47 protein-coding genes and 4 pseudogenes are annotated in these 49,892 nt (G+C 71.9%); 29 read left to right on the forward strand and 22 right to left on the reverse strand.

Features of this window, described 5'->3' with window-relative positions:
- Positions 1-59: 59 nt before the first annotated feature.
- Positions 60-599 carry a DUF6328 family protein gene (locus ABZ564_RS27430; protein ID WP_360861542.1) on the forward strand — a complete coding sequence of 180 codons (540 nt, stop codon included), beginning with the start codon at positions 60-62 and terminating at the stop codon, positions 597-599.
- Positions 600-658: 59 nt separating this feature from the next.
- Here the strand turns inward: ABZ564_RS27430 and ABZ564_RS27435 are convergent, their stop codons facing one another.
- The gene (locus ABZ564_RS27435; protein WP_360861544.1) at positions 659-1,624 is read right to left on the reverse strand and encodes an LLM class F420-dependent oxidoreductase; all 966 of its coding nucleotides are present in this window, start codon (positions 1,622-1,624) and stop codon (positions 659-661) included.
- Between the two features lie 135 nt (positions 1,625-1,759).
- Here ABZ564_RS27435 and ABZ564_RS27440 point away from each other — a divergent pair, with 135 nt between their 5' ends.
- Entirely contained in the window at positions 1,760-2,140 is a 381-nt protein-coding gene (locus tag ABZ564_RS27440) for a VOC family protein (protein ID WP_360861546.1), read from the forward strand.
- 9 nt (positions 2,141-2,149) lie between these two features.
- Here ABZ564_RS27440 and ABZ564_RS27445 read toward each other — a convergent pair whose 3' ends face one another.
- From ABZ564_RS27445 to ABZ564_RS27460, 4 genes are all read right to left on the reverse strand, one after another.
- Positions 2,150-2,686, reverse strand: coding sequence for an isochorismatase family cysteine hydrolase (locus tag ABZ564_RS27445; protein WP_360861620.1), 537 nt, complete (start codon positions 2,684-2,686; stop codon positions 2,150-2,152).
- 141 nt (positions 2,687-2,827) lie between these two features.
- The gene (locus ABZ564_RS27450; protein WP_360861548.1) at positions 2,828-3,865 is read right to left on the reverse strand and encodes an NAD-dependent epimerase/dehydratase family protein; all 1,038 of its coding nucleotides are present in this window, start codon (positions 3,863-3,865) and stop codon (positions 2,828-2,830) included.
- A gap of 45 nt (positions 3,866-3,910) precedes the next feature.
- A complete protein-coding gene (locus tag ABZ564_RS27455; RefSeq protein WP_360861549.1) occupies positions 3,911-5,101 on the reverse strand; it encodes an alcohol dehydrogenase catalytic domain-containing protein in 1,191 nt (396 codons plus the stop codon).
- 41 nt (positions 5,102-5,142) lie between these two features.
- Positions 5,143-5,322, reverse strand: coding sequence for a hypothetical protein (locus tag ABZ564_RS27460; RefSeq protein ID WP_360861550.1), 180 nt, complete (start codon positions 5,320-5,322; stop codon positions 5,143-5,145).
- A gap of 330 nt (positions 5,323-5,652) precedes the next feature.
- On the opposite strand from ABZ564_RS27460, the pseudogene ABZ564_RS27465 reads away from it, so the two are divergent.
- The 3 genes and pseudogenes from ABZ564_RS27465 to ABZ564_RS27475 all read left to right on the forward strand — a co-directional run.
- Positions 5,653-6,239 (forward strand): annotated as a pseudogene (locus tag ABZ564_RS27465) (cytochrome P450); the annotation flags it as partial.
- Complete coding sequence (locus ABZ564_RS27470; protein ID WP_360861552.1) at positions 6,236-7,123, forward strand: SDR family oxidoreductase; 888 nt, start codon at positions 6,236-6,238, stop codon at positions 7,121-7,123. The pseudogene ABZ564_RS27465 and the gene ABZ564_RS27470, both read left to right, overlap by 4 nt.
- A 54-nt stretch (positions 7,124-7,177) precedes the next feature.
- On the forward strand, positions 7,178-8,656 hold the full coding sequence (locus ABZ564_RS27475) for an aminotransferase class I/II-fold pyridoxal phosphate-dependent enzyme (protein WP_360861554.1): 1,479 nt from the start codon (positions 7,178-7,180) through the stop codon (positions 8,654-8,656).
- Positions 8,657-8,710: 54 nt separating this feature from the next.
- Here ABZ564_RS27475 and ABZ564_RS27480 read toward each other — a convergent pair whose 3' ends face one another.
- The gene (locus tag ABZ564_RS27480) at positions 8,711-9,802 is read right to left on the reverse strand and encodes a glutamate--cysteine ligase (protein ID WP_360861622.1); all 1,092 of its coding nucleotides are present in this window, start codon (positions 9,800-9,802) and stop codon (positions 8,711-8,713) included.
- Between the two features lie 149 nt (positions 9,803-9,951).
- Complete coding sequence (locus tag ABZ564_RS27485) at positions 9,952-11,082, reverse strand: PAS domain-containing protein (protein WP_360861556.1); 1,131 nt, start codon at positions 11,080-11,082, stop codon at positions 9,952-9,954.
- 77 nt (positions 11,083-11,159) lie between these two features.
- Between ABZ564_RS27485 and ABZ564_RS27490 the strand changes: the two genes are divergently transcribed.
- Positions 11,160-11,864: a GAF and ANTAR domain-containing protein gene (locus ABZ564_RS27490; protein WP_360861558.1), complete on the forward strand. Its 705-nt coding sequence runs from the start codon at positions 11,160-11,162 to the stop codon at positions 11,862-11,864.
- Here ABZ564_RS27490 and ABZ564_RS27495 read toward each other — a convergent pair.
- Positions 11,861-12,826 (reverse strand): iron-containing redox enzyme family protein, encoded by a 966-nt coding sequence (locus tag ABZ564_RS27495; protein ID WP_360861560.1) that lies wholly within the window; start codon positions 12,824-12,826, stop codon positions 11,861-11,863. The genes ABZ564_RS27490 and ABZ564_RS27495 overlap by 4 nt on opposite strands.
- A 290-nt stretch (positions 12,827-13,116) precedes the next feature.
- On the opposite strand from ABZ564_RS27495, the gene ABZ564_RS27500 reads away from it, so the two are divergent.
- Positions 13,117-13,674: a type 1 glutamine amidotransferase domain-containing protein gene (locus tag ABZ564_RS27500; protein WP_360861561.1), complete on the forward strand. Its 558-nt coding sequence runs from the start codon at positions 13,117-13,119 to the stop codon at positions 13,672-13,674.
- Positions 13,675-13,725: 51 nt separating this feature from the next.
- Here the strand turns inward: ABZ564_RS27500 and ABZ564_RS27505 are convergent, their stop codons facing one another.
- Positions 13,726-14,559 (reverse strand): class II glutamine amidotransferase, encoded by an 834-nt coding sequence (locus tag ABZ564_RS27505; RefSeq protein ID WP_360861563.1) that lies wholly within the window; start codon positions 14,557-14,559, stop codon positions 13,726-13,728.
- Positions 14,560-14,786: 227 nt separating this feature from the next.
- Here ABZ564_RS27505 and ABZ564_RS27510 point away from each other — a divergent pair, with 227 nt between their 5' ends.
- Positions 14,787-15,206, forward strand: coding sequence for a hypothetical protein (locus ABZ564_RS27510; protein ID WP_360861565.1), 420 nt, complete (start codon positions 14,787-14,789; stop codon positions 15,204-15,206).
- An 84-nt stretch (positions 15,207-15,290) separates the two neighbouring features.
- Complete coding sequence (locus tag ABZ564_RS27515) at positions 15,291-15,989, forward strand: DUF6766 family protein (protein WP_360861567.1); 699 nt, start codon at positions 15,291-15,293, stop codon at positions 15,987-15,989.
- A gap of 7 nt (positions 15,990-15,996) precedes the next feature.
- On the opposite strand, the gene ABZ564_RS27520 is transcribed toward ABZ564_RS27515, so the two are convergent.
- On the reverse strand, positions 15,997-16,359 hold the full coding sequence (locus ABZ564_RS27520; RefSeq protein WP_360861624.1) for a YrdB family protein: 363 nt from the start codon (positions 16,357-16,359) through the stop codon (positions 15,997-15,999).
- 423 nt (positions 16,360-16,782) lie between these two features.
- Here ABZ564_RS27520 and ABZ564_RS27525 point away from each other — a divergent pair, with 423 nt between their 5' ends.
- From ABZ564_RS27525 to ABZ564_RS27555, 7 genes are all read left to right on the forward strand, one after another.
- Positions 16,783-19,059 (forward strand): catalase, encoded by a 2,277-nt coding sequence (locus ABZ564_RS27525; RefSeq protein ID WP_360861569.1) that lies wholly within the window; start codon positions 16,783-16,785, stop codon positions 19,057-19,059.
- Between the two features lie 146 nt (positions 19,060-19,205).
- Positions 19,206-19,418, forward strand: a complete 213-nt coding sequence (locus ABZ564_RS27530) for a hypothetical protein (protein WP_360861571.1) — start codon at positions 19,206-19,208, stop codon at positions 19,416-19,418.
- A 129-nt stretch (positions 19,419-19,547) separates the two neighbouring features.
- On the forward strand, positions 19,548-20,015 hold the full coding sequence (locus ABZ564_RS27535) for a DUF5709 domain-containing protein (protein ID WP_360861573.1): 468 nt from the start codon (positions 19,548-19,550) through the stop codon (positions 20,013-20,015).
- A 323-nt stretch (positions 20,016-20,338) separates the two neighbouring features.
- Positions 20,339-20,581 carry a hypothetical protein gene (locus ABZ564_RS27540; RefSeq protein WP_360861575.1) on the forward strand — a complete coding sequence of 81 codons (243 nt, stop codon included), beginning with the start codon at positions 20,339-20,341 and terminating at the stop codon, positions 20,579-20,581.
- A complete protein-coding gene (locus ABZ564_RS27545) occupies positions 20,578-20,910 on the forward strand; it encodes a hypothetical protein (RefSeq protein WP_360861577.1) in 333 nt (110 codons plus the stop codon). The genes ABZ564_RS27540 and ABZ564_RS27545 overlap by 4 nt, the downstream gene beginning before the upstream one ends.
- A 116-nt stretch (positions 20,911-21,026) precedes the next feature.
- A complete protein-coding gene (locus ABZ564_RS27550; protein ID WP_360861578.1) occupies positions 21,027-21,791 on the forward strand; it encodes a VOC family protein in 765 nt (254 codons plus the stop codon).
- 339 nt (positions 21,792-22,130) lie between these two features.
- The gene (locus ABZ564_RS27555; protein WP_360861580.1) at positions 22,131-22,934 is read left to right on the forward strand and encodes a SigB/SigF/SigG family RNA polymerase sigma factor; all 804 of its coding nucleotides are present in this window, start codon (positions 22,131-22,133) and stop codon (positions 22,932-22,934) included.
- A 135-nt stretch (positions 22,935-23,069) separates the two neighbouring features.
- Here ABZ564_RS27555 and ABZ564_RS27560 read toward each other — a convergent pair whose 3' ends face one another.
- From ABZ564_RS27560 to ABZ564_RS27575, 4 genes are all read right to left on the reverse strand, one after another.
- On the reverse strand, positions 23,070-24,311 hold the full coding sequence (locus tag ABZ564_RS27560) for a glycosyltransferase (protein ID WP_360861582.1): 1,242 nt from the start codon (positions 24,309-24,311) through the stop codon (positions 23,070-23,072).
- Between the two features lie 13 nt (positions 24,312-24,324).
- Positions 24,325-24,510: a hypothetical protein gene (locus ABZ564_RS27565; RefSeq protein ID WP_360861584.1), complete on the reverse strand. Its 186-nt coding sequence runs from the start codon at positions 24,508-24,510 to the stop codon at positions 24,325-24,327.
- A gap of 448 nt (positions 24,511-24,958) precedes the next feature.
- Positions 24,959-25,576, reverse strand: coding sequence for a hypothetical protein (locus ABZ564_RS27570; RefSeq protein WP_360861586.1), 618 nt, complete (start codon positions 25,574-25,576; stop codon positions 24,959-24,961).
- Positions 25,577-25,652: 76 nt separating this feature from the next.
- Positions 25,653-26,543, reverse strand: a complete 891-nt coding sequence (locus ABZ564_RS27575) for a helix-turn-helix transcriptional regulator (protein ID WP_360861587.1) — start codon at positions 26,541-26,543, stop codon at positions 25,653-25,655.
- Between the two features lie 232 nt (positions 26,544-26,775).
- Here ABZ564_RS27575 and ABZ564_RS27580 point away from each other — a divergent pair, with 232 nt between their 5' ends.
- Both ABZ564_RS27580 and ABZ564_RS27585 read left to right on the forward strand, forming a co-directional pair.
- Positions 26,776-27,792, forward strand: coding sequence for a zinc-dependent alcohol dehydrogenase family protein (locus ABZ564_RS27580; protein ID WP_360861589.1), 1,017 nt, complete (start codon positions 26,776-26,778; stop codon positions 27,790-27,792).
- Positions 27,793-27,824: 32 nt separating this feature from the next.
- The gene (locus ABZ564_RS27585; RefSeq protein WP_360861591.1) at positions 27,825-28,235 is read left to right on the forward strand and encodes a cupin domain-containing protein; all 411 of its coding nucleotides are present in this window, start codon (positions 27,825-27,827) and stop codon (positions 28,233-28,235) included.
- Positions 28,236-28,509: 274 nt separating this feature from the next.
- Here ABZ564_RS27585 and ABZ564_RS27590 read toward each other — a convergent pair whose 3' ends face one another.
- Positions 28,510-29,829 carry an MFS transporter gene (locus ABZ564_RS27590; RefSeq protein WP_360861593.1) on the reverse strand — a complete coding sequence of 440 codons (1,320 nt, stop codon included), beginning with the start codon at positions 29,827-29,829 and terminating at the stop codon, positions 28,510-28,512.
- Between the two features lie 86 nt (positions 29,830-29,915).
- A complete protein-coding gene (locus ABZ564_RS27595; RefSeq protein ID WP_360861595.1) occupies positions 29,916-31,391 on the reverse strand; it encodes an argininosuccinate lyase in 1,476 nt (491 codons plus the stop codon).
- A gap of 177 nt (positions 31,392-31,568) precedes the next feature.
- Here ABZ564_RS27595 and ABZ564_RS27600 point away from each other — a divergent pair, with 177 nt between their 5' ends.
- Positions 31,569-32,621 carry a LacI family DNA-binding transcriptional regulator gene (locus ABZ564_RS27600; RefSeq protein ID WP_360861597.1) on the forward strand — a complete coding sequence of 351 codons (1,053 nt, stop codon included), beginning with the start codon at positions 31,569-31,571 and terminating at the stop codon, positions 32,619-32,621.
- A gap of 375 nt (positions 32,622-32,996) precedes the next feature.
- Here ABZ564_RS27600 and ABZ564_RS27605 read toward each other — a convergent pair.
- Positions 32,997-33,158: pseudogene (locus tag ABZ564_RS27605) on the reverse strand (pirin); the annotation flags it as partial.
- A 667-nt stretch (positions 33,159-33,825) separates the two neighbouring features.
- Between ABZ564_RS27605 and ABZ564_RS27610 the strand changes: the two are divergent.
- Both ABZ564_RS27610 and ABZ564_RS27615 read left to right on the forward strand, forming a co-directional pair.
- Positions 33,826-34,485 (forward strand): annotated as a pseudogene (locus ABZ564_RS27610) (carboxylesterase family protein); the annotation flags it as partial.
- A gap of 46 nt (positions 34,486-34,531) precedes the next feature.
- Positions 34,532-35,458 carry a carboxylesterase family protein gene (locus ABZ564_RS27615; protein WP_360861626.1) on the forward strand — a complete coding sequence of 309 codons (927 nt, stop codon included), beginning with the start codon at positions 34,532-34,534 and terminating at the stop codon, positions 35,456-35,458.
- A gap of 71 nt (positions 35,459-35,529) precedes the next feature.
- Here the strand turns inward: ABZ564_RS27615 and ABZ564_RS27620 are convergent, their stop codons facing one another.
- From ABZ564_RS27620 to ABZ564_RS27640, 5 genes and pseudogenes are all read right to left on the reverse strand, one after another.
- Positions 35,530-36,501 (reverse strand): zinc-binding alcohol dehydrogenase family protein, encoded by a 972-nt coding sequence (locus tag ABZ564_RS27620; RefSeq protein ID WP_360861599.1) that lies wholly within the window; start codon positions 36,499-36,501, stop codon positions 35,530-35,532.
- Positions 36,502-36,569: 68 nt separating this feature from the next.
- Positions 36,570-37,394: an ABC transporter permease gene (locus ABZ564_RS27625; RefSeq protein WP_360861601.1), complete on the reverse strand. Its 825-nt coding sequence runs from the start codon at positions 37,392-37,394 to the stop codon at positions 36,570-36,572.
- A pseudogene (locus tag ABZ564_RS27630) lies at positions 37,391-38,302 on the reverse strand (ABC transporter ATP-binding protein). The gene ABZ564_RS27625 and the pseudogene ABZ564_RS27630 overlap by 4 nt, the downstream one beginning before the upstream one ends.
- On the reverse strand, positions 38,302-39,318 hold the full coding sequence (locus ABZ564_RS27635; RefSeq protein WP_360861602.1) for an ABC transporter substrate-binding protein: 1,017 nt from the start codon (positions 39,316-39,318) through the stop codon (positions 38,302-38,304). Before ABZ564_RS27635 ends, ABZ564_RS27630 begins: the two are co-directional and overlap by 1 nt.
- A 143-nt stretch (positions 39,319-39,461) precedes the next feature.
- Positions 39,462-40,448 (reverse strand): ABC transporter substrate-binding protein, encoded by a 987-nt coding sequence (locus ABZ564_RS27640; protein ID WP_360861604.1) that lies wholly within the window; start codon positions 40,446-40,448, stop codon positions 39,462-39,464.
- Positions 40,449-40,615: 167 nt separating this feature from the next.
- Here ABZ564_RS27640 and ABZ564_RS27645 point away from each other — a divergent pair, with 167 nt between their 5' ends.
- From ABZ564_RS27645 to ABZ564_RS27680, 8 genes are all read left to right on the forward strand, one after another.
- A complete protein-coding gene (locus ABZ564_RS27645) occupies positions 40,616-41,953 on the forward strand; it encodes an MFS transporter (RefSeq protein WP_360861606.1) in 1,338 nt (445 codons plus the stop codon).
- Positions 41,954-42,040: 87 nt separating this feature from the next.
- Positions 42,041-42,880, forward strand: a complete 840-nt coding sequence (locus ABZ564_RS27650; protein WP_360861608.1) for an IclR family transcriptional regulator — start codon at positions 42,041-42,043, stop codon at positions 42,878-42,880.
- A gap of 116 nt (positions 42,881-42,996) precedes the next feature.
- A complete protein-coding gene (locus tag ABZ564_RS27655) occupies positions 42,997-45,306 on the forward strand; it encodes a CoA transferase (protein WP_360861610.1) in 2,310 nt (769 codons plus the stop codon).
- Positions 45,303-46,118 (forward strand): enoyl-CoA hydratase-related protein, encoded by an 816-nt coding sequence (locus ABZ564_RS27660; protein ID WP_360861611.1) that lies wholly within the window; start codon positions 45,303-45,305, stop codon positions 46,116-46,118. The genes ABZ564_RS27655 and ABZ564_RS27660 overlap by 4 nt, the downstream gene beginning before the upstream one ends.
- Positions 46,119-46,201: 83 nt before the next feature.
- Entirely contained in the window at positions 46,202-46,990 is a 789-nt protein-coding gene (locus ABZ564_RS27665) for an SDR family oxidoreductase (RefSeq protein ID WP_360861613.1), read from the forward strand.
- Positions 46,991-47,107: 117 nt separating this feature from the next.
- Positions 47,108-47,956 (forward strand): alpha/beta hydrolase, encoded by an 849-nt coding sequence (locus ABZ564_RS27670; RefSeq protein ID WP_360861615.1) that lies wholly within the window; start codon positions 47,108-47,110, stop codon positions 47,954-47,956.
- Positions 47,957-47,994: 38 nt separating this feature from the next.
- Positions 47,995-48,849 carry an alpha/beta fold hydrolase gene (locus tag ABZ564_RS27675; protein WP_360861617.1) on the forward strand — a complete coding sequence of 285 codons (855 nt, stop codon included), beginning with the start codon at positions 47,995-47,997 and terminating at the stop codon, positions 48,847-48,849.
- On the forward strand, positions 48,849-49,796 hold the full coding sequence (locus ABZ564_RS27680) for a zinc-binding dehydrogenase (RefSeq protein ID WP_360861619.1): 948 nt from the start codon (positions 48,849-48,851) through the stop codon (positions 49,794-49,796). Before ABZ564_RS27675 ends, ABZ564_RS27680 begins: the two co-directional genes overlap by 1 nt.
- The last annotated feature ends 96 nt before the right edge of the window (positions 49,797-49,892 follow it).

Here is a 49,892-nt window from a genome sequence, read left to right on the forward strand (position 1 = left end):
GGGGGGGGCCCCGCCCCCCCCCCCCACAAAGGTTTCGGCACGAGGGAGGGACACCGCACATGGACAACGGACACGTGGACGAGGGCGACGACGACCGGGAGAACACCCGCCGTGGGCGGAACGAGACGACCGAGGAGAGAGCGGACCGCCGCTGGACGGAACTGCTCCAGGAGCTGCGGGTGGCCCAGACGGGGGTGCAGATCCTCTTCGGCTTCCTGCTCGCCGTGGTCTTCCAGCCGCGCTTCGCCACCCTGTCGGAGACGGACCGGACGATCTACGTCGTCACCGTGCTCCTGGGCTCGGCCACGGCCGCCGCACTCATCGGCCCCGTGTGCTACCACCGGCTGCTCACCGGGCGACATCTGAAGCCGGAGACGGTGGTGTGGGCGTCGCGGCTCACCCTGCTCGGTCTTGTGCTGCTGTTCTGCACGATGTGTTCGGCGCTGCTGCTCATCATGCGCGTCGCACTGCACAACCGGCTGGCGCTGTGGCTGGTGGGCGCGATGGCCCTGTGGTCCTTCATCTGCTGGTTCGTGTTCCCCGCCTGGGCGCTGGCCCGCTCGCCCAACGGGCGCAAGGACTCCGGTGGCGGGAAGTGACGCCGCGCGCGCTCGTGTCCCCCTGCCCGCGGGCAGGGGGACACGAGCGCGCAGGCGTGTCACAAGGCGCGCAGCGCGGGCAGGAGCTTCTCCTCCGCCCAGTCGATGAACGGCTTCTGGTGGCCGCCGCCGATCTGCACGAGGGCGACCTCGGTGAACCCGGCGTCGGTGAACGCGCGGACCGCGTCGGTGAACTCCCCGACGTCGTCGCCGCATGGAACGGACCGGGCGATGTCCTCGGGCGTGACGTACTGCGTGGCCTGGTCGAAGGCGGACGGGCCGGGCAGTTCCGAGTTGACCTTCCAGCCGCCGACGGACCAGCGGAACTGGTCGTGGGCCCGCTTCACCGCCGCGTCGCGGTCGGTGTCGTAGCAGACGGGCAGCTGGCCGACCCGGGGCTTCCCGCCGCCGCCGTGCCGGTCGAAGTCGGTGAGCAGCTCCTCCTTGGGCTCGGTGGCGATCACCAGGTCCGCGAGCCGGCCCGCGATCTCGCACGACCGGTCGCCCGACACGGCGACACCGAGGGGCACGGCCACGTCGGGCAGGTCCCACAGCTTGGCGTTCTCCACGTCGAAGTGCGGGCCGTGGTGGTTGACGTAGCCTCCGGCGAGGAGCGCCTTGATGATCTCCGCCGCCTCTTCGAGCTTGTCCAGCCGCACCCGGGCGTCCGGCCATCCCCCGCCCACCACGTGTTCGTTCAGGTTCTCGCCGGAGCCGAGCCCGAGCCGGAACCGCCCCTCGGAGAGCAGTTGCAGCGTCGCGGCCTTCTGCGCCACCACGGCCGGGTGGTAGCGGGTGGTCGGGCAGGTCACGTACGTCATCAGCGGAATGCGGGTGGTGGCCTGTGCTGCGGCGCCCAGCACGCTCCAGGCGTACGGGGCGTGCCCCTGGGACTTCAGCCAGGGGAAGGAGTGGTCGGAGGTCACGGAGAAGTCGAAGCCGGCCTGCTCGGCCGCCACCACGTCCTCGACGAGCTCCCGCGGTCCCGACTGCTCGGTCATCATCGTGTATCCGAATTGCGCCATATGGGATGGGTTACCGATCTCCGGCGGCCGAAACGTACCGGCGGGGCGGTTCCCGGATCATGTTTCCTCCGCGCCGGACGCGGAACCCGGGAGGGGACGTCCGAACGCCCGCACGCACGGAAAGCGAGGAACGACATGGCCGTCGCGACCTTCTGCCTGGTTGCCATCGACTGCCCGGACCCGGAGACACTCGCCGGTTTCTACCAGGGGGTACTGGGTGGGGAGGTGACGCACGACAGCGACCGCTGGTACGAGCTCCGGGCCCCAGACGGGGCGCGCCTCGCCTTTCAGCTGGCCCCCGGGTACCGCCCGCCCGAGTGGCCGCGTGACGACCGGAACTCGCAGCAGGAGCACCTGGACTTCAAGGTGCGGGACATGGAGGCGGCCCAGCGGGAGGTACTCGCCCTGGGGGCCGCGCCGCTCGATCTCGACGACGACGGCGGCAAGCGCGACTTCCGTGTCTTCGCGGACCCGGCCGGGCACCCGTTCTGCCTGTGTTACGGCGGTCCGGCGTGACCCGCCGTGTCACAGGTCGATCTCTTCGGCGGCGCACACCCGGGCGCCCATGTTGCGTTCCGTCATCCGCAGGGCCGCGTCGGCCAGGTCGGAGTGGATGTGGGCCACCGCGTCCCGCGCAATGGTCAGGTCCATGTGGCGGAGGTGCGCGTCGAGCGCGGAGTAGAGGATGCACTGCTCCGTCACCTGGCCGGTCAGGACGAGGTGGTCGACGCCCAGCTGGTGGAGCAGGTACGGCAGGGGCGTCTCGTAGAAGATCGAGTGCCGGGCCTTGACCACGAAGAGCGAGTTCTCGTCGGGTCTGAGCGGCTCGACGAGGTCGGGGCGGGCGCCCGCCATGGCCGCCTCCACGATCTCCCCGTGGTGGGAGCGCCAGTCGCCGAAGTTGTCGTTGGCGTAGATCACGAGGCAACCGCTGCCCCGGGCGGATTCCAGCATGCCCGCGATGACGGGTACCGCCCGCTCGGCGGAGGCGACGAGCCGGTCGGCGTCCTCGTGGTCGTACGGGTTGATCATGTCGATGACGATCAGCGCCTTGCGGGACATGGTTGTCATGGTGGCACCGGTCGGCTGGCGCGGCGAGCTGTCGGGGGGCGGGGCGTTCGTCATCCGTTCACTCCAGGAACCGCGCGGCCACACGCAGGCCGCCGACCGGTCCCCGGTACGCCTCCGCCCTGTCCGGCGCCCTCAGCTCCACCGGCTGCCCGCCAGCGGGGCGGTCGCCTCGCCCTCACCGCGGACGACCCCGCGCAGGAACGCGGTCAGCGCGTCCGACGACGAGTGACGCGGCCGCCAGTCCAGCTCCTCGTGCGCCCGTGCGCAGTCCATGACGGGCAGGCGCAGCACCGCGTCGAAGAGGTGGGGCGAGGCCGGGACCGCCCGTGCGTGCCAGGCGGTCGCCAGCGCGCCGCGTACCAGCGGCACGGGCGCGCGCACCACCCGCGCGTCGAGGAGGTCGCCGAGGGTGCGGGCGTCGGTGACGGGGGCGGCGGCCAGGTTGAAGGGGCCGCGCACATCGCCCAGTACGGCCAGCCGGTACGCCTCGGCCGCGTCGTCCGTGTGCAGCACCTGGAACCGCAGCCCCTCCAGGTCGGGCACGAAGGGCAGCAGGTCGGGGCGGAGCAGCACACCGGGCAGGTACTTCCCGCCGAAGATGCGCCGCTGCTCGGGGGCCGCCGTCTCCTTGAACAGGAAGCCCGGCCGCATGCGCACCACCCGGATCTGCGGGTGGCGCAGCTCGAAAGTGTCGAGGACCCGTTCCAGGTACGCCTTCTCGCGGCAGTAGGCGGCGTCGGGCCAGCCGTGTGTGGGCCACTGCTCGTCGACTCCCGGTTCCCGCTTGGGGCCCGGTGCGTAGGCGCCCACGGAGGAGGCGTGGACCAGGGCCGGGACGCCTGCCGTACGCACGGCGTCGAAGACCCGCAGGGACCCTTCGACGTTGCTGCGCCAGGTGACGACGGGGTCGTGGGTCGGCTGGAAGCGCCAGGCCAGATGGACGACGGCGTCCGCGCCCGTCAGCAGGGAAGCGAGCGTGCGGGCGCTGTCCGGGCGGGAGAGGTCCACTCTGCCCCACTCGACGCCCGGCAGGGTGAGATCGGGCAGCCGCCTGGCCAGGCCGAGGACCGATCCCACGTGCGGGTCCTGCGACAGGGCCCGGACGAGGCTCGTGCCCACGTTGCCGGTCGCGCCCGTGACGACGACGCGCAGCTCTTGCGATGCGTTCACCGTGACTCCTTCCGCTTCCGCGCTCGCCCGGGGGGCCGGGGCGGCTCAGGGCCGCAGGAGCGTCTTGACCATGCCGTCGGCCTTCGCCTGGAAGGTCTCGTACGCCTTCGGGGCGTCCTCGAGGGGCAGGTGGTGCGTGGCGAAGCCGTCCACGCCCAGCGGGTCGTCGTCGTCGAGCAGCGGCAGGATGTCGGGCACCCAGCGCTTGACGTTCGCCTGGCCCATCCGCAGCTGGATCTGCTTGTCGAACAGGGTGAGCAGGGGCAGCGGGTCGGCTGCGCCGCCGTAGACGCCCGAGAGGGAGATCGTGCCGCCCCGGCGCACCACGTCGATGGCGGTGAGGAGGGCGGTGAGCCGGTCGATGCCGGCGTGTTCCATGATCTTGCGGGCCGCCGCGTCCGGCAGCAGCCCGGTGGCCCACTGGCCGGCCTTGCCGATCGGTGTGCCGTACGCGTGTGCCTCCATGCCGACGGCGTCGATGACCGCGTCGGTGCCCCGGCCGCCGGTGAGGTCGCGGACGGCCTGCGGGAGGTCCTTCCCGTAGTGGGCCAGGTCGAGGGTCTGGACGCCGCGCGCGGCGGCGCGGGCGAGGCGTTCGGGGACGAGGTCCACGCCGATGACCAGGCCGGCGCCGCGGTGCAGGGCGATCCGGGCCGCCATGTCGCCGATCGGTCCGAGGCCGAGGACGGTGACGCTGCCGCCGGGCGGGATCGCCGCGTAATCGACGGCCTGCCACGCGGTGGGCAGCACGTCCGACAGGTAGACGAAGCGGTCGTCCGCCGGCCCCTCGGGCACCTTGATGGGCAGGGTGTTACCGAAGGGGACCCGCAGCAGTTCGGCCTGCCCGCCGGGGACCTGCCCGTAGAGCTTGGTGTATCCGAAGAGCGAGGCCCCCGTGCCGTACTCCTTCACCTGGGTGGTCTCGCACTGGGAGTGCAGGCCCTTGGCGCACATGAAGCAGGTGCCGCAGGAGAGGTTGAACGGGATGACGACCCGGTCGCCGCGTGCCACGGCGGTCACGTCGGGTCCGGTCACCTCGACGATGCCCATCGCCTCGTGCCCCAGGATGTCGCCGGGATCGAGGTAGGGGCCGAGCACTTCGTACAGATGGAGGTCCGATCCGCAGATGCCCGTCGAGGTGACCCGGATGATGATGTCGGTCGGCTCCTGGATGACCGGGTCGGGAACGGTCTCGACGCGGACATCACGCTTTCCTTGCCAGGTCAATGCACGCATGGGTGATCTCCTCGCTGTCGGGTGACGGCTGCGCCGCCGGGTCAGTGGCGGGCCGTGCGCCGCGCCGCCTTCGCCTCGGCCTGGGCGATCCGTCCGGCGGTCTCGCGCCGGCGCCCTTCCTCCTTCAGGCCCTCGTCGCCCAGTGCGGCGCCGTCAGCCTTGAGTTTCGCCGCCTTCGCCCTCATGGCCAGGGCACGGACGATTTCGGCATGCCTTCCCATGTTCCTCGGTTCCTCCCGGGTCGTCCTGCGGGCGTGCCCGCTCCGCCGTTCCGTGCGACGGGTTCCCACGGAACACGGGTTCAACCGGAACGCCCGATTCAAGCCGGGGAGCGGGCCGGCCCCGCGTACGAGAACGGCCCGGCCTCTCCCGCATGTCCCCGGCCGGTAGGGGTACCCGCCTCGCCAGGCTCCCGGCGTACGCGGGAGCAGGCGCTGCCGGTTGGGACCACAGCCGCAGCGCCGTCCAGCGGATTCCGAGTCGCGCGCCGGCCCCGGGACGCCCAGGATCGACGGCGGGACGGCGGGCCGGCCGCCCTGGAGTGGAAGGGGGCCGTCGAGGTGCTCAACGTCCTGTGGCCGACCGTCGCGGTCAGCTGGTTCGCGGCCTCCCCCGCGCACGCCCTGCACCGGTGGCCCGAGCACCGTGCGGCGCTCCGGGGCGGCGATCCCTCCGTCGCCCTCGCCTTCGCGCAGGAGGTCCGCCGCTTCCACCCGTTCGCGCCGTTCGTCGGCGGGCTGGCGGCCGGCTCTCATGGGAGGGCCGCACCATCCGGACGGGCACGCTGGTGCTCCTCGACCTCTACGGCCAGAACCACGACCCGGATCTGTGGCCCCGGCCCTACGTCTTCGAGCCCGCACGCTTCCGGGGCACGCCGGTACGGCCCGACGAGCTCGTCCCGCAGGGCGGCGGCGACCCGGCGGCGGGGCGCCGGTGCCCGGGCGAGGACGTCACCCTCGCCCTGCTGTCCGCCCTGGCGGTGCTGCTGTCCGGCCTCTCGTACCGGGTTCCGGACCAGGACCTCTCCATTGCGCTGCACCGGATTCCGACCGCTCCCCGGAGCGGGTTCGTCATCGAGGACGTCCGGTGCCCCCTGCCCGAACCTCCGCCACCGACAACGAAGGAGATGCCGTCATGACCGAGTCCGCACCCGGCCAGGACCCCACCGAGCGCTTCCCGCGGCCCGGCTTCCCGCAGCAGGAGCAGGAACACCCCGGCTGGACCGGGCCCATGGACCCGCCCCCGGATCACGGCGAGGACTCCTACCGGGGCCACGGGCTCCTGAAGGACCGCAAGGCCGTCGTGACCGGAGGCGACTCCGGGATCGGCCGGGCCGTCGCGCTGGCCTTCGCCCGGGAGGGGGCCGATGTGCTGATCACCCACCTCGAATCCGAGGAGGACGAGGCCCGGGAGACGGCCCGCCTGGTCGAGGAGGCGGGCCGGCAGGCGCTGACGGAGGCGTGCGACATCCGGGACGAGAAGCAGTGCCGTGCCCTGATCGGCAGCGCGGTACAGGAGTTCGCGCGCATCGACGTACTCGTCAACAACGCCGCGTACCAGATGGCCCAGCCGGACGGGATCTCCGCGATCTCCACGGAGCAGTTCGACCGGGTGCTGCGCACCAACCTGTACGGGATGTTCTGGCTGTGCAAGATGGCCCTGCCACACATCCCGGCCGGCGGGTCGATCATCAACACCACGTCGGTGCAGGCGTACCAGCCGAGTCCGCATCTGCTGGACTACGCCATGACCAAGGGCGCCATCGTCACCTTCACCCACGGCCTCGCGCAGATGCTGGCGTCCGACGGCATCCGCGTGAACGCCGTGGCCCCGGGCCCGGTGTGGACGCCGCTGATCCCGGCGACGCTGCCCGACACGAAGGAGTTCGGGAAGCAGAGTCCGCTCGGGCGGCCCGCCCAGCCGGCCGAGATGGCTCCGGCGTACGTGTTCCTCGCCTCCGACCACGCGAGTTTCATCACCGGGGAAATCGTGAACGCGACCGGCGGCACCCCCCTTCCGTAGCTCCGGGGCGTCCGGCGGGTGATTGGCGGGGTTGACGACGGGAAGGCGGCATGCATGCCCAAGAATCATGAGGAAGCACCCGTTCTGGACGCCCTGGCCGCCTACCGGCAGCAGGGCGAGCTGGGGTTCACTCCCCCGGGTCACAAGCAGGCCCGCGGCGCGGCGACGGAGGTCAGGGCGGTCCTCGGCGACGCCGTGTTCCTCGGCGACGTCCTGGCCAGCGGCGGGCTCGACGACCGGCGCATGAAGTCGGGAGTGCTGCAGCGCGCGGAGGACCTGATGGCCGACGCCGTGCACGCGGAGCACGCGTTCTTCTCGACGTGCGGCAGCTCCCTGTCGGTCAAGGCGGCGATGCTGAGCGTCGCCGCGCACGGTCAGAAACTCCTGGTGGGACGGGACGCGCACAAGTCGGTGGTCTCCGGGCTCATCCTCTCCGGCATCCAGCCGGTCTGGGTCGAACCGCAGTGGGACACGGAACGCCATCTCGCGCATCCGCCGTCCGCGGAGGCGTACGAGCGGGCCTTCGAGGAGCATCCGGACGCGAAGGGCGCCCTGGTCACCAGCCCCACGCCGTACGGCGTGGCGGCGGATCTCCGCGCCATCGCCGAGGTGTGCCACCGCCGCTCCCGCCCGCTCGTCGTCGACGAGGCGTGGGGCGCGCATCTGCCCTTCCATCCGGACCTGCCGACGTGGGCGATGGACGCGGGCGCCGACGTCTGCGTCACCAGCATCCACAAGATGGGCAGCGGCCTGGAGCAGGGGTCCGTGTTCCATCTGCGCGGCGACCTGATCGACCACGACACGCTGGCGTCCCGGGCCGACCTGCTGGGCACGACCAGCCCCTCCGTGCTGCTGTACGCCGGCATGGACGGCTGGCGGCGGCAGATGGCGCTGGAGGGCCGCACGCTGATGTCGCGCGCGCTGGCCCTCGCCGCGTCGGTGCGGGAGGAGATCGAGTCCATCGACGGGATGCACGTCAACGACCGCGACGACTTCTGCGGCCCGGGGGCCGGCTCCGAGTTCGACCCGCTGCCGGTCGTCATCGACATCGCGGAGCTCGGGGTGTCCGGGTACCTGGCGGCGGACTGGCTGCGCGAACACCACCACGTGGACACGCACCTGATGGACCACCGGCGCATCAGCACCCAGCTCACCCATGCCGACGACGCCGAGACGACGAAGCGGCTCATGACGGCGCTGCACGATCTCGCCCGGCAGGCGCCCTCGCTGCCCCGGGGGCCCGAGGTGGCGGTTCTTGCCCCGCCGGAGCTGAGGATGGAGCAGGCGCGACTGCCGCGCGACGCTTACTTCCACGGGACCGAGGACGTCCCGGTGGAGCATGCCGTGGGCCGCGTCGCCGCGGAGATGATCACGCCCTATCCCCCGGGCATCCCCGTGGTGCTGCCGGGCGAACGGCTGACAGAGCCGGTGCTGCGTTACCTCCTGACCGGCCTGGAAGCAGGGATGAACCTGCCCGACCCGGCGGACCCGCAGCTGCGCACCGTACGGGTCTGCGCGGACGAGGACGCCTGAGCACCGGACGCCTCGCGGCCGCCGGGCCCGTAGGGGGCGGAGGCCGCCCCCGGCTCACCCGCGTGTCCTGCTGACGCATTCGGTGACCGCGCCGCGGAGACTGCCCGTGCGGGTGAGCGCGTCGCGCTGGAAACGCGCCCCCGTGCCCCGTTTCAGCACCCGCTCGACCCCCGCCTCCGCCTCCGCCAGGTCCCCGCTGTCCTCCAGCGCGTCGCGCACATGGGTGAGCAGGGCGCGCACCACGGCCGGCGCGGGGGCGGGGCGCATGGTGGCGGGATGCAGGAGTTCCCCCTCCAGGCCCGAGCGGCCGGCCTGCCAGGCGGCCATGCGCAGCAGGCCCACCCCGTACGGCTCCGGCGGATCGCCCGCCCGCCAGGCCCGGCCCGCCGTCTCGACCAGGCCGCGCGCCAGCGTGGCGAGCAGCGCGGCGTCGGCGGGGTCCAGGCACACGTCCGCGACCCTGACCTCGACCGTGGGGTAGCGGTGCGAGAGCCGGGCGTCGAAGTAGATCATGCCCTTGTCGCGCAGGACGCCCGTGCCCACGAGCGCTTCGACCTCGTCGTGGTAGCGGCGCGCGGAGCCGAACAGCTCCATGGGTCCGGCCGAGGGCCAGCGCCCCCAGACCCGGCTGCGGTAACTGCTGTACGCGGTGTCCCTGCCCTGCCAGAAGGGCGAGTTGGAGCTCAGCGCGAGCAGCACCGCGAGCCAGGGGCGGATGCGGTCCAGGACGCCGACGCCCTCCTCGTCCGATTCCACGGAGACGTGCACATGGCATCCGCAGGTCAGCTGCTCCTGCGTGGTCAGCCCGAACCTGTCGGCCAGCCAGCGGTACCGTTCGCCCTCGCCGATGGAAGGGCTGACGGGCAGCGGGGAAGTGGCGAGCGCGGCGACCGCGCCCCCGGCCTCGGCGGCGCTGCGGGCCGCCTCCGCCCGCCAGCGCAGGATCTCGTCCGCGAGTTCCCCCATGTCCGCGCGCGGCTCGGTGGCGAACTCCAACTGCTGGCGGTGCAGCTCCTGTTCGAAGACCGATCCGCCCTCGGCGCGCCGCTCCGCAAGTGCCAGGACGGCCGTCGACAGCGCCCGGGGGTCGCCGCTCCGCTCGTCCACGAGCAGCAGCTCCTCCTCGACACCCACAGTCCGCACCATCATGTCCTCCATGCTCGATCGGCCGGGGGGCGGGCCCGCTCGCGCCGAAGCGCCCGCGGAGCGGCCCTTCAAGGCTCCCCCACATCGCCGTGTGCCACCTCCCGGCCCCGGCACCCCCGGCCCGGCCGTGTTTCTCCGTACGCGCCCGCTCAGCACGGACCGGGTCCGCACATCCCACCCCGTTGCGCGACGAGGGCCATGTGGCCGGCCGCGATCTCCACGCCGCAGGCCTCCAGCAGCGAGAACGGCGCCCCGTCCCCGGTCCTGAGCAGAGTCAGCGCGCCCAGCACCGTCGTGCCGTCGGACGCGGTCAGGGCCACGGAGAGCAGCGAGGTCACATCGGCCCTTGCCATCAGCGGCGCCCCCTCCTCGTCCGTACCGAGCCTTTCGGGATCGTCCGTCAGCTGCTCCACCACGGCCGCGCCGGAGGCCATGACTTCCGCGGCCACCGGGCAGTCACGCGGGTCCTGCCGGAGGAACGCCTTCTCCAGCCCCGCGTCGTCCGGCGCCGGAGGGCCGTGAACCGCCACCCTGGCGGGCTCCGCCGGCAACCCCAGGTCGAGCAGGACCCAGTCCGCGAGCCCCTCGCGCAGGAGGCCCGCGGCTGCGACGAGCGCCACCGACGGGGTCCTGGCCGCCAGGAGTTCGCGGGCCGTGCGGTCCAGGAGACCGGTCAGCTCGGCCTGGCGCACGACCGCCGCGGGGTCGGCCCGGCCCTCGGTGCGTCCGGCGGGCCGGGGGACGGACGCCGGGGTGAGCACCAGGAGCACGTCCCGCCGCCGCTCCCCCGGCACGTCGATGCCGGTGAGCGTGGCGTACAGCGGGCCCTCCGGCAGCCGCTGGAGGCGGACCGGAAGGCTGCGGTCTCCGTCGCCCCGGGCGACGGCCGCCGCATGGGCGCGCAGGGCCGCCCGGTCGGCGGGGCGCAGCAACGCGGCGACCGGTCTGCCCGCGGCGTACGCGGCGGGCAGACCGGTCAGTTCGGCGGCCGCCGGATTCAGCCGGCGCACCACGGTCTGCTCGTCGGTCAGGATGACGGGCCACGGCAGGTGATCGAAGATGGCCTTGAACGGATACGCCGCCTTGGCCCCCGGGGCCCGCGGCGGGACCGCTGCCTCCGCCACCGGGCGCAGGGCCTCGACCGCGTGCTCCAGCTCCGCGAGGGCCGCGTCGAGCAGCACCGGGTATTCGGAAGGAGGATGGGCCCGGGCCGCACGCAGTTCCTGCACGCGGGCGACGAGGGCCTGAAAACCGCTCTCGCGTTCCGGTGGTCGGCTCATACGACGAAGCTAGCCGATCGCCCGTGCGTCGACGCTGAGCGGCACGGGCGGCCCCTCGGCACCCAGGGAGGCTGAGAGTGACCCGGCCGGTGGACACGACGTCCGAAGCCGCGGCCGCGGCGCTGCGGCTCGGTCGGCGGGCCATGCGGTGCTCGGCCGGCTGCCGGGGCGCGACCGTGGTTCTGCGGTTTCCCGACGGGGAACGCCACAGCGCCGCGACCCATCCGGACCTCGCCGCCCTGGTCGCGCTCCAGGAGGAGACCGGCGAGGGACCCGACGCCGAAGCCGCCCGCTCCGGCCGGCCGGTGTCCGCGGCCGACCTCGTCACCGACGCGCGGTGGCCGGATTTCCGGGTGGCGGCGCTGGAGCGTGGCCTGCGCGCCTGTACGGCCGTACCGGCGGCGGAGGGCGCCACGACGACGGTGGCCCTGTACGCGTTCCGGCCATGGCGCCTCCCGGCGTCGGTCCAGGAGGTGGTCCGGGTGCTGGCCGAGGAGACGGCCGAGGGACTTCTGCGTGAGCACGCCCGGGCGGGCGCCGAGGCGGAGGCCGATCAGTTGCGGACGGCGATGGCCTCGCGGGCCGTGATCGACCAGGCCGGCGGCATCGTGATGCACATGCTGGACTGCGACGCGGACCACGCCTTCGACGTGCTGCGCACCCTGTCGCAGCGCACGAACCGCAAGCTGAGCGCCGTCGCGGCGCGGATCGTACGGGTGAGGGGCCGGGGCAGCACGCGGGAACTGCGGCGGCTGCTGGGTGAGGTACGGGGCGAGGGCTAAGGGCTGTCCCAGTCGGTCAGGAACCGGGTGGTGAGCCGGTCCTCCAGGTAGCCGGTGGCGTCGATCCCGAACACGACGTCCGCCTCCAGGCCGGGTTCGTCGTCCAGCAGCCCGCGGACGACCTCGTGGCGTACCACCTGCTCGTGGACCGCGTCCGCCTCCACGTGTTCGGTGTAGAAGAACTCCGCGGCGGGCCCGGCGCCGGCCCGTTTCATCGCGAGGGCCAGTCGGCTCGAAGCGGGCGAGGAGGTGATCTCCACCGCGGCGAAGTGCCCGACCAGGGCGCCGCGCAGCCGCCGGTGCAGTCCGAAGAGGGACATGAGGTTGACGAGGGCGAGCATTTCGGCGTGGCCCTCGTCCAGGTAGTGGCCGTACGCCGTCACCAGGCCCAGGTCCGCCATGAGATCGGCGAACAGCCGGGCGTGGACGCGTTCGGCCCGGCCGGCGCCGAACTCGTCGTACTCGATCGCGGCCATGCCCGCCTTCGCGCGCCCGCTGAGCCGGGGCAGCACCCAGGCGTGCGGGTCGGCCTCCTTCAGGTGGTACAGCGAGCGCTGGGCCGCGTAGGCCCGCAGCCGGTCCGGTGTGCCGTGCTCCTGGAGGAAGTGCGACACGCCCGTGCCGTCGACCGGTTCGACGAGCAGCGCGTCCAGCGTGTCGTCCAGAGCGGCCCCGGCCGGGACGTCTCGTCGCAGGGCCGACTCGAAGCGGCGCTCCAGGGCCGCTCGGACCGCCAGCAGCTCCGGGTCCCACTCCAGGGCCGGGTCCACGGACGCGAAGCCGCGGTAGTGCAGCTCGTAGCAGACGTACAGGGCCAGCTGGAGGTCGTCCCCGTAGGGCTCCGCCGCGTCGGCCAGGGCGGGGGCCGGCAGGGGCCCGCTTCCCCGCAGACGGGCGAGGACCGCCGCCGAAAGCTCTCCGCGGGCCCGGGGAAGCGGGGGTCCGCCCGTCTGACCGGCCATGGTGTCACTCCTCGTACGTCTGCTTGAGCGCTGCGGTCCGGTACCCCTCGTCCGCCCCGTCAAACCGCCGGGGCGCCGCATCGCCTCGCCTCTCCACCATGTGGTCCCGGCGCCGATGCCGCTACACCGGGGACGGCGGCGGTGCGGTTGCGGGGGCCACGGCAGGACAGCAGGCTGCCGAGGGCGGGCAGGCGGAAGGAATGACCGCCTCCATGGGGGGAACCCAGAGGCTGCGCACCGGTAGCGACGACACCGGGCGTGTTCCCCGCAGGACGGAAGGACGGCAGAGGATGAGCGACAACGGCAGCAAGCGCAAGGTGCTGGCGATCGTCACCAACTACGGCGTGGAGCAGGACGAACTCGTCGTGCCCCTCCGCCATCTGCGCGAGCGCGGCGTCCAGGTCGATGTCGCCGCGCTGAAGAAGGAGGACATCGAGACGCTCGTCGGCGACAAGGACCCCGGCAAGTCCGTGCACCCCGACCTCACGCTGGAGGACGTGGATCCGGCCGCTTACGACTTGCTGCTCGTGCCGGGCGGCACGCTGAACGCCGACACGCTGCGGCTCCAGGGAACGGCCTGCGACATCGTGCGTTCCTTCACCTCCTCCGGACGCCCCGTCGCGGCCATCTGCCACGGCCCGTGGGTGCTGGTGGAGGCCGACAGCGTGTCGGGCAAGCGGCTCACCTCGTACGCCTCGTTGCGGACGGACGTGCGCAACGCGGGCGGTGACTGGGTGGACGAGCCGGTCGTGACGGACGGGTCCGGGGGCTGGAAGCTCATCACCTCGCGCAACCCGGGCGACCTGGAACCGTTCCTCGGGGAGGTCGACGCCGCGCTCGCCGGCTGAGGCCCCGCACCGAGCCGCCGGGCAGAACGGCCGGGCGGCTCCCGCATGCGCTCACACGGGTTCGGGCACGAAGGGGAGGAATTCGTCGGTGCCCGGCTGGATGACGCCGTAGCTGCTTTCCGGCACCTCCTTCCACACGCCGGGCAGGCCGCCCAAGGGCTCCGAGACCACCAGGCGAGTGCTGTCGGAGACGCCCCGCAGGAAATCCCAGTCCGGGTGGAGGGCCCGCACGGTCTCCGCCTTGCTGCTGCAGAACAGCGAGCGCGACTTGCCGAGGCTCGAATAGCGGAACGACCACAGCCGCTCGCCGTCGGACACCGCCACGGTCATCTGGAGCGGGTACTCCACCCCTTGGTCGTGCCCCACCCGTTCGATCAGACCGGCCATCCGGGCCACGGCGCCCGGCACGTCCTGGTCGAGCCCGAATGTCAGCGCGAGGTAGAACATCACCTCCGAGTCCGTCGAGCCCTCCAGGACGGAGAACAGCGCCGGGTCGAGCGCCAGGGAGAGGTCGCGGCGCAGGCGGTGGAAGTCGGCGACGGCCCCGTTGTGCATCCACATCCAGCGGCCGTGCCGGAAGGGGTGGCAGTTGGTCTGCTGGATGGCCGTCCCCGTGGAGGCCCGCACATGGGCGAAGAACAGCGGCGACCTGATGTGGCTCGCCAGCTCCCGCAGGTTGCGGTTGTTCCAGGCGGGTCCGGTGTCGCGGATGATCGCGGGCGTGTCTCTCTCCGGCCCGTACCAGCCGATCCCGAAGCCGTCCCCGTTGGTCGTCTCGACCCCCATGCGGGAGTGCAGACTCTGGTCGATGAGCGAGTGCTCCGGCTTGTAGAGGAGATCGCTGAGTACGACACTCGTGCCGGAGTAGGCCAGCCATCTGCACATGAGCGGCGTCCCTTCCCGGGCGGCGGGCAGGGGCCGGGCCGGACGTACCGGTGGTGGTTCTTCGGTCCTCGGCCCCTGGGCGTCCGGTCGTCGTCGTTATGTCCACGCTACCGACTCCGCGGGCCCGTCGCCCAGCCGCGCCCCCATGGGCCGCTGCGGCGTGTCCGCGCGGGACGCGGAACACCGGCGGGCAGAATGCGGCATTCCTTCCATGACGGGCGAGGTCGATGGTGACGGTGACCGGTATCCGCTTCCGCTGTGTCCCGCTGTTGGTGTGCCTGCCCCCGGCGCTGCTGCTCCTCACCGGCTGCGGCGCCCCGTCGTCGGCGGTACGGGACGCGGCGGCCGCCTTCGAACGGGACGTGGCGGAGCACGACGTACGGGGCATCTGCGCCGCTCTCGCACCCGGTACGCGCTCCGAGGTGGAGTCCGACGGTCGGGCTCCTTGCACGTCGGCGGTCGGTGAGAATCCACCTCCCGTCGGCGGTGCCACGCGCACGGTGGACGTGTACGGCCGTCAGGCCCGGGTCGTCCTCGACTCCGACACGCTGTTCCTCTCACGGTTCCCGCAGGGCTGGAAGGTGGTGGCCGCCGGGTGCGTACCCCGCCCCGGCCTGCCCTACGACTGCACGGTCGAGGGAGGTTAGCGCGGTGCGAGCGCTCTTCGTCGTGTGTCTGGCGGTGGTTCTGATCGGCCTCGTGTACTTCCTGGCGCTGGGAGTGATGCACCGGTGACGTTCTCCTCCGGCGCGGTGGTGCGCCGGTTCCTGCGGCACAACTCGCTGACGCTCGCCTTCGACGGGGCGTTTCTCCTGGCGCTGGCCGGGCAGGCCCTCGTCGGTCATATCGAGTTCAACGAGCAACTGGCCGTGGACGGCCTCTACCCGGTCTCCTTCGGCGCCTACCTGATGTCGTCCGATTTCGCGGTGGACGTGACGGAGAACTGGCAGTCGGAGTACCTGCAGTTCTTCCTCTACATCTTCGGCACGGTGTGGCTCGTCCAGCACGGTTCGCCCGAGTCGAAGCACATCGACGCGGCCGGGCCCGAATCCGACAGGGACCAGCGCGTCGGCCCCCATGCACGGGCCGACTCGCCCCGCTGGGCGGCCGCCGACGGCTGGCGCCGGCTGGTGTACTCCCGGTCGCTCGGGATCACCATGGGCGGCCTGTTCGTGCTCTCCTGGCTGGTCCAGTCCGTGTCCGGGGCCGCGGCGTACAACGAGACGCAGCTGCGGCAGCTGGAAGCGCCCGTCAGCTGGGGAAGCTATCTCGTGTCGGCCGACTTCTGGAGCCGTACGCTGCAGAACTGGCAGTCCGAGTTCCTCGCCGTCGCCTCGATGGTGATCCTCTCGGTGTACCTGCGCCAGCGCGGCTCCCCGGAGTCCAAGCCCGTCGGCGCCTCGCACGGGGCGACCGGCGTGGAAGGCTGACCGGGTCCTACCCGGCGGGCGCCGGCCGGCGGCGGAAGGTCTCCGCCAGGACCGTGTTCACCACGACGACGGCGCCCATCACGGCGCCGGCCGCCGGGTGCCCGACCCCGTACAGCGCGCAGGCGCCACCACCGAGCACCAGGGCCTTCACCGCCAGCACCCCCGCGAGCGGTGGGCGGAACCGGGCGCGCGGTGCGGCGAACAGAGCCCACAGCACGAGGGCCACGGCGAGGACGGCGCTGCCCAGCAGAAGCCGGGCTGCCGGGTTGTCCGCCAGGGAGAACCCCCACCAGAAGAGGCAGCCCGACGCCACCAGTTCCAGGAGGAACGCGAGCAGTTCGTTCGCCGCCCACCAGGGCCGCCCGGCCACCGACGGAATCGCCGGGCCGTCAGCAGATCTTTCGTGCACCACGCCCCCCTTGTCGTTCACGTGTGCGCAAGCATACGGAGCTGCCGTTCAGCGGGCGCGGCGCAGTCGTGGTGCGGCGACCGCACCCATGGCGAGCATCACGAGGCCCCGCAACCGGGCTTCGCGCTCACCCGGCTTCCCTGACGTGGTACGGGGAGCTTTCACGGAGCCCGCATAACCGGCGCGGGCCGTGGCAAACGACGGTCGGGCGACCGTACGGAGCCCTGTCGCCCGTGGGAACGGGCGGCCGGGCCGGATGGCGCAACCCATGTGTCCGGCCGGAGGCCGGGGGGTACGCGTGGTCAGGCGATGCCGTCCCCGCGTGTGCCGACCCTCCGCGCCCGGCACTGCCCTCCTCCCCCTCCCCCACGAGATTGGAATTCAGTGAGCGAGAAGAAGAACCCGGTGTCGGCCGCGGCGGAGAAGATCGCCGCCAAGATCCAGGACGCCGCCGCCCCGGGCAACGAGATCCCCGGCGCCCCCGCTCCCGAGCCCGCCCAGGCCGACGAACCCACGACGCCGCGCGAGCCGCTGCCGCCCAAGCACGACCAGCGCGGTCCCGACACCTACAGCCCCACCGGGCAGCCCACAGGCGCCCCGCAGGACAAGGTGGCGCAGGACGGCGCCTATCTCACCACCGCGCAGGGCGCACGGCTGTACGAGACCGACCACTCGCTGAAGGCCGGCCCCCGCGGCCCGGTGCTCCTCCAGGACCACCATCTGCGGGAGAAGATCACCCACTTCGACCACGAGCGCATCCCGGAGCGGGTGGTGCACGCCCGCGGTGCCGCCGCGCACGGGGTCTTCCGGGCGTACGGCGCGGCGGCGGGCATCACGAAGGCCGCGTTCCTCGCCGAGGGCGCCGAGACGCCGGTCTTCGTGCGTTTCTCCACCGTGCTCGGATCGCGCGGCTCCGCCGACACGGTGCGCGACACCCGGGGCTTCGCGACGAAGTTCTACACCGACGAAGGCGTCTTCGACCTGGTCGGCAACAACATCCCGGTGTTCTTCATCCAGGACGCGATCAAGTTCCCCGACGTCATCCACGCGGGCAAGCCGCACCCGGACCGGGAGATCCCGCAGGCGCAGAGCGCCCACGACACGTTCTGGGACTTCGTCACCCTGCACACCGAGGCCACCCACCACACCCTGTGGAACATGTCGGACCGGGGCATCCCACGTTCGTACCGGATGATGGAGGGCTTCGGCGTCCACACGTTCCGGCTGGTCAACGCGGAGGGCGCGACCACGCTGGTGAAGTTCCACTGGAAGCCGAAGCTGGGTGTGCACTCGCAGGTGTGGGAGGAGGCCCAGATCGCCGCGGGCATGGACCCGGACTTCCACCGCCGTGACCTGGCGGACGCGATCGAGGCGGGTGCCTTCCCCCAGTGGGAGCTGGGGGTGCAGACGTTCCCCGACACCGAGGACCAGATGTTCGAGGGCATCGACCTGCTGGACCCGACCAAGATCGTGCCGGAGGAGCTGGCGCCGGTCCGCCCGATCGGGCTGATGACCCTGAACGCCAACCCGTCGAACTACTTCGCCGAGACGGAGCAGGTCGCCTTCCACGTCGGCCACCTGGTGCCCGGCATCGACGTCACCAACGACGCGCTGATGCAGGGGCGCCTCTTCTCGTACGTCGACACCCAGATCACCCGGCTCGGCGGTCCCAACTTCGGCCAGCTGCCGATCAACCGCACGCACGCGCCCGTCAACGACATGCTGCGCGACGGCATGCACCAGACGGCCGTGCACCGGGGCGTGGCGCCCTACCGGCCCAACTCGCTGGACGGCGGCTGCCCGTTCGCCGCCGGGGCGGACACCGGTGCGTACATCGAGGTGCCCGCCGAGGTGCCGGCGGCCCGCAAGGTGCGGGACGCGGCGGCCTCGTTCGACGACCACTTCAGCCAGCCCCGGCTGTTCTGGCTCAGCATGACGCCCACGGAGCGCGAGCACATCACCGCCGCGTACACCTTCGAACTCGGCAAGTGCTGGGACCGGACGATCAAGGAGCGCGCTCTCAAGGTGCTCGCCAACATCGACCCGGAGCTGTGCGCGCGCGTCGCCGGGGGCCTGGGCCTGCCGGCGCCGGCGGCGACCGTGTCCCTGGCCTCGCCCGAGCCGAGCCCCGCGCTGTCCCAGCTGGGTCGCACCTGGCCGGTCGACGGCCGCGTCGTCGGCATCGTCACCGACGGCGAGACCGGTCTGGACGCCGTACGGGAAGCACGCGGCGCGGTCCTCGACGCCGGGATGGTCCCCCTGGTCATCGCGCCCTCGGGCGGCGAACTGGGCTCCGGTGGCGAACCGGTCACCGTGCAGCGCACCTTCGCCACCACCCGGTCGATCGAGTTCGACGCGATCGTGGTGGCGGGGGCGCCCGCGCCCGCCGCGGACGCCTACGGGGCCCGTGACGCCGAGACCGACGACGCTGCCACGGCCACCGGAGTCGATCCCCGAGTCCTGCTGCTGGTCACCGAGGCGTTCCGGCACGGCAAGGCCATCGGCGCCTGCGGCGACGGAGCGACGGTGCTGGAGAAGGCCGGTCTGGCCGCGGACGCCCCCGGGGTGGTCGCCGGCGGGGCCGCGTCCACGGTGCTGAACGGCATCACCGAGCTCCTCGCAGGTCATCGCGCCTGGGACCGCTTCACTCCGGCGCTCTAACACCCGGGCCGGGCGGGCGTGCGTAGCCGGCCCGGCCGGGGGCACGCGCGGGAGGAGGCCGGAGGACGGGCAGGCGCTCCCCGTGCCCGCCCATCCCCTTCACGCCGTCCCGCCCCCGGCGGGACGATGCCGATACGAGGAGACACATGAACCACAAGGAGCGTGAGCACAGCCGCCCCGAGCCCGAAAAGCCTCCCCGGACAGCCGCCGACGAGGTCGTCCAGGAGGCGGAGGAAGCCGCGACCGACGTGGCGGACACCGCGGACCCGGCGAGGCGGCGCGGCAGGGACAGCGAGGCCGGCGATGCGCTGACCCCGAACGAAGAGGCCCAGGAGGACGCGGACCGGCCGCACACGTAGGGTGACAAATGGGGGTGTTTCCACCGTGACCGGCAGGGCACTCGCAGGATGCGGAGGGTGGCCGCGGGTGGACAGGAGCCACCCGCGGCGCCCCGGTCATCCATGGCGCCTCCGACGGAAGGACGGATCATGCCGACAGAGGCACGTGGCGACGATGTCTACCAGCCGCAGAGCGACGGCCAGGACCCGCCGAACGACGACCTCGACATGGAGAACACGCTCGGTGAGCGGGGCCTCGACGACCAGATGGAAGAGGGCTACTCCCCGCCCGAGCGTCCCCTCGCCGTCGACAGGTACGGGACGACGGGCGAGGAGGAACGCCGCGGCGAATCCCTCGACCAGCGCCTGGCGCAGGAGGTCGAAGAGGTCGAACCGCTGGACGACGACGACATCGGGGACCTGGCGGACGGCGAGGGAGAGCCGCTGGAGGTGGAGGACGAGACCCGCTCCGGCCGGCTGAGCGCGGCGGACGAAGTGCCCGGCCGGCTCACCGATGTCTACGCCGACGACGTGGGCATCGACGGCGGCGCGGCCTCAGCGGAGGAGGCAGCCGTACACACCACGGACGAGGAGGAGGGCCAGGGGCGGGAGGGCTGACCACGCGGCGGGGCCGGCCCTGGTCCGTACGGGGCGGGCGGTCCACAGACGTGCGGGGAGGGTTGTCGGTGCTGCGGAGCGGGAAGACGGCGGGCCCCCGGGCGGCGCACTCACCCGGGCGACGGGCTGCCACCTGGGCGAGGCCCGACGCGCCCTGCCGACGCCCAGGAGCACCTGCACGGCCCCGACGCCTGCGCCTCGCTGGCAGCATGCCAGGCCCTGCTCAACGATCTGACACCCGGCGAGGGCGGCACGGCACTTCCCGCCGACGGCGCCCGCGCGGCCGGACCTGAGGAGCACGCAACTGGGAGAACGACGCGCACATGGCCGAGCTCACCCGCCTGTGGAACCTGGACCCGCTCCGGGTGCCGCACTACGGCCCGCCCACGCACGCGATGCAGATGTTCCGGTATGTGGAGGAGGGCTCCATCCGGATGCTGTGGGCCACCGGCTCCCCCGCGCCGGCGCCCACCGCCTCGGCCCCGGTCGCCGGATCGGCCGTGCCCCCGACGGCGGGGGGCGGGGCGGGCGAGGAGCCGCACGCGTACCCGGAGGAAAGCCGATGAAACTGGACATGGTCCTGAAAGAGGTGCACCACGGGGAGAACGCCCTGGCCGTGCGGCTGATGCGGCGCTCCAGCACCCATACGACCGACCACGAGGTGCATCACGTCGCCCGCGACCTCGCCGCCTGGTCCCGGCACCACGTGCGGGAACCCGCGGACGCGGCCTCCGATCACGGCGTCGACCTCTCCCCCGAGCCGAAGACGGCCCAGGCCGCCCGCGACCAGGAACTCCTCGACCTGACCGAGCGCTGCCACCCGCAGACACTGCGCCAGCAGCGCTGGGCCAACACGATGATCAAGGTCGTCTCGCCCCAGGTACTGACCAGCTGAACGCTCCGCCGGCAGCGGGCCCGGTGCGGAATCGGGCGCGGGCGCCGGGACGGCCGTGTGCGCTGCCCCGGCCGGGGGCGCATCGTTCAAGAGGGACCCCGGCGAAGGAGCGCCGCATGCCTAGCCTCGACTGGAAGACACCCGTAGCGGGTGCGCCCTGCTGGGTGAGCCTGACCACCCGCGAGCTGCGGACCGCTCAGCCCTTCTACGCGCAGGTCCTGGACTGGGAGTTCCACGACAGCACCCTCGGTGACGACTTCGTTCTCGCCCGCGCCCACGGCAGGGCGGTCGCCGGCATCGGCTGCTGCCCGGACACCGGCGGCCCGCCCCCCGTCTGGATCCCGTACTTCGCCGTACCGGACGCGGACGGGACGGCCGACCGGATCAGGGAACGCGGCGCCACGCTCGCCGTCGGTCCGCTGCCGCTGGGCGAGGGACGTGCGGCGATCGCGGCCGACCGGGAAGGGGCCGTCTTCGGCTTCTGGGAGGGCCCGGCGCCCGTCTGGGCGGACGGGCCGCGCGCACCGGCGCGGGTGGACCTCCAGGCCCGCCACGCCTTCGAAGCGGCCATCTTCTACGCGGAGGTCTTCGGCTGGGCCAAGCCGCACAGCCGGTGCACCGTCGACTACGCGGAGGATCGCGTCCTGGTGCAGGCGGGCGGGCACACCGTCGTGACGTTGCGCGGCGGAGGCGTGGAGAACGATCCGGACCCCCGGGTCCGGGCGCGCTGGATCACCGACTTCCTCGTCGCGGACAGCCACCGGGCGGCAAAGGCCGCCGTCGCAGCCGGCGGCGAGGCGACGCCCGTGGACGGCCTGCCGGGAACCGCGTTCGTGATCCGCGACCCGGAGGGCGCGTTGTTCACCGTCTCCGACCGCTGACCGAATCCGTGCGAGCAAGCGCACCAGCTGCCTGAACCCGGGCGAGTGCCCCGGTCCACGGCCGGCCCCGCGACGCGGGGCCCGGTCCGGTGGAGAAGGGGGGTCGGGCCGGTGAAGAAGGCGGTACGCGGGCTCCCGGCCTCCTGACCCGCGGTACGCGAGCTTCCGACCTCCTGACCCGAGGCGCGGCCCGGGCATGTTTGAGGCGGCACGGGGCGGGAAAGGGCCAGGCGTGCTTCGGACAAGAGGCGCGCCCGTGGGAGCTCTGCTCCGGGTGTCGCCTGTCCGGCAGGCGCTCTCACGGTGGTCCGCACAGACGACGCCGAGGGAGTGAACACCATGGCCGGTGCCCGACAGACAGCGCCCGGACGACGTCAGGACATGGCCCCGATGACGGCCGCCTTCCACCGGCTCCGGGCCCTTCCCGACGGTCCCGAGAAGGAGGAGCTGCGCCGCGCGACCGTCTGCGCCTGGCTCCCCATGGCTCACCGGCTGGCCTCGCGCTTCCGCGACCGCGGGGAACCGCTGGACGATCTGCGCCAGGTGGCGGCCGTCGGCCTCGTCAAGGCGGTGGACCGCTACGACCCGGCGCGCGGCAAGGCCTTCGAGACGTACGCCATACCCACTGTGGTCGGCGAACTCAAGCGGCACTTCCGCGACCACACCTGGGACGTCCATGTACCGCGCCGGGTCCAGGACCTGCGCAACCAGGTGCGGGTGGCCCGCCGCGACCTCGCCCAGACGCTGGGCGGACGGCTGCCGACCGAAGCGGAGATCGCGGCCCGGACGGGGCTCCGCGTCGAGGACGTCCGGACCGGTCTGGAGGCCCTGGACAGCTACCGCACGCTGTCGCTGGACGCCGAGATGCCGAGGTCCGGCGACGGTTCCTGCCTCGCCGACACCCTCGGGCTGTACGACCACGCACTGGAGGTCGCCGTCGACCGCGAGGCGGTCAAGCCGGGCCTGCGGAGCCTGCCGGAACGCGAACGCACCATCCTCTACCTGCGGTTCTTCCGCGACATGACGCAGGAACGGATCGCCGAGGCGCTCGGCATATCGCAGATGCACGTCTCCCGGCTGATCGCCCAGTGCTGCGAGGAGGTTCGCACGCAGGCGCTCCAGGAGACCGGTCGGCCGACGTAGCGCCACGACGCGATCCCTGCCGCCGCGCCCGTTCCGAGGCCGGCCGCCGCCGGGGCGGGGTCGACGGCCCGGCCCCGTCCCGGTCGGCCGGCGGCGCGGGCGAGGCCGTCGCGGCGCCGGCCGGGGTACTCGGCTTCATCGTGCCGTCGCCGAGGGCCGGGGGGTGCGGAGGAGTTCGGTGTAGACGCGGGAGATCTCGTCGGTCACCTCGTCCCAGGTGAAGCGGGCGAGCACGTGCGTGCGGCCGGCGGCTCCGTAGCGGGCACGCCGTTCGGGGTCGTCGAGCAGACCGCGGATGGTGGCGGCGAGGTCGTGGCCCTCCCCGTCGGTGGGCGGTACGAGCGTTCCGGTCACGCCGTCGACGACGGTGTCCAGCTGTCCGCCGGCGGCGGTGGCCACCACCGGAGTGCCGCAGGCCATGGCCTCGACGGGGGTGATGCCGAACGATTCGTAGCGGGGCAGGGACAGGATCAGGTCGGCGCTGGACATGAGATGGGGCATCAGGTCCTGCGGTACGCGGCCGAGCAGCCGGACCCGCTCGGTCACCCCGTACTCGGCGGCCAGCTTGCGGAGGCGTTCGGCCTCCGGGTCGGCGAACAGGAGCGGGGCGTCCGGTCCGCCGGCGATGAGCAGTTCGGCGTCGGGGACGTCGGCGAGGGCCTTGACGGCGCGGTCGAATCCCTTGTGGGGAACGAGCCGGCCGACGGAGAGCAGCCGGTGCGGGGCGCCGGGCGGCCGGTCGGCGAGGGGCACCGGGGCGAAGTGCTCGGTGTCGACGCCGCAGGGCACGACGCTGATCCTGGAGCGCGGGACGCCCATGGCGGTCAGTTCGCTGAGCTCGTCCGCGCAGGTCGCGAGGATGCGGTGGGCCTCGCGGCCGATCCGGGCCTCGATGCCGACACGCTCGGGCGGGCTGGTGTCCTCGCCGCCCTGGTGGCGCTTCTCCACCGTCCCGAGGGCGTGGTAGGTCTGGACGACGGGGACTCCGGTCTCCCTGGCCCCGGCGAGCGCGGCCATGCCGGACATCCAGAAGTGCGCGTGGACGACGTCGGGGCGGTTGAGCCGCCAGAGCCTGGCCAGGTAGGCGCCGAACTCCGGCATCCAGGCCAGCAGGTCGTCCTTCGGTACGGGGGCCGGCGGCCCGGCCGGTACGTGGACGACCTTCACGCCCGCCTCGGTCCGCACGAGGGTCGGTTCCTCGGGCCGGTCGCGGCGGGTGTAGACGGTGACGTCGTATCCCCTGCGGGCCAGGCATCCCGCCAGCTGAGCCACGTACACGTTCTGTCCGCCGACGCAGGGGCAGCCGGGTTCGGCGAGCGGGCCGGCGTGTTCGGACACCAGGGCGATCCGTGCGGGTCGCGGCAGGGGTTGCGTCATCGCGTGACCTCTTTCATGAGTCGGTCCCGGTCGTCCAGGAAGTGCTGGACCCGTACCTGGCCATGACCGCCTCCCGTGCCCGGCGGCCGGTGTGCCCGGCGACGAGGCGCAGGACGCCGGTGAGTACCTCGGGCCGGTCCCAGACGGCTTCGGCGCCGGACGGCACGCCCCGGGCTTCGTCGGGCGCGGTGGTGGTCACGCGCTGTTCTCGGTCTCCGGCCGCCATGTGAACGCCTTCGCCGGCGCCGTCGGCATGGCAGAGGGACCGGGTCCGCATGTGCCCCCATCTCCTTTCAGAGAGCTGAGAGCTCCGGAACGCACGGGTGATCACCGTCGTACGCGATCGCCCGCCCCGGCACCACCGAGCCGCGTTCCTGCCACTCGCTTCTCCCCCATGGATCCTGCCGGACTGCCTCGGCCGCGCATCTTTGGAACTGCCGTTGGAATGATTCCCGGCGCAGGAGACGGCCCTGAGCCAGGACCTGGCCGGTGCCGTGAGCCAGGACCTGGCCCACATGCCCTGGACCTGTTTCTCGCCGCGCAGCGAAGACAGGGCGGCGGCCTTCCGGCCCGGCGGCGGCAGGGACCCGCATGTGAGTGAGGCGCAGTGCCCCCGCCCCGTCCCTGGGGCAGGGGCACTGCGCGCCTCAGGCGTGCCGGGCGAAGACTTCGCGGAGGCCGAGCAGATCCGCTTCCCGCTCCTCCTCGTTCTCGTACAGACCGTTCTCGGCCCGGACCCTCACAACGGTCTCCGGGGTGAAGTCCTGGCCGAATCGGTAGGCGTCCAGGCAGTAGCCGAAGCCGGAGTCGACGAACAGGTCCGCTTCCTCGCTCTCGCAATGCGCCGCCAGACCGTCGGACACGTGCCAGTGCGTGCCGTCGTACCAGAAGACGCCGCCCGCGTAATGAATGGTCCGGCCCGTCGCCGAATCCGTGAGGTTCAGCGACTCGTAGTTCTCGGGCCGGTCGCGGACCAGGGTGACGAGGGATTCGGGGACGCCGTCGTAGAAGGACTCCTGGAGGGCGTAGTCGTCCTCCGCGTACAGATTGAGGTCCGACTCGTGGTCGAACGTCAGCAGCAGCGCGCGGCCGTCCTTTGCGAAGTACCAGACCGCCGACTGGCCGCCCCGGTCGTTCCAGGCCAGACGGTACGCGCCGGGCACCGTCACCGGTGCGACCTCGGCGAGGTCGTTCATGATGGCGGCCCGCCGCCGTACCTCGGAGAGAGGGGTTGTCATCAGTGCGTCCCACATCGCGTTACTCATCCCGGCAGACTATCCGCCGCCACGGACAGTCCCGCCCGCCCCGGCAGGGATCCTCGTGGCACTGCGGGCAGCGCTGTCAGCGGAGGCTCTGCTCCGCGGCCGGGCCCGTGCCATGGGTAGCGGCCCAGGAGGCGAGGAGACGCAGTCCCTCTTCCGCCGGTGAGCCGGGTTCGGCGGTGTAGACGGTGAGGGTGAGGCCGGGTTCGGCGGCCATTTCCAGACCCTCGTAGGCGAGGGTGAGGTCGCCGACGACGCCGTGGTGGAAACGTTTGGTGCCCGTGCCGTGGTGGCGGACGTTGTGGGCGCCCCAGCGGGTGCGGAAGTCGTCGCTCCGGGTGGAGAGCTCGCCGACGAGTTCGTGCAGCTCCTTGTCATGAGGGCTGCGGCCGGCCTCGGTGCGCAGGATGGCGACGGCGATGTCGGCGGCCTGGTCCCAGTCGGAGTAGAAGCGCCGGGAAGCGGGGTCGAGGAACTGGAAGCGGGCCAGGTTCGCCTGGTTGCGCGGATCGGCGTACATGTCGGCGTAGAAGGCCCGGGCGAGTTCGTTGGCGGCCAGGACGTCCATGCGGCCGTTGCGTACGAACGCGGGCCCGGCGGTGACGGCGTCCAGGGTCCACTGCAGGCTGCGGTGCGGCTTCCACTGGTCCCTGGTACGCCGTCGGCGCGGCCGGGTGAGGAGGTCGGTGCCGTCGGCCGCCTGGGCCAGGTTGAGCAGGTGGGCCCGTTCGGCGTCGTCGAGCTGGAGGGCGCGGGCGACGGCTTCGAGGACGGCCGGTGAGACGCCGGCCAGGTTGCCCCGCTCCAGTTTGGCGTAGTACTCGACGCTGACGTCGGCGAGTGCCGCGACCTCGCTCCTGCGCAGGCCTGGGACGCGCCGGCGGGGGCCGGCCGGCAGTCCCGCCTGCTCGGGGCTGATCTTCGCGCGCCGCGAGGTGAGGAACTCGCGGACCTCGTTCTGGTTGTCCACCCTCCGACCGTACGTCCGGCACGGCGCGGGAGGGGTGTACTGGCGGTACACCCCTTGTCAGTGACTCGCCGCACGCGCGAAGTGCGGGTTATCTGGATGACGTGGCGTCTTCTCCGCCGTTTCGCCGGCCGGGAGGGGACGCCTCGGTCCCACGGTGTTCCTGTCCCGGGAACACCGGCACGCGGGCCGGTCCCGAGCGGTCCGGCCTTACTCGTACGTAAGGAACCCCCTGATGCGCGGAGCAGTGATCCACGCCCCCGGCGATGTGCGCTTCGAGACCGTGGACGACGCGAAGATCCTTCACCCCACCGATGCCGTCATCCGGACGGCCGTGACCTGTGTGTGCGGCTCGGACCTGTGGCCGTACCGGGGCGCGGAGCCGATCGGTGACCCGCATCCGATGGGCCACGAGTACGTCGGTTTCGTGGAGGAGGTCGGCTCGGCCGTCACTTCGGTGAAGCCGGGCCAGTTCGTCGTCGGCTCCTTCGCGACCTCGGACAACACCTGCGCGAACTGCGCGAACGGCTTCCCGTCGAACTGCCTGCACCGCGAGTTCATGTCGACCTGCCAGGCCGAGTACGTCCGCATCCCCAACGCCCAGGGCACCCTGGTCGCCACCGACGAGGTCCCCGACGAGGAGTTCTGGCCGGGACTGCTGGCCGTGTCCGACGTCATGGGTACCGGCTGGTGGGCCGCGGAGGCCGCCGAGGTCAGGCCCGGCTCGACCGCCGTCGTCGTCGGCGACGGGGCGGTCGGCCTGTGCGGCGTGATCGCGGCGAAGGAGAGGGGAGCGGAACGCATCATCGCCATGTCCCGGCACGAGCCCCGCCAGAAGCTCGCCCGGGAGTTCGGCGCCACCGACATCGTCACCGAACGCGGCGAGGAGGGCATCGCCCGCATCAAGGAGCTGACGAACGGGATCGGCGCGGACAGCGTGCTGGAGTGCGTCGGCACCGCCCAGGCCATGAGCCAGGCCCTGCACTCCGCCCGGCCCGGCGGCAACGTCGGCTTCGTCGGCGTCCCGCACGAGGTCGCGATCGACGGGCAGGAACTGTTCTTCTCCCACGTCGGCCTGCGTGGCGGCCCCGCCCCCGTACGCCGCTACCTGCCCGACCTCATCGACCGCGTCCTCACCCGGCGTATCGCCCCCGGCAAGGTCTTCGACCTCACCCTGCCCCTGGACCAGGTCGCCGAGGGCTACAAGGCCATGGACGAGCGCCGCGCCGTCAAGACCCTCCTCACCCCCTGACACCGGTCCGCCCACCGCCCGAAGGAACGATCATGCAGATCACCCGCAGCTCGCTCGACACCGCCAAGGGCCCGGCCGACTGGTTCACCGGTGACGTCTACATCGACCCCGTCGCCGCCGCGCCGGCCCCGTCCCGGGTCACCGCGGCCCTGGTGCACTTCATGCCCGGTGCCCGTACCCACTGGCACCGGCATCCGCTGGGGCAGACCGTCTTCGTCACCGAGGGCGTCGGCCTGTGCCAGCGCCGCGGCGGACCGGTGGAGGTCATCCGCCCCGGCGACCGCGTCCTGTTCGAAGCCGGCGAGGAGCACTGGCACGGCGCCGCCCCGAACCGGCTGATGGTCCACCTCGCCATCAACGAGGGCGACGACGAGCACGCCGTCGTGCACTGGCTGACCCCCGTCACCGACGAGGAGTACCACGCCGCCCCGACCACCGGCTGAACCCAGGCAAGGCCAACGGCCGCTGTCCCTCCTGGCCACCGTCGGTCAGCACGGTGACAGCCCGCGGTTCACGGCCGTCCTGAAGGCATCCGGGTACCTCGCGTCGGGCCTGACCGTCCTCGTGTCCGTCCGCTGCGGGTGAGGGGCGACAAGGCGTACTCCTCTCGCGCAGATCCGGGCTTACCCGCGAAAGCGCGGGATCCGGTGCCCGGACGTGTCCTCGTAGACGTGTCCCGGCCGACGGGGCGGCCGGGCACCGCCCCGGGCCAGGGGTTCAGCGTGCGCTGCGGACGAACCGGACGGCGAAGGCTCCAAGGAGAGCGAAGGCCGCGGCGGCCAGGTAGAGCGCCGTGTAGTTGTCCTCGCCGTCCGCCCCTCCGATGGCGAGGAAGAGGGGGGCGACGGCCGGGGCGACGCTCTGTGGCAGCGCGTTGGCGATGTTGAACAGGCCCATCCCCTTCGCGGCTTCGCTCCTGCTGTCGGGCAGTACGGACGCGACCAGGGCGTAGTCGATGCCGACGTAAATGCCCTGTCCGATCCCGGAGACGGCCACCCCGACAAGGAAGCCTGCGACCGAGTCGCTGAAGGCGATGACGACCATGCCGGCGGCGAACAGCAGCGACGCGACCCCGATGAAGATCTTGCGGCGCTTCAAGAGGTCGGAGAGCCAGCCGGCGGTGTTGCTGCCCACGACGATGGCGACGGCCAGGAGGAGCATCGTCCAGCTGAGGATGCGCGCCGCGTCATCGGCGCCGTATCCCAGATGGTCCATCAGGAAGTACGTCTTGTAGGTCAGCAGGAAGGCTTTGCCGGTCCATACCAGGAAGCGGCTGAGGAAGGCCCAGGCGAAGTCGGTGTGGCGCAGGGGGTTGATCCACATGCTGCGCGGGATGTCCGACCAGGTCAGCGGTCGGCGTTCCGCGCGGCTCTGGGGGACCTCGCGCAGGTGGCAGGCGAAGACCACCACCAGGACGACACCGATGAGGGCCGGGGCCAGGAACATTCCCAGGCCGTGCGTGCCGGTGAGCTGGATGAGGAACGTGCCGGCGACCGTGGCCACCTGGTTGGTCATGCCCATCAGTCCGGAGACCCGGCCGCGCCGGTGTTCGGGAATCCGGTCGGGCAGCACCGCGATCAGCGCGGCGAGGGCGGCGTTGACCCCGATCTGCAGGACGCACCAGCCCACCAGCATGGTGAGGATGTTCGGGGCACTGCCGACCACGACCAGGGCGAGGGTGGCGAGCAGGATGCCGCCGACCATGAAGGGCCGGCGCCGTCCGAAGCGCGAGGCCGACGCGTCGCTGAGTCTTCCGCAGACGGGATTGGCCACCAGGGCGAACACCGCTCCCACGCCGGTCACCAGGGCAAGGGAGGAGCTCTTGTGTGCGGGGTCCAGCTCGGCGACGCGCAGCGACAGGGCGACGGCGGTGGGCGGGAGCACGGCCAGCCACAGGCCAATGATGGCGAGGATGTACAGGCTGATGAAGGTGGTGCCGACCGGTTGACCGGTGAGCCGGAGGGATCGTTCCGGTATTCCCTCGGCGGGCGACTGGTGGGCGTCCGCTTCCGGGATGGCGGCGTGTGGTGGCGTCATGGAGCGACTCCGTTGTCGTCAAGGGGGACGGGGATGACGTGCTTCAGGGGGGTACGGGGGCCGCGGGCGGCACCAGGAACCGGTGCTCAGGCGCTGTGCGTGGCCGCGAGCGCGGCGGCGTCGCGCAGGAGCCGGGTGTCCGCTTCCGCGATCCTGGCGTGCAGGTCCGCCATGCCCCGGTGGTGCTGGTCCAGATCGAGTCGGGCCTCGCGGGCCAGTTCCTCGCGGCGTCCCGTGGACGTGCCGCCCTGGCTGATGCGGCTCTCCACGAAGGCGTCGGCGTCGAGAATCCGCGCCAGGTCCTCGGGGGCGTACCCGGCCAGCTCGACGGGCGCCGGTGCCGGGTCCGAGGGAGCGTGCCTCTCCTGAGTGGCGATGTACCGCGCGACTGCCTCGTGCGCCTGGCGGAAGCTCAGCCCACGGGTGCGGACCAGATCGTCGGCGAGCGCGCTGGCGGTGGACCAGTGGCGTCCCGCCGAAACCCGCAGGGCCTCCTCGTCGACTTCGAGAGACATGACCGCCTCGGCGAGCAGGTCGAACGCTCCGGCGCTCTCCCGGCAGTACCCGGGGATGCGGTTGTGGACATACGCCTGGTCGGCATCGGTGGACGTGGCCGAGTGCAGCGTGCCCAGCTGGCTCGCCGTCCAGCCCGCAGCTTCACCGGCCAGCCCCCGGATGCGCTCCAGGACGATGGGGTTGCGCTTCTGCGGCATCATGCTCGACGTGCCGCACAGCGCGGCGGAGAGACTGACCAGGCCGACTTCGGAACTGGACCAGTAGAAGAGGTCGGACGCGCACCGGGCCGCCCCGGCCAGGGACAGGCCGAGCACCGCCGCGATCTCGGCCCCGCCGTCCTGCGCGGACAGCCCGGCGTCCCGGGCGTTGCGCACGGGCCGGGTGAAGCCGAGGTAGGAGGCGGTGGCCTCCCGGTTGATCGGCCACGAGGTGCCGCTGTGCGCCGCTCCCCCGAGGGGGCATTCGTCGAGCCGGCGAAGGACATGGGTCATCCGGTCCAGGGCGCGGGCCACCGGCCAGTACTGGGCGTTGAAGTAGTGGCCCAGTGTGGTCGGCTGGGCGTGCTGGAGGTGCGTATAGCCGGGGGCCAGGACCGCGTCGTGGCGCTCGGAGGCCGCGAGCAGGGCCTCGCCCAGGCGCAGCAAGGCGTCCATGGTGTGCAGCAGGGCTTCGCGGTCGGCCAGGCGTATGCCGGTGGACTTCTGGTCGATCCGGCTGCGCGCCCTCTGGATGTCGAGACCCGAAGGACCGCACTGCTCTTCGAGGTATCGCTCGATCTGCAGGCCGAGCGTCCCGATCGCGGGATCGCAGGCCAGGACCGTCCTGGGGTCCGTGTCGAGCAGCCGGAGCAGGGCGGCGGTGATGGCCGCGCCCTGCTCCTCGCGGAAAATGCCCTCCTGGGTGAGCATCAGGACGTGGGCCAGGTCCATGCGGATGTAGTGCGCGACGGCTGCGGTCTCGTCGTCCAGTTCGATCGCGTTCACGTGATCGACCAGACCCCGGGCAGGGCCGGTACCGAAACGGGCTTCCGTGAGGGTGGGACTCATGGCTTCTGCTCCCTCCATGACCCATTGCCGTTATGTAAACGTCAACATGGCCATGTAAACGTTGACATGCGGAGTATTGGCTACCGACACCGCCATGTCAACGTTTACATTGGATGCGGTCACAGGTGACCTTGAGCAGGCCGCGCGGAAGCACGACCGGGACGCCAGAGGAGAGACATGCCGGACGAGCGCGCGGCGCGGAGGGTCACCCTGCGAGAGGTCGCCCGGGCGGCGGGCGTGAGCACGGCCACCGTCACCCGCACGTTGCAGCACTCGCCCCGGGTCGAGGAAGCCACCCGGGACCGCGTCCTGGCGGCGGTCAAGGAACTCGGCTACACCCCCAACCCGATGGCTCAGGGCCTGCGCGACGGCCGGCGCAACGGTGCGGTGGGCCTGGTGACCAGCGGCTTCACCAACGTCTTCCAGGCGGGTGTCGCCGCCGGCGCCGAGCGCGAACTGCGCCGCGCCGGACTCCAGATGATCATCGCCTCGACCGACGAGGACCCCAGTCGCGAGCCGGAGGTGGTCCGCGCACTGATCGACCGACGGGTCAGCGCGCTGCTGGTCATGCCGGACAGCGACGCACGCGACCACCTGGACGCGGACCACACCTTCGGCACACCGGTCGTCATGGTGGGCCGCCCCACGGGTGGCCTGTCGGCCGACCTGGTGACCACGGACGACGACGCGGCAGTACGCAAGGCCACGGAGCGGCTGATCGGCCTGGGACACCGGCGCATCGCCGCGCTCGCCGGCCGCAGCGACACCTTCCCGGCGCGCCGTCGACTCGAAGGCTTCCGCCGCGGCCTGGCCGGCAGCGTGGCCGCGGACGAAGATCCGGACCTCGTGGTGAGCGAACTGGCGACCCCGGATCAGGCCCGCACCGCGCTGCGGGCCATGCTGCGCCTGCCCCATCCGCCGACCGCCGTCCTCGCCCTCAACCTGGGCATCAGCACCGGCGTCCTCCTTGAACGGCTGGCCGGCGCCGCCCCCTTCGCCTTTATCGGCTTCGACGAGACCGAGGTGTCCGCAGGCCTCGGCATCTCCGCGATCGTCCGTGATCCCCAGGACGTCGGAAGGCAGGCCGCACGCCTGGCACTGGCCCGGCTGGCCGAACCGGCCCTGCCCCCGGCGACATTGACCCTCCCCAGCCGCCTCGTCGCCCGCGGCTCCGGCGAGATCCCGGCCGAGGACCTCACGGCCGGGACGACGCGACTGACGGAACGCTGACCTTTCTTCCCTGCTGCCGCGCGCCGGTTCCGGGAGTCGGCGCGGCTCGGAAGCAAGCGCCGGCCTGAACCGGGCTCACCCGTACGACAGCGGTGCGGAGCTCCGCCGTATCGGGCCGGCTCGCCTCCGCTCGCGCTGAGAACACCGGCCGAGAGCGCCGCCGGTCAGCACCCCACCCCCGGCCGAATCGACCTGACGCACCGTCAAGGAGGTCGGCATTGAGTCAGCGTCCGTCCTGGCACACAAGGAAACGCGCCGGCGCGGACGGGAACACCCCACCAGCGGCAAGCTCCCTCCGGAGCGGCCTGCATGCCTTGATCGCCGCAGCTCAGCCCCGAACGGCACTCGGCAACCCCGGAAGTGGGGAACCGCAGCTCAACGCACCCGTCCCCGCGGCTTCAGCGGCACACCGGGCAGCGCGGGCGCGGGGATCGGCGGACCGCCGTAACCGCGCACGGTGCCGAAGCGGTCACCGTTCATCCAGTCCTCACGGGCCCGGGCGATCTCCTCCTGGGTCCTCCCCACGAAGTTCCACCACCCCTTGATCCGTTGACGTTTCCGCGGGTCAGAGGCGTTCGAGTCCGTCAAAGTCAGCATCGGAGTACCTCCGGGCAGCCCGATTCGTTTCCTGCATCTCCGCTCAGCGCGCTCCGCCGACCACGAATGTGGGCCCTTGGGAGGGATTCTCCAAGGGAACCGAGGAGCCTGAGGAAGCCTGCGGTGATACCGGCCTCCCTACCCGAGGTTCCAACCTCACCCGCCTCCCCGTGCCCTCCCAGGGCCGCATGGGGATGGCTGTGCCTGGCCCGCACCACGCGGGCGCGGAGCCTCTGTCGTAGACGGGCGTCGCGTCACGGGCCGAGCCCGCGCTCACCCTCTGGGCACACCCGCCGCCCCGAGGAGGGCGCCCGTGTTGATGTGGCGCATGACCGCGGTGGGCGGTCGCCCTTGAGGTGCACCAGGCCCGCAGCCACGTACAGGGAATGGCCCGCGCTCTGCACGCGGTCGCGCACGACTTCACCGATCCCGGCCTGGACCGCCCGCAGCCGGGTGCCGTACGGAAGCGCTGAACGACTCAACTGACTTTTTTTACAGCGCCTGTTGGACGCATGGGGGGTCCAGCGAGCGGAACGGAAACGTCGCACGCCCGCCACGCGAGGCAAAGCATGACTTCTTCCATCGCTCCTACCTCTCAGGAGACCCAGTGCGATCCACCGTCCGACAGAAACTCGCCGGTCTGGCGAGCCTCCTCTTCCTGCTGACCCTCATATCGGCCGCGCCGGCGGGGGCCACCGAACGGTCCTTGACGGTCGCCACCGACAAGGGCCGGGTCGCGGGAGCCTCGGCCGACGACGTCGACCACTTCTACGGCATCCCGTACGCGGCTCCGCCCGTCGGCGCCGGACGCTGGCAGCCGCCCGCGCCCGCCGCCACGTGGACGGACACCCGGCAGGCCACGGCCCCCGGTCCCCGCTGCCTCCAGAACGGGAGCAGCACGAGCCCGGGGATGAGCGAGGACTGCCTGTACCTCAACGTCTACACGCCCTCCCACAGGCCCGACCGGCCGCTGCCGGTGATGTTCTGGATCCACGGCGGCGGCTTCTCCTACGGCTCGGGCGGCACGGAGGACGGCTCGCTGATCGCCCGGACCAACAACGTCGTGGTCGTCACGATCAACTACCGCCTCGGCGTGTTCGGCTTCCTCGACCTGCCCGGGCTGAGCGAGCAGGGCGCGGGCAACTACGGCCTGCTCGACCAGGAGGCGGCGCTGCGCTGGACGCAGCGCAACATCGGCGCGTTCGGGGGCGACGCGAGCCGGGTCACCATCGCCGGGGAGTCGGCCGGCGGCCACTCCGTCTGCGCGCTCCTCGCCTCCCCCCCCGGCGCGTGGTCTCTTCTCGGGCGCGATCATCCAGAGCGGTGGATGCCCGAGCTACACGGTCGAGCAGGCCGTCGCCCGTGGGAAGAAGTACGCAGCGGCGGCCGGCTGCTCCGCCCCCTCGGCCGCCCTGTCCTGCCTGCGGGCCAAGCCCGCCGATGAACTGCAGTCCGCGGCAGCGGACTTCACCGGCGGCGTCCTGAGCGGCCCGCTGCCCACGTCCGGGGTTCCCGAACTGCCCGTCGCTCCGCTCGAGGCCGTACGCACCGGCCGGACCGCGAACGTCCCCCTCCTGATCGGGCACACGCGCGACGAGGTGCGCGGGTGGGCGTGGCCGTTCGCGAACGCGACGAAGGACCAGTACGAGAAGGCGGTGCGGATCGAGTTCGGGGACGAGGCCGACGCCGTCCTCGCTCACTATCCGTTCAGTGCCTACGGCGACTCGTATACCGGGGCGTACGCCTTCGGCGCCCTGTGGGGCGACAGCAGCACCTTCTTCGGTCTCGGGGGCTGCCAGTACCAGAACCTCACGGCCACGTACGCGAAGCGTCAACCGCAGACCTATTACTACGAGTTCAACGACCCGCACCCGCCCACCGGCCGGCCCTCGACCGGCTTCGACGCGGGCGCCTCGCATGCCAGCGAGATGCCCTACCTGTTGCCCTCGGCGACCTCGGCGCTGCTGACTCCGGAGCAGCAGCAGCTGTCCGGCGAGATGGTGCGCTACTGGGGCTCGTTCGTGAAGCACGGGAAGCCCGCCACCCCGGGAATCGCCCCCTGGCCCTCGTACCGGGCAGGGAAGTTCATGTCGCTGCTGCCGGGTGGTGAGAGCCTGGCGCTGAAGACCGGCGTGTACGAGGCGCGCCGCCAGTGCGCCTTCTGGAACTCGATCGATTACGACTGGCTCCCCGTCAATCCGGACCAGCTCGCCGCGCAGGCAGGCGTTTCGCAGTCCTGAACCGGTCAGCGTGAAGGGCCCCCTCCGGCGGGAGGGGGCCCTTCGGGCTTCCGTGCGGCGAGCTTCCTGGCTCAGTTGCCGGTGTGCTCCATGTCGAGCACGATCTTGCCCACCGCCTGCCCCGTCCGCAGCCGTTCCACGGCCTCGCCGAGCGCGTCCATCCCGTAACGCTCGTACGGCAGCGACAGTGCGCCCGACGAGAGTTCCGGCAGCAGACGGAGCACCTCGGGGGCGACCTCCGCACTGCGGCTGATCATGTTGACGGGCAGGAGGGTGACATCGGCGAGGAAGAAGTCCGCGAGGTCCAGGGTGAGTTCGCGGCCGGCCGTGTAGCCGAGGAGCGCAGCACGGCCGCGCGGGCGGACCAGGGTGAGGGCGTTGCGGAGGATCTGGCCGCCAACCGTGTCGATGAGTACGTCGACCTTGCCGCCGATCGCGTCCGCGGAGAGGTCCGAGGCGAGCAGGGCCTTGGCGGCGTCGGGCACGTGCGGCAGTTTCGCAGGGCGGCCGACCGCGCCGATGACCTCCGCGCCGACGCGCCCCGCGAGCTGCACGGCCATGGCGCCGACCGCGCCGGACGCGCCGGTGACCAGGACCCGCTCCCCCGGTCGCACCTGGGCGATCGCGTGGACGGTCGCCCAGGCGGTGCCGACCGGGGAGAAGTAGATGCAGGCCAGCGCGGGGGTCGTGCCCTCGGGCATAATCTCCGCGGCGGCGTCCGGGACGAGCGCATGCTCGGCCCAGGCGCCGTCGCGGCTCAGGCCGAGACCCTCGCCGCGCAGCCGCACCAGGGCACCCTCGGGGTGGGTCTCCGAGGAGACGACGTAGCCGCTGCCCTGGGTACCGGGGATGAACGGCAGCTCGGGCAGGATGCCGAACTGCCCGTCGAGGATGTTCAGGTCCAGATGGGCGGCGGTGGCCGCCGCCACCCGGACGAGGGTGTGCCCGGGCCGCGGCTCGGGCACGGCCCGCTCCCCGAGGCGCGGCAGGGTGCCGAACTTCTCAAGAAAGAGGGCCCGCGATGTGGACGAGGTGGTGCTCACGTGCTGTGTTCTCCGTTCTTCCCCCGTTGGACTGCGCACCGGCCCCCGTTGGTCACTGCCGTCCCCGTTTACACCTTAGCTCCATACTTGTGCAGTACACGCATCGCGATGAGGCGCAGGATCCGGTCGTAGACGAGGCCCAGGATGCCGAGGGTGATGATGCCGACGAAGACCCAGTCGACGCGGCCGTAGTTGCGGGAGGTCCAGATCAGGGAGCCGAGCCCGACCTGAGCGGCGACGATCTCGGCGGAGACGATCGTCAGGAAGCTGTTGCCCATGGCGAGGCGTGCGCCCGTGAGGATGTACGGGACGGTGGACGGCAGCACGACGCGCTGGAGGATCTGGCGGCGGCCGGCTCCCAGGCTGGCCGCGGCCCGCAGCTTGTTCTCGTTGACGGCCATCACACCGGCGCTGGTGTTGAGCGTGACGATGAACACGGCCGTGTAGAAGATCAGGACCACCTTCGACGTCTCGCCGATGCCCAGCCACACCACCGCCAGCGTCACGAAGGCCACCGGCGGGATGAACCGGAAGAACTCGAGGTACGGCTCCAGGAGTTGGCGGACGATCCTGATCTGACCGATGAGCAGGCCGACGGGGGCGCCCACCACGACGCCGAGGCCCCAGCCGATCAGGATGCGACGGCTGGAGGCGATGACGGAGTTGCCCAGCGTGCCGTCGGCGGCCAGCTCACGGGCGGCCGACAGGGTCTCCTTGGGGGAGGCGACCAGGGACGGACCGTACTTCATGGCCACGAGCTGCCAGACACCCAGGCCGACCAGGACGGCGAAGGCGTACAGGCCGAAGGTGCGCAGCCCCTGGGCGCCCGGCCCGCTCACGCGGCGCGAGCGCGCCCTGGCCGGAGCCGGGGCCTCGGTTGTGGTGATCGTCATGCGCCTTTCGCCTCTCGGTCGAGCTGGTCATCGAGTCCCTGGTCGCGCATGGCCTTGCGGACCTCTTCGCCGATGTCCTCGCGCAACTGGTTGCGCAGGCGCAGGGCGGCGGGGTCGGACTCGTCACGGGGGCGCGGCAGGTCGACCGTGTAGAGGGACTTGATCGAGGCCGCGGGCCCCGCCGTCATGACGGCGACCCGGTCGGCCAGGAGGATCGCCTCGTCGATGTCGTGCGTGACGAAGACGACGGTGCACCCGGAGGCGCTCCAGATACGGGCCGTCTCCTGCTGGAGCACCTGCCGGGTCTGCGCGTCGAGCGCGCCGAAGGGCTCGTCCATGAGGACGACGCCCGGTTCGTTGGCCAGGACCCGGGCGATCTGGACGCGCTGGCGCATACCGCCGCTGAGCTGGCCGGGGTAGCGGTCCGCGCAGTGGCGCAGGCCGACCAGGCCGAGGAACTCGTCGGCCGCCCGGTTCTGCTCGGCCCGGGAACGGCCGCGCATGCGCGGCCCGAAGGTGACGTTCTGCTACACCGTCATCCAGTCGAAGAGGGCTTCGCTGCTCTGGAACACCATGCCGAGCTCGGGATCGGGGCCGGTGACAGGAGCGCCGTCGGCGGTGAGAGATCCCTCGCTGACCTGGGTGAATCCCGCCATGGCCGACAGCAGCGTGGACTTGCCGCAGCCGCTGGGGCCGAGCAGACAGAGGAATTCTCCGGCCGGGATGTCCAGGTCGATGCCCTGGACGGCCCGGAAGTCTCCGAATGAGATGGCCGCGCCGTCGAGGCGCAGGGCTGCTCCGCGCCCCGCCGCCGGCTCCGCACCGGTCCGGGGGGCGGCCACAGTCACCGCTGCTTCCTGCGGATGCGCATGCGTCTCCTTCTCGATGCCCTTGGTCGCCTTGGTCATCAGGAGCCCTTCGTGTTCTCGGGAAGCCAGCCGCGCTGGATGGTGCGGGACACGTCGGGGCGGGCCTTCAGCTTGCCGGTGTCCAGGTAGAAGGCGGCCGTGGCCTCGTAGCCCTTCAGGTCCTTGGCCGTGAAGTCGCGGACGCCGAAGTCGATCTCCTTCACCGCGTTCACGGTCTGTGCCGTGGGGATCTTCGCGGCGTCCTTGGTGGCCTTGGCCGCCGCCTCCGGGTCGCTCTCGACCTTCTTGGCCGCTTCCGCGAGGGCGGCTGCCACCTTGGCTGCGGTGTCCTTGTGGTCCTTGAGCCAGGGAGATGTCGACAGCAGCCAGTGCTGGTAACTGAAGTCGTAGTCGCCCGTGGTCTCCAGGATCCGCTCGCCGAGCTCCGCCCCCTTGGCGGGCCAGGGCTCCCACAGGACGTAGGCGTCCACGTCGCCCTTCTTGGTGAGGGCGGGGATCTCGGCGGGGTCGGACGTGAGGAACTCGACCGAGCCGGGCTCGATGCCCTTCGATTCGAGGAACCGGGTGGCGGCCAGCTCGGACAGGCCCGGAACCACGGCCATCTTCCGGATCTCGGAGGGGGACTTCACACCGTGCCCCAGGACGACCTTGAGGTACCGCCCGGAGTCCTCGTACACGAGGAGCGAGCGCAGGTCGGGGTTCTGTCCGAGCAGGCCGATGGTGGTGGCGTCGGAGTTCCCGGCCATCTGGACCTGTCCGGCGTTGAGGGCGTCGACGCCTTCCCCGCCCTTGGCGAACTGGACGAGGTCGACGTCGACCCCGTGCTTGGCCCACAGTCCCTCGGCGCCGGCCACGAAGAACGGGGCGTACGCAGCGTCGACACCGACCGCGACACGGATGTGCGGCTTGCCTCCTCCGCCCGAGCCGGAATCGGCGCCGCTGTCGGTGGTGCCCGCGCCGCACGCGGTGGCGGCGAACAACGTGGCGGTGATGAGGGCGGAGCCGGTGACGCGCCCCGGGGGGCGGAGAGGAGTCGGGTGGGACGCAGTCTTCATGAGCACCTCGGATCGGAACGCTTTTTGCAGGTCATCGGGGGGGTTGGCTCGCGAGTTGGCGCACGCTACTGCCGCGGGGAGGGCGGGCGCATGCGGGTCGGTCCGCTCAGCGGGACGGGCCGGGAATGGCGTGTCGCGGCCGGTCATCCGGCGTGCCGGTCGTACCAGCCGCGCAGCAGGGCCCTGTCGAGATCGGGGGCGCTCTTGATGAGGCGCTGTTCCGTGAGGAAGTCGGTGATCCGGCGCGAGGTCGTGACATCGGCCGAGGTCAGGGACCGGGCCGTGAACGAGATCTCCCCGATGGCCTTCTCCGTCCCGGCCACCGGCAGCTGTGCCTGCTCGTGGGCCGCGAGGGCGGCGGCGTGCGGGTCCTTCGTCACGAGCCGGTCGGCCTCGGCGACCACCTTGAACACCTTGCCGGCGAGCTTCTCGTTCTTCTTCAGCCACTTCTGGTCGGCGATGAGCCACTGCACGTACGTGACGTCGAAGTCGCCGATGGACTCGGCGATGTGACCGCCCGCCTCGACCCCCTTGCTCACCCAGGGGTCGAAGAGGATGTAGCCGTCGATGTCACCGCGCTGGAGCATGGTGGGGATCTCCTGCGGCGAACTCTGCTGGATCTTCACGGAGTCCGGGTCGATGCCGTGGTGGCTCAGGTACTCGTGTGTCGCGTACAGGCCGATGCCCCCGATCGAACCCATCGTCTTGATCTGGCGCGGAGATATGACGCCCTTGCCCAGGACGACCTTGAGGTAGCGGCCCGAGGACTGGAAGGCGCCGAGGGCGCGCAGGCGCGGGTTGCTCACCATCTGCGGCAGCACGGTGGAATCGGCGTTGGCGGAGATCTGTGCCGTACCGGCCGTGACCGCCTGGGCGGCGGCAGGCCCGCCCTCCACCTTCATCAGCTGTACGTCGAGACCGGCCTTCGTGAACATGCCGCGTTCGGCGGCGAGGTACAGCGGCGCGTACGAGGCATCGACACCGAGCGCGATCCGTACGGTCGGGCTCGTGCCGCCGGCGGAACCCGCCGAGTCGGTAGTGCCCGCCCCGCAGGCGGTGGCGAAACAGAGGACGAGCAGGGCGAGCAGGGCGGTCGCCGCGCGCCCGTCGGTGCGGTGATGGCGGAACATGGGAAACGACCTCCGGGTCGGAGTGCTGTCGAGGTGTGGGCGCACGCTGGCAGCCCGCGATGCCCGCGGAAAGCGCGGTGTCCCGCCTGACGGACCAGCACGATTGAGGCGGCATCGGGTCATTCGTACGCTCCACCGGTCCCAGGCTCGAACGGCAAGGAGCACATATGCCCCACAAGAGCACCATCGAGGGCACATCGCCGACGCGACGCGTGGTCATCGCGTCCGTCGCCGGCAACACGATGGAGTGGTACGACTTCTTCCTCTACACCACCGCTGCCGCATTGGTCCTCGGCGAGGTCTTCTTCCCCTCCGGCGAGAATCCGCTGCTCGGAACGATCGCCGCCCTGGCCGGTCACGCCGTGGGGTTCGCCGCCCGGCCCATCGGGGGCGTGGTCTTCGGGCACATCGGTGACCGGCGGGGGCGCAAGGCCGCCCTCATGGGGACGCTCTCTCTGATGGGCGGCGCCACGTTCTGTATGGGGCTGCTGCCCTCGTACTCCACGGCCGGTCTGCTCTCGCCGCTGCTCCTGGTTCTGCTCCGGGTTCTGCAGGGCGCGGCGGCCGGCGGCGAGTGGGGCGGCGGCGTGCTCATCATCACCGAGAACGTCCCGGCCGAGCGGCGCGGCTTCCTCGCCTCGTTCAGTTCCTGCGGCATGGGCCTGGGATTCGTCCTGTCGTCGCTGGCGCTGTGGCTGGCCGAGCAGGTGTCCGGGGACGGCTTCCTCGCCTGGGGCTGGCGGCTCCCGTTCCTGGCCAGCGCGGTGATCTTCGTGGTGGGGATCTACATCCGCCGCAACCTCGGCGAGACGGAGGGCTTCGAGGCCGACTCCGCGAAGGCCGAGGCCCCGGCGCACTCGCCCCTGCGGGAAGTGCTGCGACGGCATCCGCGCCAGCTGCTGTTCGCGATGGCCCTGCGCTTCGCCGACAGTGGCGCAAGCTACATCTTCATGTCCTTCTCCCTCGTCTACGGGGCGTACGTGGGGATCTCCTCAAGCGTGCTGCTGTGGGCCGGGATCGTCGGGATGCTGGTGGACTCGGTGATGATGGTCGTCTTCGGGCGGCTCTCCGACACGGTGGGCAGGCGGCCGGTCTATCTGGGCGGGACGATCGGCATGCTGCTGTGGGCGGCGCCCTTCTTCATGCTCATGGACACGGGACGGCCCGCCGCGGTGTGGGTGGCGTTCATCGTCGGGCACATCGCCATCGCCGCGATGATCGGGGTCCAGCCCTCGTATTTCTCCGAGCTGTTCAGCACCAGCACCCGCTACTCCGGGATGGCGCTCGGCCATGAGCTGTCATCGGCGATCGCCGGCGGTCTGTCGCCGGTCGCTGCGGCGGCGCTGCTGGCCGCCACGGGGCACTTCCCGCCGATCGCGCTGCTCACCATGGGGATGGCGCTCGTCACGCTGGTGGCACTGGTCCTCTTCGCGAAGGTACCGAGGGCCCCCGAACACCCCGCCGACCCGGCACAAAAGGAGCGCATCAGCGCACCTGTCGCCTGATTTTTACACCCCCGCCCCTCTATGCAACATGGCGTTGTTGCACGTCAAATGGCCTGTGTCGCCATGAGACGAAGTGAGGGGACGCCAATGGGGTCGTACGCGGACGAGGACGTTCCGCTGCCCAATTCCGTGCTGGGCAAGGCGCAGCTGCTGCTCGCCGCGTTCGAGTCGGGCGCGGACCGGCTGCGGCTGAGCGAACTGAGCCGCCGCTCGGGCGTGCCCAAGGCGTCGGCTTACCGCCTCGCCCAGGAACTGGTGCAGTGGGGACTGCTCGACCGGCACGGCGAGAGGTACGAGCTCGGCATCAGGCTCTTTCACCTCGGGCAGCGAGTGCCCGCTTCCGCCGTGCTGCGCACCGTGGCCCGGCCGCTGATGACCGACCTGTTCACACGGACCCGCACGGCCGTGCACCTCGCGGTCCTCGACGGAACCCACGTCCTGTTCCTGGAGAAGATCGCCGGTGAGGCCAATGTGCTCACCCACTCCTATGTCGGCGGCCTGCTGCCCGCCTCCTGTACGGCGACCGGTCAGCTGCTGCTCGCCCTGGCCCCGGACGGCCCCGAGCGGGTGGCGGCGCTCGTCGGCAAGGGGCTGCCCGCGATGACGCCTCGCTCCGTCACGGACCCGCGGACCTTGGCCCAGCGCCTGTCCAGGGCGGCACGTCAGGGATACGCGCTGGAGCTGGAGGGGGTCAGGCTCGGGGACGCCAGCCTCGCCGTACCGGTGGCTCTGGCAGGGGCGGCGTACGCGGCGATCTCGGTCACCGGACCGGTCGCGCAGGTGTCGGTGGAGCGACACCTCGCGACGTTGCAGGCCACGGCGGAGAGAATCGCGCGCGGTGTGGCGCAGAAGACGTCGTACGACCCCGCTCGCGCGGTGCGCACACCAGAACCGAAGTCGGCCGCCGTGCGTATCGTCGCGGGCTGAGCACGCCCCGCGGCGGTCCCGGTCCGGCCAGCAGAACACACCGGTGGCCCGCCTCCCCTCCCCCGGTGATCGTGAGGTGCCGCAAAGGCTGCGGACATGTGAGGGGAGGAGCCGTGGTGCGAACAGATCCGAACCCGACGCCGCTGCGCGTGCTCGACCTGACCGATGAGCTCGCTTTCCAAGGCGCCCGGTTGCTCGTGGGGATCGGCGCCGATGTCGTACGGACCGAGTCGGGTGCCGGTCTCGGTCCGGCGGCCCGCGCGCACTGGCACGCAGGCAAGCGCTGGACCGCGGTGCGCGACGCGGCGGAGCTCGACGCCCTGGCGGCGGGGGCCGATGTCGTACTGGAGAGCGGGCCGGTGGCGCACTTGCGCGGCCTGCGCGAGGACGGCTCGTCCCGCTGGCCGCACGCGGTGCACGTGGTGGTGACGCCGTTCGGCCTGACCGGACCGCGCCGCGACTGGGTTGTCGACGATCTGGTCCTGGCATCGGCGGGCGGCATGACCTGGCTGGGCGGGCGCCCCGACGGACAGCCCAAGCCGCCGCCGCGCGAGCAGGCGTTCCAGACCGCGGGGGCCCACGCCGCGATCGGGGCGCTGCTCGCCGTCGTGTCGGGGACCCCTCAGCTCGTCGACATCTCCGCGCAGGAGGCCGTCGCCGCCACGCTGGAGACCGCCGCCCTCGCCTGGATCCACGCGGGACGTTTCCCCGTACGCAGCGGAGGGGTGTACGAGCACGTCGCGCATCAGATCTTCGAGGCGGCGGACGGGTATGTGGCCGGGGGCTACTCCGGCAGCCCCCGGATGTGGACGGATCTGCTGACGTGGATGGCGGAGCGCGGCGAGGCCGGTGACCTGCTCGACGAACGCTGGCAGGACGCCGCGTTCCGGTGGCGCGAGCGCCCCCATGTCGACGAGATCGTGCGGCGGTTCGCGCGGGGGCTGCCGGCCGCCGAGATCGCTCTGGAGGCGCGGCGGCGCGCCCTGCCGTGGGCCGAGGTCGTACCGCCCGAGCGGCTGACCACCCATCCGCAGCTGCGCGACCGCGCGTCCCTGGTCACCATCACCGGCGAAGGGCTGCCGGAGGGCGGCGTCGAGGACGTCGGCTTCCCATGGGCGGCACTCCCCCGCCCGGTCACCCTGCCCGCGCTCCACGAGGCGGACGGCGACTCTCCGTGGCACCACCCCGCCCGGGAGCAGGGGCAACGGGAGCGGGAACGGCCCAAGTCCCGGGCGATGGACGGCGTGCGGATCCTCGATCTGACCTGGGTGCTCGCCGGTCCGTATGTGACCAAGCAGTTCGGGGAGCACGGCGCGGACATCGTCAAGGTCGAGTCCCGGCACCGCAAGGACCCCACGCGTTTCGCGCCCTCGATGCATCTGCGGCCGGGCTCCGATCCCGACGACAGCGGATACTTCATCAACTTCAACCGCAACAAGCGCAGCGTGGCCCTCAATCTGCGGACCGAGGAGGGCCGGCGGTTGCTGCGCGAGCTGGTCCCGCACTGCGACGTCGTCGTGGAGAACTTCAGCCCGGGTGTGCTGGACCGGTGGGGCATGGACTACGCCTCGCTGCGCGAGCTGAACCCGGACATCATCCTGGTGTCGATGGCGGGGGTGGGGCGGACCGGGCCCTGGCGCAAGGCCGTGACCTTTGCCGACACCCTCGCCGCGATGTCCGGCCTGGCCAGCGAGACCCGCGACCCCGGCGGCCCGCCGCAGGGGCTGACCTTCGGGCTCGGCGACATGATCGCGTCCAACTCCGCGGTGCTCGCCACGCTCGACCTGCTGGCGCAGGGGCGTGGTGGTCACGTGGATCTGTCCCAGCTGGAGGCGATGGCCGCGACGATGGGCCCGGCGGCTCTGGAACCCGTCCTCGGCGCCGGGGCGCCCGATCCCCGGACGGCGGAGCATCCGAACCGGTCGGCGCACGCCGTGCCCCACGGCGTGTACCCGGTGGCCGGAGAAGACCGCTGGCTGGCGGTGTCGGTGACGGACGAAACGCAGTGGCACGCCCTGACGCGCGTCGTCGACCTCCCCGGCGCCGCAGCCGATTTGGCCGCACGACGCTCGCGCGAGGACGAGATCGACGCCGCCCTCGCCGCCTGGACGCGCGGGCAGGACGGCCACAAGCTGGCCGAACTGCTCCAGGCCGAGGGTGTGCCGGCGGCGGTCGTGGCGACCGGACAGGACCTGGTCGAGGCCGACGAGCAGCTCGCCGCCCGCGGCTTCTACACCGTCCTCGACCATCCCCTCACCGGGCCGGTCCCGCACGAGGGGATCGTCGCGCGGCTGACAGCGACGCCCGGCGGACTCGACCGGCCCGCGCCGCTGCTCGGCCAGCACACGGGTGAGGTGCTGCGCGAACTGCTGGGCCTGACCGATGAACAGCTGGCAGCACTGACCGCTCAGGGAGTGGCCGAATGAGTGAGGCGAAGATGAACCGGGAGAACACGGTGAACCAGGAGCAGTCCTCCGTACTGCACGTGACGCGTGACGGCGCCGTGGCCACGGTCCGCGTGGACCGGCCCAAGGCGAACGCCGTGAACCCGGCGATGGTCGAGGAGTTCCTCTCGGTCCTGCCGCCGCTGGCCGCCGATCCGGAGGTGCGCTGCATCGTCGTCACCGGCACCGGCCGGTTCTTCATCGCCGGCGCCGACATCGCCGTCATGCGGGACCTGTCGGCGGGCAACCAGGCGAAGATGCGCCGTTGGGTCGAGGTCCAGCGGGTGATCGAACAGGCGCCCAAGCCGGTCGTTGCGGCGATGAACGGCCACGCCCTGGGTGGCGGCGCGGAGTTGTCGCTCGCCTGCGACCTGCGGATCCTCTCGGAGGAGGCCACGTTCGGGTTCCCGGAGATGCGGCTCGGCCTCTTCCCGGGGGCCGGGGGCAGTCAGCGACTCCCCCGGCTCGTCGGCCCCCACCTGGCGAAGCGCCTGATGATCGAGGGGGAGGGGTTGAGACCGCGGCACGCCCTGGAGCTCGGACTTGTCGACGTCGTGGTGAAGCGGTCCGAGTTCGACGCGGTGGTCGCCGAGCGGGCCCAGCGCCTCGCCGAGAAGCCGACGACCACCATCGGCCTGCTCAAGCGCGTCGTCGACGAGGGGTACGGGCTGCCCGTGGAACAGGCCCTGGAGCGCGAGGCGAAGGGCGTCGCCGAGCTGACCGGGACCGCCGACGCGGCCGAGGGGCTGCAGGCGTTCCTGGAGAAGCGGGCGCCGGTGTTCACCGGACGGTGAGGCCGCGCCGACGCGGGTGGTCCGGTTCCGGTGACCGGACCACCCGCGTTGGCGTGTTCGCGTACGTTCCGCATGCTCGGCGCATGAGTTCTCCAGAGCACCCCCACACACAGCACACCGAGGCAGCCGCGCACAACGGGCCCGTGCTCGTCACGGGCGGCACCAGCGGGATCGGTCTCGCCATCGCGGAGGCGGTTGCACGTGCCGGGCGCCCCGTCGTGGTCACCGGGCGTTCCGGGGACCGCTGCCGCGCAGCGGAGAAGCAGCTCCGAAGCTTCGCGGGCGAGCGCCAGTTGGTGCTGGCCGCCGACACCACCGATCCCGAGGCGCTGGCCGCGGTCGTGAGCCGGGCCGCCGAACTCTGGGGCCCCGTCACCGGCCTGGTGACGGCAGCCGGGCAGCTGGCCCGCGGCTCGGTGCTCGACCTCCCGCAGGACGACTTCCGCGCCGCCCTCGACACCAACGTCATCGGCACGTGGCTGGCGATGCGCGCCGTCCTGCCCGGCATGCTCGACGCCGGTCACGGCCGCATCGTCACGATCGGCTCCGTGCTCGGTTCGACGGGCGCCCCGGAACGGGGCGGCTACGCCGCCACCAAGGGCGCGGTCGCCGCGCTCACCAGGTCGGCGGCCCTGGAGGTCGCCGGGACCGGCGTCACCGTGAACTGCGTCGCGCCCGGCCCCGTGCGCACCCCCATGAACGAGGGCGCCACCGACGCCGCGGCCCAGGCCGCCTTCACCGCCAAGGTGCCGCTGGGCCGCTGGGGCACGCCCGAGGACATCGCGCACGCGGTGCTCCCGCTGCTCGACGCCGGCTCGTCCTACACCACCGGCACAGTCATGCACGTGGACGGCGGCTACACCGCGCAGTGAGCGCCACCCCTGTCGCCCAGTGGGAGCGGTTCGCTGAACGGACCGAGGCGCTGGGCTCGCGCCCGGCGCGGTGATGGGCTCGGCACCGTACCCCCGGATTCGTACGGAAGGACTCACATGTCACCTGCACCGGAGAGCCACTACGCGGACGGCGCGGGCATCCGCTACCACTACCACGACCTCGGCTCGGGGCCCGACACCGTGTTCCTGCACGGTGGCGGCCCCGGCTGTACCGCGTGGAGCGACTTCGGGCCCGTGGCGCACCTGTTCGCCGCCGACCGGCGCTGTCTGCTCGTCGACATCCAGCAGTACGGCAAGTCGGAGAAGTCCCCCATCGAGGGCCCGATGTGGGACCACCACGCGGCGAAGACCGTCGGCCTGCTCGACACGCTCGGCGTCGACCGCGCCGACTTCGTGTGCAGCTCGTGGGGCGGCACCATCGCCCTCAACCTCGCCGCGAAGTACCCGGACCGCGTCCGGTCCCTCGTCGTCACCGGCAGCATGCCCGTCTTCTACGGGCCGCTCGCCCCGCTCCCCGAGAACGGTCACCGCGGCCGCACGGCCCGCGACATCTACTACGGCGGCGAGGGCCCGACCCGCGAGAAGATGCGGGACCTCATCACGAAGCTGGAGTGGTACGACGGCGCGAAGCTCCCCGAGGAGACGCTGACGCTGCGCTACGAGCAGAGCCTCGACAAGGAGGAGCGCGCGCTGGCGGCCATGTCCGACTCACCGCGCGGCGACTGGCAGGACCTCACCGAGGAACTGGGGCAGATCCAGGCTCCCACGCTGTTCATCTGGGGCATGCAGGACGCTTTCCTCACCCCGGACTACCCGCTGATGCTGGCCCGCATGGTGCCCAGCGGGAACCTCCACGTGATGGACCACACCTCCCACCACCTCGAGGAGGAGCGCCCCCAGGCATACCACTCTGTGGTCAGCGGCTTCCTCAACTCCCTGAGCTGAACCTTCCCCTTCCCAACCGCGTTACGGAGCGTAGCCCCATGTCCATCTGGACGGAGATCAGCCCCACCCCCTTCCGCGTCGAGTACGTCGACGCCGGTGGTGTCCCCACCCGCGCTCTGCGCGCCGGTGACCCGGCCGGCCAGGCCGTCGTCTTCCTGCACGGCACCAGCGGTCACCTGGAGGCCTTCGCGCGCAACATCACCGCGCACGCCGCCTACGACCTGCACGCCATCGACATGCTCGGTCACGGCTACACCGGCAAGCCCGACAAGCCGTACGAGATCGCCGACTACGCGGCCCATCTGCTCGACTACCTGGACGCCGTCGGTGTCGACAGCGTCCACATCGTCGGCGAGTCTCTCGGCGGCTGGGTCGGCGCCCGCGCCGCCATCGAGCACCCGGAGCGGGTACGCAGCCTCCAACTCCTGTGCTCCGGAGGCACGGTGGCCAACCCCGAGGTGATGGACCGCATCCGGACCAGCACCAAGAAGGCCGTCGCCTCCGACGACATCGAACTCACCCGCAAGCGGATGCGGCTGCTGATGGCCGACGACGCCTCCGCCACCGAGGAGCTGGTGGAGGTCCGGCACGCGATCTACCACACGCCGGAGTTCGTCGCGGGTGTCGACAACCTCCTCTCCCTCCAGGAGATGGAGCGCCGTCAGCGCAACCTGCTGCGCCCCGAGCACCTGGCGCGGATCACCCAGCCGACGCTGGTGGTGTGGGGACGCCAGAACCCCTTCGGCGAGACCCCCGAGGCGACGGCCCTGCACGAGGCCATTCCCGGCTCGCGCCTCGAGCTCTTCGAGAACTGCGGGCACTGGCCGCAGCACGAGCAGGCCGAGCGCTACAACGCGCTCAGCCTCGAGTTCATCGGCAAGGCCGCCGGCTGATGCGGGCGGTCCGGTTCCACGACTGGGGCGCCGCTCCGGTCCTCGACGAGGTGCCCGAGCCCGTCCGCGCACCGGGCGAGGTCCTCGTCCAGGTGACGGCGGGCGGTGTCTCGCACCTCGATGCCACGGTCGCGACCGGTGACTTCGAGCTCAAGCCCTCGCTCCCCTACGTCGGTGGTGTCGAGGGCGCGGGCACGGTCCTGGAGGCGGACGCCGACTCCGGTCTGGCCCCCGGCGCCCAGGTCGTGCTGCGCGGCGGCGGCCTCGGCCTGCTGCGCGACGGCACGTGGGCGGAGCGGGTCAGTGTGAAGCGCAAGGCCGTCACGCCGCTCGAGGCGCCGCTCGCTCCCGCGGTGGCGGCGAGCTTCTTCGTCCCCGCGACGACCGCGTACGTGGCTCTGCACGATGTCGCCCGGATCGGGCAGGACGAACACGTCGTCGTGGTGGGCGCCGCGGGCGCGGTGGGCGCGATGGTGGCGCAGCAGGCGTTGGCCGCGGGCGCGCGGGTCACCGGTGTGGTCGGCCGCCAGGACCAGCTGGCCGATGTACCGAAGGGGGTGGAGGCCGTGACGCTGGACGACGCGGAGGGTCTCGCCGAGGACCGGTCGGCATCGCTGCTCGTCGACACGCTCGGGGGCCCGGGCCTCGTCGGCCGCAGCCGCTGGGTGCGACGGGGCGGGCGCGCCGTGGTCATCGGGTACGTGGCGGGTCCGCACGTCGAGCTCGACCTGCCGAGCTGGCTGCTCGACGAGGTGGCGCTGCTGCCGGTGAACATGATTCGCCAGGAACGCCGGGCCCGGGAGGTCTCCGGCGACCTGGTGCGCAGGCTCTCCGAGGGAAGCCTCTCGCTGGCGGTACAGGAGTTCGGCCTGGCCGAGGCCCCCGCGGCGCTGGACGCGCTGCGGGGCGGGCGGGTGCGAGGGCGGGCGGTTCTGCTGCCCGCCTGACATGCGCGGCGGGGCCGCCCCCCGCCGCGGCGAGCGACGGTCGGGGGGGAGCCGCGGGGAGGGACAAAAAAGAGAAACAGGGCAGTCGAACACAGG

This window comes from Streptomyces sp. NPDC019224, assembly GCF_040632605.1.
Taxonomy (GTDB): domain Bacteria; phylum Actinomycetota; class Actinomycetes; order Streptomycetales; family Streptomycetaceae; genus Streptomyces.

Coding starts and splice junctions, on each gene's coding strand:
- ABZ564_RS27430 (WP_360861542.1), top strand. CDS start 60: ATGGACAACGGACACGTGGACGAGGGCGACGACGACCGGGAGAACACC.
- ABZ564_RS27435 (WP_360861544.1), bottom strand. CDS start 1,624: ATGGCGCAATTCGGATACACGATGATGACCGAGCAGTCGGGACCGCGG.
- ABZ564_RS27440 (WP_360861546.1), top strand. CDS start 1,760: ATGGCCGTCGCGACCTTCTGCCTGGTTGCCATCGACTGCCCGGACCCG.
- ABZ564_RS27445 (WP_360861620.1), bottom strand. CDS start 2,686: ATGTCCCGCAAGGCGCTGATCGTCATCGACATGATCAACCCGTACGAC.
- ABZ564_RS27455 (WP_360861549.1), bottom strand. CDS start 5,101: ATGCGTGCATTGACCTGGCAAGGAAAGCGTGATGTCCGCGTCGAGACC.
- ABZ564_RS27460 (WP_360861550.1), bottom strand. CDS start 5,322: ATGGGAAGGCATGCCGAAATCGTCCGTGCCCTGGCCATGAGGGCGAAG.
- ABZ564_RS27470 (WP_360861552.1), top strand. CDS start 6,236: ATGACCGAGTCCGCACCCGGCCAGGACCCCACCGAGCGCTTCCCGCGG.
- ABZ564_RS27475 (WP_360861554.1), top strand. CDS start 7,178: ATGCCCAAGAATCATGAGGAAGCACCCGTTCTGGACGCCCTGGCCGCC.
- ABZ564_RS27480 (WP_360861622.1), bottom strand. CDS start 9,802: ATGGTGCGGACTGTGGGTGTCGAGGAGGAGCTGCTGCTCGTGGACGAG.
- ABZ564_RS27485 (WP_360861556.1), bottom strand. CDS start 11,082: ATGAGCCGACCACCGGAACGCGAGAGCGGTTTTCAGGCCCTCGTCGCC.
- ABZ564_RS27495 (WP_360861560.1), bottom strand. CDS start 12,826: ATGGCCGGTCAGACGGGCGGACCCCCGCTTCCCCGGGCCCGCGGAGAG.
- ABZ564_RS27500 (WP_360861561.1), top strand. CDS start 13,117: ATGAGCGACAACGGCAGCAAGCGCAAGGTGCTGGCGATCGTCACCAAC.
- ABZ564_RS27505 (WP_360861563.1), bottom strand. CDS start 14,559: ATGTGCAGATGGCTGGCCTACTCCGGCACGAGTGTCGTACTCAGCGAT.
- ABZ564_RS27510 (WP_360861565.1), top strand. CDS start 14,787: ATGGTGACGGTGACCGGTATCCGCTTCCGCTGTGTCCCGCTGTTGGTG.
- ABZ564_RS27530 (WP_360861571.1), top strand. CDS start 19,206: ATGAACCACAAGGAGCGTGAGCACAGCCGCCCCGAGCCCGAAAAGCCT.
- ABZ564_RS27535 (WP_360861573.1), top strand. CDS start 19,548: ATGCCGACAGAGGCACGTGGCGACGATGTCTACCAGCCGCAGAGCGAC.
- ABZ564_RS27540 (WP_360861575.1), top strand. CDS start 20,339: ATGGCCGAGCTCACCCGCCTGTGGAACCTGGACCCGCTCCGGGTGCCG.
- ABZ564_RS27545 (WP_360861577.1), top strand. CDS start 20,578: ATGAAACTGGACATGGTCCTGAAAGAGGTGCACCACGGGGAGAACGCC.
- ABZ564_RS27550 (WP_360861578.1), top strand. CDS start 21,027: ATGCCTAGCCTCGACTGGAAGACACCCGTAGCGGGTGCGCCCTGCTGG.
- ABZ564_RS27555 (WP_360861580.1), top strand. CDS start 22,131: ATGGCCGGTGCCCGACAGACAGCGCCCGGACGACGTCAGGACATGGCC.
- ABZ564_RS27560 (WP_360861582.1), bottom strand. CDS start 24,311: ATGACGCAACCCCTGCCGCGACCCGCACGGATCGCCCTGGTGTCCGAA.
- ABZ564_RS27570 (WP_360861586.1), bottom strand. CDS start 25,576: ATGAGTAACGCGATGTGGGACGCACTGATGACAACCCCTCTCTCCGAG.
- ABZ564_RS27580 (WP_360861589.1), top strand. CDS start 26,776: ATGCGCGGAGCAGTGATCCACGCCCCCGGCGATGTGCGCTTCGAGACC.
- ABZ564_RS27585 (WP_360861591.1), top strand. CDS start 27,825: ATGCAGATCACCCGCAGCTCGCTCGACACCGCCAAGGGCCCGGCCGAC.
- ABZ564_RS27590 (WP_360861593.1), bottom strand. CDS start 29,829: ATGACGCCACCACACGCCGCCATCCCGGAAGCGGACGCCCACCAGTCG.
- ABZ564_RS27595 (WP_360861595.1), bottom strand. CDS start 31,391: ATGAGTCCCACCCTCACGGAAGCCCGTTTCGGTACCGGCCCTGCCCGG.
- ABZ564_RS27600 (WP_360861597.1), top strand. CDS start 31,569: ATGCCGGACGAGCGCGCGGCGCGGAGGGTCACCCTGCGAGAGGTCGCC.
- ABZ564_RS27625 (WP_360861601.1), bottom strand. CDS start 37,394: ATGACGATCACCACAACCGAGGCCCCGGCTCCGGCCAGGGCGCGCTCG.
- ABZ564_RS27635 (WP_360861602.1), bottom strand. CDS start 39,318: ATGAAGACTGCGTCCCACCCGACTCCTCTCCGCCCCCCGGGGCGCGTC.
- ABZ564_RS27640 (WP_360861604.1), bottom strand. CDS start 40,448: ATGTTCCGCCATCACCGCACCGACGGGCGCGCGGCGACCGCCCTGCTC.
- ABZ564_RS27645 (WP_360861606.1), top strand. CDS start 40,616: ATGCCCCACAAGAGCACCATCGAGGGCACATCGCCGACGCGACGCGTG.
- ABZ564_RS27650 (WP_360861608.1), top strand. CDS start 42,041: ATGGGGTCGTACGCGGACGAGGACGTTCCGCTGCCCAATTCCGTGCTG.
- ABZ564_RS27660 (WP_360861611.1), top strand. CDS start 45,303: ATGAGTGAGGCGAAGATGAACCGGGAGAACACGGTGAACCAGGAGCAG.
- ABZ564_RS27665 (WP_360861613.1), top strand. CDS start 46,202: ATGAGTTCTCCAGAGCACCCCCACACACAGCACACCGAGGCAGCCGCG.
- ABZ564_RS27670 (WP_360861615.1), top strand. CDS start 47,108: ATGTCACCTGCACCGGAGAGCCACTACGCGGACGGCGCGGGCATCCGC.
- ABZ564_RS27675 (WP_360861617.1), top strand. CDS start 47,995: ATGTCCATCTGGACGGAGATCAGCCCCACCCCCTTCCGCGTCGAGTAC.
- ABZ564_RS27680 (WP_360861619.1), top strand. CDS start 48,849: ATGCGGGCGGTCCGGTTCCACGACTGGGGCGCCGCTCCGGTCCTCGAC.